This is a genomic window from Acidimicrobiales bacterium, assembly GCA_035533595.1.
Classification (GTDB): domain Bacteria; phylum Actinomycetota; class Acidimicrobiia; order Acidimicrobiales; family Bog-793; genus DATLTN01.
This window is the reverse complement of the sequence record DATLTN010000024.1, coordinates 1-57,671: the sequence shown is the minus strand read 5'-3', so window position 1 is coordinate 57,671 and position 57,671 is coordinate 1. Positions and strand designations below refer to the sequence as shown.

General features: G+C 71.3%; 48 protein-coding genes, 1 tRNA gene and 1 pseudogene (1 of these 50 running past the window's edge). 29 read left to right on the top strand and 21 right to left on the bottom strand.

Features of this window, described 5'->3' with window-relative positions; translation table 11 throughout:
* The 4 genes in view from VNF07_04125 to VNF07_04110 are tightly spaced (at most 49 nt apart) and all read left to right on the top strand, a layout consistent with a single transcriptional unit that may run on beyond the window.
* Positions 1-1,097, top strand: partial view of a ribonuclease J gene (locus tag VNF07_04125; protein HVB05419.1) — the 3' portion only. The gene continues 565 nt to the left of window position 1, outside the view; only the last 1,097 of its 1,662 coding nucleotides appear in the window; its start codon lies beyond the left edge, outside the window; its stop codon occupies positions 1,095-1,097.
* Between the two features lie 49 nt (positions 1,098-1,146).
* Positions 1,147-3,675 carry a DNA translocase FtsK gene (locus VNF07_04120; protein HVB05418.1) on the top strand — a complete coding sequence of 843 codons (2,529 nt, stop codon included), beginning with the start codon at positions 1,147-1,149 and terminating at the stop codon, positions 3,673-3,675.
* 19 nt (positions 3,676-3,694) lie between these two features.
* Positions 3,695-5,119 carry a hypothetical protein gene (locus tag VNF07_04115; GenBank protein HVB05417.1) on the top strand — a complete coding sequence of 475 codons (1,425 nt, stop codon included), beginning with the start codon at positions 3,695-3,697 and terminating at the stop codon, positions 5,117-5,119.
* Between the two features lie 3 nt (positions 5,120-5,122).
* Positions 5,123-5,974 carry a hypothetical protein gene (locus tag VNF07_04110; protein HVB05416.1) on the top strand — a complete coding sequence of 284 codons (852 nt, stop codon included), beginning with the start codon at positions 5,123-5,125 and terminating at the stop codon, positions 5,972-5,974.
* A gap of 48 nt (positions 5,975-6,022) precedes the next feature.
* Here the strand turns inward: VNF07_04110 and VNF07_04105 are convergent, their stop codons facing one another.
* Positions 6,023-6,490, bottom strand: a complete 468-nt coding sequence (locus tag VNF07_04105; GenBank protein HVB05415.1) for a hypothetical protein — start codon at positions 6,488-6,490, stop codon at positions 6,023-6,025.
* Between the two features lie 172 nt (positions 6,491-6,662).
* Here VNF07_04105 and VNF07_04100 point away from each other — a divergent pair, with 172 nt between their 5' ends.
* Complete coding sequence (locus VNF07_04100) at positions 6,663-7,118, top strand: hypothetical protein (protein HVB05414.1); 456 nt, start codon at positions 6,663-6,665, stop codon at positions 7,116-7,118.
* Here VNF07_04100 and VNF07_04095 read toward each other — a convergent pair.
* Complete coding sequence (locus tag VNF07_04095; GenBank protein HVB05413.1) at positions 7,084-7,344, bottom strand: hypothetical protein; 261 nt, start codon at positions 7,342-7,344, stop codon at positions 7,084-7,086. The two genes, VNF07_04100 and VNF07_04095, sit on opposite strands and share 35 nt — an antisense overlap.
* Positions 7,345-7,502: 158 nt before the next feature.
* Entirely contained in the window at positions 7,503-7,958 is a 456-nt protein-coding gene (locus VNF07_04090; GenBank protein ID HVB05412.1) for a pyridoxamine 5'-phosphate oxidase family protein, read from the bottom strand.
* On the opposite strand from VNF07_04090, the gene VNF07_04085 reads away from it, so the two are divergent.
* Positions 7,843-8,535 (top strand): RidA family protein, encoded by a 693-nt coding sequence (locus VNF07_04085; GenBank protein HVB05411.1) that lies wholly within the window; start codon positions 7,843-7,845, stop codon positions 8,533-8,535. The genes VNF07_04090 and VNF07_04085 overlap by 116 nt on opposite strands.
* Here the strand turns inward: VNF07_04085 and VNF07_04080 are convergent.
* The 7 genes from VNF07_04080 to VNF07_04050 form a co-directional block, all read right to left on the bottom strand.
* On the bottom strand, positions 8,528-8,815 hold the full coding sequence (locus VNF07_04080) for a hypothetical protein (protein HVB05410.1): 288 nt from the start codon (positions 8,813-8,815) through the stop codon (positions 8,528-8,530). The genes VNF07_04085 and VNF07_04080 overlap by 8 nt on opposite strands.
* A gap of 1,411 nt (positions 8,816-10,226) precedes the next feature.
* Positions 10,227-11,786: a PEP-utilizing enzyme gene (locus VNF07_04075; GenBank protein HVB05409.1), complete on the bottom strand. Its 1,560-nt coding sequence runs from the start codon at positions 11,784-11,786 to the stop codon at positions 10,227-10,229.
* A 118-nt stretch (positions 11,787-11,904) separates the two neighbouring features.
* Positions 11,905-13,140 (bottom strand): Xaa-Pro peptidase family protein, encoded by a 1,236-nt coding sequence (locus VNF07_04070; protein ID HVB05408.1) that lies wholly within the window; start codon positions 13,138-13,140, stop codon positions 11,905-11,907.
* 58 nt (positions 13,141-13,198) lie between these two features.
* Positions 13,199-14,164: an amidohydrolase family protein gene (locus tag VNF07_04065; GenBank protein ID HVB05407.1), complete on the bottom strand. Its 966-nt coding sequence runs from the start codon at positions 14,162-14,164 to the stop codon at positions 13,199-13,201.
* Positions 14,165-14,243: 79 nt separating this feature from the next.
* Positions 14,244-14,726 carry an SUF system NifU family Fe-S cluster assembly protein gene (locus VNF07_04060; protein HVB05406.1) on the bottom strand — a complete coding sequence of 161 codons (483 nt, stop codon included), beginning with the start codon at positions 14,724-14,726 and terminating at the stop codon, positions 14,244-14,246.
* 2 nt (positions 14,727-14,728) lie between these two features.
* Positions 14,729-15,985 (bottom strand): SufS family cysteine desulfurase, encoded by a 1,257-nt coding sequence (locus tag VNF07_04055; GenBank protein HVB05405.1) that lies wholly within the window; start codon positions 15,983-15,985, stop codon positions 14,729-14,731.
* Between the two features lie 67 nt (positions 15,986-16,052).
* Positions 16,053-16,661 (bottom strand): MBL fold metallo-hydrolase, encoded by a 609-nt coding sequence (locus VNF07_04050; protein HVB05404.1) that lies wholly within the window; start codon positions 16,659-16,661, stop codon positions 16,053-16,055.
* 145 nt (positions 16,662-16,806) lie between these two features.
* Between VNF07_04050 and VNF07_04045 the strand changes: the two genes are divergently transcribed.
* The 4 genes from VNF07_04045 to VNF07_04030 are packed head-to-tail and all read left to right on the top strand — an operon-like array spanning position 16,807 to position 22,431.
* On the top strand, positions 16,807-18,363 hold the full coding sequence (locus VNF07_04045; GenBank protein HVB05403.1) for a carboxyl transferase domain-containing protein: 1,557 nt from the start codon (positions 16,807-16,809) through the stop codon (positions 18,361-18,363).
* Positions 18,364-18,365: 2 nt separating this feature from the next.
* Positions 18,366-20,300 (top strand): biotin carboxylase N-terminal domain-containing protein, encoded by a 1,935-nt coding sequence (locus VNF07_04040; GenBank protein ID HVB05402.1) that lies wholly within the window; start codon positions 18,366-18,368, stop codon positions 20,298-20,300.
* Positions 20,300-21,238: a hydroxymethylglutaryl-CoA lyase gene (locus VNF07_04035; protein ID HVB05401.1), complete on the top strand. Its 939-nt coding sequence runs from the start codon at positions 20,300-20,302 to the stop codon at positions 21,236-21,238. Before VNF07_04040 ends, VNF07_04035 begins: the two co-directional genes overlap by 1 nt.
* Positions 21,235-22,431, top strand: coding sequence for an acyl-CoA dehydrogenase family protein (locus VNF07_04030; protein ID HVB05400.1), 1,197 nt, complete (start codon positions 21,235-21,237; stop codon positions 22,429-22,431). Before VNF07_04035 ends, VNF07_04030 begins: the two co-directional genes overlap by 4 nt.
* Positions 22,432-22,448: 17 nt before the next feature.
* On the opposite strand, the gene VNF07_04025 is transcribed toward VNF07_04030, so the two are convergent.
* Both VNF07_04025 and VNF07_04020 read right to left on the bottom strand, forming a co-directional pair.
* The gene (locus VNF07_04025; protein HVB05399.1) at positions 22,449-24,566 is read right to left on the bottom strand and encodes a dehydrogenase E1 component subunit alpha/beta; all 2,118 of its coding nucleotides are present in this window, start codon (positions 24,564-24,566) and stop codon (positions 22,449-22,451) included.
* Between the two features lie 53 nt (positions 24,567-24,619).
* Complete coding sequence (locus VNF07_04020) at positions 24,620-25,111, bottom strand: Lrp/AsnC family transcriptional regulator (protein ID HVB05398.1); 492 nt, start codon at positions 25,109-25,111, stop codon at positions 24,620-24,622.
* A gap of 90 nt (positions 25,112-25,201) precedes the next feature.
* Between VNF07_04020 and hppD the strand changes: the two genes are divergently transcribed.
* Together hppD and VNF07_04010 are read left to right on the top strand one after the other, a co-directional pair.
* A complete protein-coding gene (gene hppD / locus VNF07_04015; protein HVB05397.1) occupies positions 25,202-26,332 on the top strand; it encodes a 4-hydroxyphenylpyruvate dioxygenase in 1,131 nt (376 codons plus the stop codon).
* Positions 26,333-26,337: 5 nt separating this feature from the next.
* On the top strand, positions 26,338-27,492 hold the full coding sequence (locus VNF07_04010; protein HVB05396.1) for a homogentisate 1,2-dioxygenase: 1,155 nt from the start codon (positions 26,338-26,340) through the stop codon (positions 27,490-27,492).
* Here the strand turns inward: VNF07_04010 and VNF07_04005 are convergent.
* A pseudogene (locus VNF07_04005) lies at positions 27,468-28,355 on the bottom strand (phenylalanine 4-monooxygenase). The gene VNF07_04010 and the pseudogene VNF07_04005 sit on opposite strands and share 25 nt — an antisense overlap.
* 103 nt (positions 28,356-28,458) lie before the next feature.
* Between VNF07_04005 and VNF07_04000 the strand changes: the two are divergent.
* From VNF07_04000 to VNF07_03990, 3 genes are all read left to right on the top strand, one after another.
* Positions 28,459-28,968 (top strand): Lrp/AsnC family transcriptional regulator, encoded by a 510-nt coding sequence (locus tag VNF07_04000; protein ID HVB05395.1) that lies wholly within the window; start codon positions 28,459-28,461, stop codon positions 28,966-28,968.
* Entirely contained in the window at positions 28,968-29,891 is a 924-nt protein-coding gene (locus VNF07_03995; protein ID HVB05394.1) for a fumarylacetoacetate hydrolase family protein, read from the top strand. The genes VNF07_04000 and VNF07_03995 overlap by 1 nt, the downstream gene beginning before the upstream one ends.
* 286 nt (positions 29,892-30,177) lie before the next feature.
* Positions 30,178-32,319, top strand: a complete 2,142-nt coding sequence (locus VNF07_03990; GenBank protein ID HVB05393.1) for a fibronectin type III domain-containing protein — start codon at positions 30,178-30,180, stop codon at positions 32,317-32,319.
* A gap of 276 nt (positions 32,320-32,595) precedes the next feature.
* Here the strand turns inward: VNF07_03990 and thiE are convergent, their stop codons facing one another.
* The 3 genes from thiE to VNF07_03975 form a co-directional block, all read right to left on the bottom strand.
* A complete protein-coding gene (gene thiE, locus VNF07_03985) occupies positions 32,596-33,246 on the bottom strand; it encodes a thiamine phosphate synthase (GenBank protein ID HVB05392.1) in 651 nt (216 codons plus the stop codon).
* Entirely contained in the window at positions 33,243-33,854 is a 612-nt protein-coding gene (locus tag VNF07_03980) for an HhH-GPD-type base excision DNA repair protein (GenBank protein ID HVB05391.1), read from the bottom strand. The genes thiE and VNF07_03980 overlap by 4 nt, the downstream gene beginning before the upstream one ends.
* Positions 33,855-34,471: 617 nt before the next feature.
* On the bottom strand, positions 34,472-35,197 hold the full coding sequence (locus VNF07_03975) for an MBL fold metallo-hydrolase (protein HVB05390.1): 726 nt from the start codon (positions 35,195-35,197) through the stop codon (positions 34,472-34,474).
* 320 nt (positions 35,198-35,517) lie between these two features.
* Between VNF07_03975 and VNF07_03970 the strand changes: the two genes are divergently transcribed.
* Positions 35,518-36,186 carry a class II aldolase/adducin family protein gene (locus VNF07_03970; protein HVB05389.1) on the top strand — a complete coding sequence of 223 codons (669 nt, stop codon included), beginning with the start codon at positions 35,518-35,520 and terminating at the stop codon, positions 36,184-36,186.
* A gap of 526 nt (positions 36,187-36,712) precedes the next feature.
* On the opposite strand, the gene aceE is transcribed toward VNF07_03970, so the two are convergent.
* Positions 36,713-39,436 (bottom strand): pyruvate dehydrogenase (acetyl-transferring), homodimeric type, encoded by a 2,724-nt coding sequence (aceE, locus tag VNF07_03965; GenBank protein HVB05388.1) that lies wholly within the window; start codon positions 39,434-39,436, stop codon positions 36,713-36,715.
* Positions 39,437-39,524: 88 nt separating this feature from the next.
* On the opposite strand from aceE, the gene VNF07_03960 reads away from it, so the two are divergent.
* Entirely contained in the window at positions 39,525-39,992 is a 468-nt protein-coding gene (locus VNF07_03960) for a ribonuclease H (GenBank protein HVB05387.1), read from the top strand.
* Positions 39,993-40,056: 64 nt separating this feature from the next.
* On the opposite strand, the gene VNF07_03955 is transcribed toward VNF07_03960, so the two are convergent.
* Positions 40,057-40,797 carry a class I SAM-dependent methyltransferase gene (locus VNF07_03955; GenBank protein HVB05386.1) on the bottom strand — a complete coding sequence of 247 codons (741 nt, stop codon included), beginning with the start codon at positions 40,795-40,797 and terminating at the stop codon, positions 40,057-40,059.
* Positions 40,798-40,893: 96 nt separating this feature from the next.
* On the opposite strand from VNF07_03955, the gene cysD reads away from it, so the two are divergent.
* The 10 genes from cysD (at position 40,894) to hxpB (ending at position 51,864) form a co-directional block, all read left to right on the top strand.
* Positions 40,894-41,802 (top strand): sulfate adenylyltransferase subunit CysD, encoded by a 909-nt coding sequence (gene cysD, locus VNF07_03950; GenBank protein ID HVB05385.1) that lies wholly within the window; start codon positions 40,894-40,896, stop codon positions 41,800-41,802.
* A gap of 28 nt (positions 41,803-41,830) precedes the next feature.
* A complete protein-coding gene (locus VNF07_03945) occupies positions 41,831-43,084 on the top strand; it encodes a GTP-binding protein (GenBank protein ID HVB05384.1) in 1,254 nt (417 codons plus the stop codon).
* 9 nt (positions 43,085-43,093) lie between these two features.
* Positions 43,094-43,714 (top strand): adenylyl-sulfate kinase, encoded by a 621-nt coding sequence (gene cysC / locus VNF07_03940; protein ID HVB05383.1) that lies wholly within the window; start codon positions 43,094-43,096, stop codon positions 43,712-43,714.
* A gap of 135 nt (positions 43,715-43,849) precedes the next feature.
* Positions 43,850-45,280, top strand: a complete 1,431-nt coding sequence (gene lpdA / locus VNF07_03935) for a dihydrolipoyl dehydrogenase (GenBank protein ID HVB05382.1) — start codon at positions 43,850-43,852, stop codon at positions 45,278-45,280.
* Entirely contained in the window at positions 45,273-46,751 is a 1,479-nt protein-coding gene (locus VNF07_03930) for a dihydrolipoamide acetyltransferase family protein (protein ID HVB05381.1), read from the top strand. Before lpdA ends, VNF07_03930 begins: the two co-directional genes overlap by 8 nt.
* An 8-nt stretch (positions 46,752-46,759) precedes the next feature.
* Positions 46,760-48,403, top strand: a complete 1,644-nt coding sequence (lipA, locus tag VNF07_03925) for a lipoyl synthase (protein HVB05380.1) — start codon at positions 46,760-46,762, stop codon at positions 48,401-48,403.
* On the top strand, positions 48,400-49,524 hold the full coding sequence (locus VNF07_03920) for a Xaa-Pro peptidase family protein (GenBank protein ID HVB05379.1): 1,125 nt from the start codon (positions 48,400-48,402) through the stop codon (positions 49,522-49,524). The genes lipA and VNF07_03920 overlap by 4 nt, the downstream gene beginning before the upstream one ends.
* Before the next feature lie 4 nt (positions 49,525-49,528).
* Entirely contained in the window at positions 49,529-50,257 is a 729-nt protein-coding gene (locus VNF07_03915; GenBank protein ID HVB05378.1) for an SDR family oxidoreductase, read from the top strand.
* Positions 50,258-50,295: 38 nt separating this feature from the next.
* Positions 50,296-51,159 (top strand): PAC2 family protein, encoded by an 864-nt coding sequence (locus tag VNF07_03910; GenBank protein HVB05377.1) that lies wholly within the window; start codon positions 50,296-50,298, stop codon positions 51,157-51,159.
* Positions 51,160-51,864: a hexitol phosphatase HxpB gene (gene hxpB, locus VNF07_03905; GenBank protein HVB05376.1), complete on the top strand. Its 705-nt coding sequence runs from the start codon at positions 51,160-51,162 to the stop codon at positions 51,862-51,864.
* 23 nt (positions 51,865-51,887) lie between these two features.
* Here the strand turns inward: hxpB and leuS are convergent, their stop codons facing one another.
* Complete coding sequence (gene leuS / locus VNF07_03900) at positions 51,888-54,338, bottom strand: leucine--tRNA ligase (protein ID HVB05375.1); 2,451 nt, start codon at positions 54,336-54,338, stop codon at positions 51,888-51,890.
* A gap of 126 nt (positions 54,339-54,464) precedes the next feature.
* Here leuS and VNF07_03895 point away from each other — a divergent pair.
* A tRNA-Ala gene (locus tag VNF07_03895) sits at positions 54,465-54,538 on the top strand.
* A 200-nt stretch (positions 54,539-54,738) separates the two neighbouring features.
* On the opposite strand, the gene VNF07_03890 is transcribed toward VNF07_03895, so the two are convergent.
* Positions 54,739-55,179: a hypothetical protein gene (locus tag VNF07_03890; GenBank protein ID HVB05374.1), complete on the bottom strand. Its 441-nt coding sequence runs from the start codon at positions 55,177-55,179 to the stop codon at positions 54,739-54,741.
* Positions 55,180-55,573: 394 nt separating this feature from the next.
* On the opposite strand from VNF07_03890, the gene VNF07_03885 reads away from it, so the two are divergent.
* The gene (locus VNF07_03885; protein ID HVB05373.1) at positions 55,574-55,756 is read left to right on the top strand and encodes a hypothetical protein; all 183 of its coding nucleotides are present in this window, start codon (positions 55,574-55,576) and stop codon (positions 55,754-55,756) included.
* 517 nt (positions 55,757-56,273) lie between these two features.
* Here VNF07_03885 and VNF07_03880 read toward each other — a convergent pair.
* Entirely contained in the window at positions 56,274-57,518 is a 1,245-nt protein-coding gene (locus VNF07_03880) for an MFS transporter (protein HVB05372.1), read from the bottom strand.
* Between the last annotated feature and the right edge of the window lie 153 nt (positions 57,519-57,671).

Below are 57,671 nucleotides of genomic sequence, written 5' to 3'. Positions count from 1 at the left end.
TCCTCCTCGCGGACTCGACCAACGTCGAGGAGCAGGGCTTCACCCAGTCCGAGCGCACCGTCGGGGAGTCGCTCAGGGTGATCTTCTCCGAGCACCCGAACCGGCGCATCATCGTCGCCTGCTTCGCGAGCCACATCCACCGCATCCAGCAGCTCTGCGACGCGGCGACCGCCAACGGCCGCAAGGTCTCGCTCCTCGGCCGCTCGATGATCCGCAACGTGGCCCTCGCCCGCTCGCTCGGCCTGCTGCACGTCGACGGCAGCGTCTTCGTCGACGTGGAATCGGTCGACGACCTCCCGCCGAGCGAGGTCTGCGTGATCTCGACCGGCTCGCAGGGCGAGCCGATGTCCGCGCTCGCCCTCCTCGCCTCGGGCGAGAACCGCCGCCTCTCCGCGCAGGACGGCGACGTCGTCGTGCTCTCCTCGCACGCCATCCCCGGCAACGAGTGGGCGGTCTCCAGGGTGATGGACGGCCTCGCCCGGCGCGGCGCGACCGTGGTGCACTCGGGCATCGCCTACGTGCACACGTCGGGGCACGCGAAGCGCGGCGAGCTGCAGATGCTGCTCTCGATCGCCCGGCCCGACTGCTTCGTCCCCGTTCACGGCGAGTACCGCCACCTCCTCGCGCACGCCCGGCTGGCGATCGAGATGGGGGTCAGCCCCGACCGGGTGCTCCTCTGCGAGGACGGGGACGCGATCCGCGTCGACGCCGAGGGCATCGACTTTGACGGCGAGGTGCCCGCCGGCTACCTCTTCGTCGATGGCATCGTCGGCGACGTCGGCCACGGGGTGCTACGCGACCGGCGGCTGCTCGCCGAGGAGGGGCTGATCGTCGTGATCCTCGGGGTGGACCTGAAGACCGGCGAGATCATCACCGGCCCGGAGATCATCACCCGCGGCTGGGTGCACGCGGACGAGGGGGAGGCGATCCTCGACGAGGCGCGCGCCGAGGTCGCGAAGGCGGTCGGCCAGGCCGTCGAGGGGGGCTCCTGGGACCAGGACACCCTGCGGCGCGTCGCCCGCCGCGCCGTCGGCCGCTTCGTCAGCGACCGCACCCGCCGCCGTCCGATGATCGTCCCCGTGGTCATGGAGGCCTGACCGAAGCTCCAGCTCAGGCGCTGTTGCCGGTGTTAGCGTTGTGCCCACTGTGGCTGTTGCGAAGACCACGCGGCCCCCCGCGGCCCGCGCCAAGAGCACCGGAGCGAAAAAGCGCCCGACCGGCGCCTCGCGCGCCACGGGGAAGGGCACGGCGCGCAGCGCCGCGGCGAGGCACACCACCCACCCGCCGCTCGCCGAGCGCTTCGCCACCTTCGTCCGCCGCCAGCCCGACGAGGTCTGGGGCTGGACCTTCATGACCGTCGGCGTGCTCACCGCCCTCGGCATCTACCTCGACCTGCTCGGCCTCGCCGGCCACTACCTCTCCCGCAACGCCGCCTACGGCATCGGCTGGGGCGAGGACCTCCTCGCTCCGGCGCTCGTCGTCGCCGGCCTCTCGCTCGTCGCCGGCCGCACACGCCGCGGCCCGGGCGGCGCCCTCCTCCCCGTCGCGCTGTTGGCGGTGCTCGTCGCCGCGCTCGCCGACCTCGCAAGCGGCCTCCCGGGACTGCACGCCGGCCGCAAGATCCTCGGCGGCGCCGGCGGCTACCTCGGCGCGGCCCTCGGCGGCCCGCTGCACCGCTTCCTCGGCGGCGCCGGGGCGACCGTGCTCCTCCTCCTTCTCATCTTCATGAGCGGCGTCGCCTGTGCCGCGGTGCCGCTGCGGCGCGCCTTTGTCGGGATGTGGCAGCTCGCGACGAGCCTCTCCCGCTCCTCGGTCACCCTCCTCGAGCGTCGTGAGCGCGCCGCCGCGGGCCCCGTCGAGGCGGCCCCCCGCCCCGTCCTCGTCGACTACGGCGCCGAGCTCGGGCCGATCCTCACCGACGACGACGCCCCCCCCGAGGCCGACGAGGAGCCGGAGCGCTCGCCCGCGCCGTCGCTCGCCGTGCCCGCCCCCGAGCCGGCCGCCGAGACCGAGGGCGGTGGTCAGCCCGAGCAGCTCAGCCTCGGCGTGGTGCCGACACCGGGGCCGTGGCGCCTCCCCGCGGCGCGCCTCCTGCAGCGCAGCGCGGCGCAGCGCACCGACCGCAAGGAGGTCGAGGAGCGCGGCAAGGTCCTCGAGCGGGCGCTCGCCGGCCACGGCGTCGAGACCCACCTCGTCGGCTCGACCGTCGGCCCGACTGTGACCCGCTTCGAGCTGGAGCTCGGCTCGGGGGTGAAGGTGGCGCGCGTCACGAGCCTCGCGAAGGACATCGCCTACGCGATGGCCTCCCCCGACGTGCGCATCCTCGCCCCGATCCCCGGCCGCAGCGCGATCGGCGTCGAGGTCCCGAACGTCAACCGCCAGCTGGTGACGCTCGGCGACGTGCTCTCCTCCGAGGAGGCGCGGCGCGCTGCGCACCCCCTCGAGGTGGCGCTCGGACGGGACATCGCGGGGCGCGCCGTGATGGTCAACCTCGCGGAGATGCCCCACCTGCTGATCGCCGGCGCGACCGGCGCGGGCAAGTCCTCCTGCATCAACTCGATCATCACCTCGGTGCTGATGCGCTCGACCCCCGAGCAGGTGCGGATGATCCTCGTCGACCCGAAGCGGGTCGAGCTCGGCCAGTACAACGGGTTGCCGCACCTCCTCACCCCCGTCGTCGTGAACCCGAAGCGCGCCGCCAACGCCCTCAGCTGGGCGGTGACGGAGATGGAGCGCCGTTACGACCTGCTCGCCGAGGCGGGGATGCGCGACATCACCGGCTACAACGCGGCGATCGACCGCGGCGACTTCGCGACCGGCCCCTTCGACGGCGCCCTCGAGCCGCCGGACGAGGCTGCGCTCGAGGACCTCGGCGAGGAGTTCGAGGAGGTGCTCGCAGCGCTCGACCGCGAGGTCGACCCCGAGACAGGCGAGCTCCTCCCCGCGCCCTCGCTCGCCGCGCAGGCGGTCGCGGAGGTACGCGCCGGCGGCGACAAGCTCGCGGCGACGCGCCTCCCCTTCATCCTCGTCGTCGTCGACGAGCTGAACGACCTGATGATGGTCGCGGCCCGCGACGTCGAGGAGTCGATCTGCCGCATCGCGCAGATGGCCCGTGCCGTCGGCATCCACCTCGTGATCGCCACCCAGCGCCCCTCCGTCGACGTGATCACCGGGGTGATCAAGGCGAACGTCCCCTCCCGCCTCGCCTTCTCGGTCTCCTCGCTCGCCGACTCGCGCGTCATCCTCGACCAGCCCGGCGCCGAGCGGCTCGTCGGCCGCGGCGACCTGTTGCTGCTCACCGCCTCCTCGTCGGTCCCCCGGCGCATCCAGGGGCCGTGGGTCTCCGAGGAGGAGGTGCGCGGCGTCGTCGGCCACTGGCGCCGCCAGAGCGGGCCGATCTACGTGGAGGGCGTCGCTGGTGGCGAGGACGGCGAGAGCGGCGGGCCGGGCGCCGGCGAGGACGATGACGACGAGCTCCTCAATCAGGCCATGGAGCTGGTGGTGCGCTCGCAACTAGGCTCGACCTCGATGCTGCAGCGCAAGCTCCGGGTGGGCTTCTCGCGCGCGGGCCGGTTGATGGACCTGCTCGAGCGGCGGGGAGTCGTTGGCCCCTCAGAGGGCTCGAAGGCGCGCGCCGTGTTGCTCACCCCCGACGAGCTCGACCAGTCGCGCTGAGCGCCCGCCACCGGTTCACGTGATCGATCTCGACGGGGGACCGCGCCCGCAGCTCTACGACGACGGCGTCGTGGCCGCCGTCGAGAGCCGCCAGGCGGTCCTCGACCGCCGCCGCCGCGAGGCGCGCCTGCTCGACCGCCGGCGCCGCCGCCGCCGCATCCGCCGCAACCGCGCGATCGCGGGCGGGCTCGCCCTCGCCCTCGCCTTCGGGCTGTGGGGGCTCGTCGGCGCAGGCGGCGCCGCGCCCCAGACCGACGCCCCCGCGACGCACCCGACGGCGGTGCTCACCGCGGCGCTGCGCACGGTGCACGCGGTGCCCGGCACGCTCGCCGCCTTCCCCTGGTCCGCCAAGGGCGAGGGCGCCGTCGCCGTCCTCGGCGAGGGCGTGATGGCGCGCTCGGCGAAGAGCCCCGTCGTCCCGATCGCCAGCCTTACCAAGATGATGACCGCGTACCTGGTGCTGCGCGACCACCCGCTCACCGCCGGCGCCGAGGGCCCGACCTTCACGATGGGCCGCGCCGACGTCCAGGCCTGGGTGCACGCCGACCAGACCAACGAGTCGAACGTCGCCGTGACCCTCGGCGAGCAGCTCACCGAGCACCAGCTACTCGAGGCGCTGCTCATCCCCTCCGCCGACAATGTCGCCGACTTCCTCGCCTCCTGGGATGCGGGCTCGGTCGCCTCCTTCGTGGTGAAGATGAACACCACCGCCAAGGCCCTCGGCATGCACCACACCCACTACGCCGACGCGAGCGGGGTGAACCCGGCATCGCGCTCGGACGCCACGGACCAGGCGCTCCTCGCCGCGGCGCTGATGCAGAGCCCCGTCGTGCGCGGCATCGTCGCCAAGCCCTCGCTCCCCTTCCCCGTCGCCGGCACGATCTGGAACTACAACCCCGGCCTCGGCGTCGACGGGATCATCGGCGTGAAGTCCGGCTTCACCTCACAGGCCCAGGGCTGCCTCGCGACCGCCGCCTACCGCACCGCGGCCGGCCGCCACGTCCTCGTGGTCGCCGTCTCCCTCGGCCAGGCGGGCGGGCTCGGGCAGGCGGCGCGCGTCGACGAGACGCTCCTCGCCGCCGCCGGCCGCTCGCTCGTCGGCTACCGCCTGCCGCTCCCGACGAGCTCGGTCGGCACCGTCGCCCTCGGCGGCTCGAGCACCTCGCTCTACGCCGCGGGCGGCTCGCCGCTCATCGTCGGCTGGCCGGGGATGAAGCTCCACGAGCAGGTCGTCTCGCGCACGCCCGTCCCCGCCATCTCCTCAGGGGCGGTCTTCGCCGACCTCGTCGTGTCGAGCCCGGGTGGCGTGCTCGCCTCGGTGCCGCTCACCGCCGCCACGGCGCCGAGCACCGCGGGCGGCACGACGGCGACCGTCCTCGGCGGGACGACCCCGACGACGCTCCCCTCCACCGCGATCTCGAGCTCGCTCGCGGCAGCGGGGTAGGGCGTGCGGGCGAGGGTCCCCGCCTCGACCTCGAACCTCGGCCCCGGCTTTGACGTCCTCGGGCTCGCGCTCTCCCTGCACGTCGAGGTGGAGGTGCGCCCCGCCCGCCGCTTCCTCCTGCACAGCGAGGGGGAGGGCGCGGAGCTGCCGACCGACGAGGGGCACCTCGCGGCGCGCGTCGCCTGCGCCGTCGCGGGGAGCGGGCACCTCGAGATCCTCGTGCGCTCGCAGATCCCCGTCGGCCGCGGCCTCGGCTCCTCGGCGGCGCTCGCCCTCGCCGCGGCGGCCGCCGCGGGCGCCGACGACCCGCTCGCCGTCGCCGCCGCTTACGACGGCCACGCGGAGAACGCCGCCGCCTCGCGCTTCGGCGGCCTCGTCGCCGCCACCCTCGTCGAGGGGGTGCCCCTCGTGCGCCCCCTCCCCCTCGACGCCGGGCTGTCGTTCGTCGTCGTCGTCCCCGACCGCCAGCTCGAGACCAAGGCGGCGCGCGCGCTCCTCCCCGAGACGGTCCCCTTCGGCGACGCGACCTTCAACCTCGGTCGCCTCGGCCTCCTCCTCGCCGGCCTCGCCGACCGCGATGCCCTCGTCCCCGAGGCGGGGGAGGACCGTCTCCACCAGGAGGCGCGCAGCGCCCTGTACCCCGAGGCACCCGAGTTGCTCGCCGCGCTCCGGGCGGGGGGAGCGACCGTCGCGACCTGGTCCGGGGCGGGGCCGAGCCTGCTCGGGATCTGCGTCGAGGCGCACGCGGCGGCGGCCGCCCGCGAGGCGGGCGAGGCGGCGCTCCAGAGGTGCGGCCTCGCCGGGCGGGCCGTCGTGCTCGCGCCCGACCTCGCCGGCCTCGTCCTCAGCGACTGATCGCCGGGGCCGCCCGACGACCGCTCGCGGGGTGGCCGACGGCCGGGGTCAGCCGGCCACCAGCTCGGCGAGGTGGGCGAGGGAGTTGGCGAGGTGCTCGGGAGGGAACGGGGGGAAGCCGATGCGCTCCCGGATCGGGTCGGGGACCTCGGACCAGTCGTAGGTGAGCGTGACGGTCGTCTGCGCGAGGTCGTAGCGCCAGGTCCAACCACCGAAGGCGAGCCCGCCGTCGTCCGCGTCGTAGCCGGGCCTCCAGGAGATGGCACGCGGCGGATCGAACACCTCGACCCGATTTGCCATCTCGTAGTTCCCCTTCGGATGGTTGGGGTGGTACATCGTCATCCGGAAGATCTGCCCGGAGGCGATCAACGGCTCGTCGCCGAGACTTTCGGAGACCCACCCGGTGCCATCGATCGTGGCGTGCCGTACGGGATCGGTGAGGACCGCGAAGACGGCCCCCGCCGGGGCGTCGATCCCCCTGCTCGCGCTGACGCTGTCGTCTGCCATGTCGTTCATCTTCTGGAGCGGAGCTTGTCACGGTTGCGACCTCGGCAGATCCTGAGCTCATCGGCGTCGCCGGCGCGCGCAGCGCCGGTTCGGGTGCGCCGGCGCCTGCCGGCTGAGCGCCCGGTTGCTCGGAGGCACTGCGATCGGCCGCCGGGTCGTCCACGACCAATAGGTTGGCGTCGTGGGGTCCCTTCGCCGACGCGCTCCGGACGCCTTGGCGCTGTTGTTCGCCGCCTCGAGTCTGGTCCACCTGATCCGCCCGAAGGTCTTCGAGCCGCTCATTCCGAAGTGGCTGGCTCATCCGCGTCTCGTGGCGTACGCGAGCGGTGCGGCAGAGCTGATCTGTGCCGGTGGGCTGGCCACGAGGGCTCGTTGGTCGCGTTCCGCGAGCGTGCTGCTCCTCGGTGCCGTCTTTCCCGGCAACATCCAGATGGCATTGAACGCCGCGCACGAGAGCGGCGGGCACCTCACCCGGGCCGAGCTCCTCGCGTTCGGACGCCTCCCGCTGCAGGTGCCGCTCATCTGGGCCGCATGGCAGGCGGGCGGCGCGCCGCGACCGAGCCAGTCACGATCGTGCGCGTCGTCCGCACCGCCCGTCGTCGTCAGACGCGAAGTGCTCTCACCGTCTGCTCGCTGAACTCGGCGAGCTCGTCGAGCGCCCCACAGATCAGCTCTGTCTGCTGGCGCAGTTCCGCGAGCAGGACTGCCGAGCCGAGATCGGCCAACGCGCGCTTCACCCGGTCGAGACGGCCGGCCACGGCCTGCACCATCGCCAGCAGATCGGCGTCGACCTCCTCGTCGAGTTCGGAGTCGGTGCCAAAGGCTGGGATCGGCAGGCTGGTGCCGTTCAGAGAATCCGCCATCGAGCTTCCGCCTTCCAGGTCCCAACAGGCGACGCGAGTCGCCGGGAACCCTCACTGCAGAAGGCCGCTTGCGATCACTCTAGGACCTGTACGGAGAAAGACGTGTCGAGGAGCCCGTGCGCGACACCGAGACCGGGATCGACGGGCGCGAACCCTCGTTAGTCCCGCTCGAGCCGGCGGAGTCCTTGCACAGGCGTCCACGACTCGACCACGAGCTTGCTGGCCCCGCTGTTGAGTCCGGTGATGACGACCTCGCCGATGTCGGCGGTGAACATCTCCCCGTCGGGTTGCGCCCCCGCAACGTCGGTGGTGCGCGCGGGCGCCTGGACCGCTCGCCCCGCGATCTTCGCCTCACCGGGCCAGTCGCCCTCCTTGCCCTCCTCGGGATGGAAGGTCGGGCCGTGCAGCGCGAAGCGAGGATCCCGTTTGAGATCCTCCCCCTTGCGCGCTCCCTCCATCGAACCGAAGCGGAGTTCGCCGTCTGTGAACTGACATTCAATGCCCGAGATTCGTGGCGAACCGTCGGCGCGCAGCGTCGCGATGGTCTTGTGGCGGCCGGCGTCGAACAGCCGCCGCACCCGTTCAGCGAATTCCGGCTCCGTCTGCTCGAACACCTCCCACGCCGGCACGGGCCAGACAATATGCGGGAGGTGCCACCGCCATCTCCTCGCCGGCGCAGGGGTCGCATGCAGGACGTGGTCGGTCGCGGCGCAGCCAGCCGGTTCAGCCGGGCGGCGCGGGCCGCAACGCGCGGAGCCGAGTGGCGACGAGAATGGCGCGATGAGGGATCGGATTGCTTCAGGTTCTCCCTTCGAGGAGTCGATCGGGTTCAGTCGCGCGCTACGGGTCGGCGACCGAGTGCTCGTCTCCGGAACCGCTCCGATCTGGCCCGACGGCTCGTGCGACCCGGACGTGGAGGTGCAAGCGAGGCGGTGCTTCGAGATCATCGCCGCGGCACTGGGCGACGCGGGTGCCGAGGTGCGCGACGTGGTCCGAACGCGCATGTTCATCACCGATGCGGCACATGCCGAGGCCGTCGGTCGCGCGCACGACGCCGTGTTCGGCGACGTCCGGCCCGCCGCCACGATGGTGGTCGTCTCGGCTCTCCTCGACCCTCGGTGGCACGTGGAGATCGAGGCAGAGGCCGTCGTCGGTGACGGGAGCCCCGGCCTCGGACCCACCGTCAGCTGACGGTCGACGCCGCGCCCGGGCTTTCTCCGCCGGCCCAATTGTCCTGCCCCGGCGTGTCGGTGCAGGTCCTGGTGCCGGGAGGCACGTTGGACTCGGTGCAGGTCGTGGTGCCCACCGTCCCGCTGCAACTCGCACCGACCGTCACCGCGGAGCCGTTCGCGTCGTACCGCTTGATGACGTAGCCGGCGACGCTGCGGTTGTCAGGGAAGCGCGCGGTGGCCCAGCTGAGGGTGACGCTGCTGCCCGATGCGCTGACGCTCGGTTGGCCGCCGCTCGGCATCGTGGAGGCGAGTGCGCTGGCTGCCCTGAACCGCCGCCCGTCCACGTTGCCTCGGCGAACGGGGTGAAGACGAGATCGCGCGGCAGGGCGAGGCCGAGCACGACGAGGAGGCGCAGGGAGAGCGGGATCCTTCTCAATTCCGGACCTTGTTTCCGAGGCCCTTGTAGCCCAGCCGGAAGGTGGCGCCGCTGCAGGCGTCGGGTGCGCTCCGCAGCATGCTGACGACCACCGACGTCCTGGCCGAGGCCGACGAGGGACGGAGAGCTGGCCGGAGAAGGAGCCCACCGAGAGCGTCGAAGCTGGGGGTCTGAGCCCGCGAAGGGCGCCGGAGTCGACCCCCCTCCTGCCTCGTCCGGTGGGTTCAGCATCGGGCACATCGTTCCGAGACGCGAAGACGTGGACGGGCTGCTCGCATCGGCCCTGGAAGACGGAGCTTCACTTACCGGCGCCCCCGTGAACGACCTTGGGGCATCTACTCCAGGTACTTCCGCGATCCTGACGGCCACCTCTGGGACATCATCTGGAGTCCGGACACTGAATCCCGATAGGGCGGCATCCACCCGGTGTGAGGGAAGGCGCGGATCGAGTCCATTCCAAAGTCCGGGAGGTCGGGGTCCACCGAGCTTGAGAACAGTGCTCGCGATGAACGAGACATTCCGTCACGCGCCTCGGGCTCGCACCGCTCCCGCTCCCCGTCGGAACCCGCAACGATGGACCAGCCGTGTCCGCCTCGACGTGGCTGCCCCACCGCAGGGCAAGGGCAGGAACCTGTGCCCAAGGCCCTAGCAAGGGCTCGAAAACCCTAGTAAAGGTTGCGGTGGTCAGTCCCTTGTTGGTGGCCAGAGACCGCATGGCCCACCAACAAGACCAGTATCTCAATTACTTGACTGCGACCAAGGATGCATTCCATCGGTTCCCCGAGACGGTGTAAGTCACGGTAACCTGCTCGCCTGCTTTGAGACTGGTGAGACTGCTTACCTTTCCGTGGAGGGTCACGGTCGCCTTCGTTGTGACACGGAAGATGTCCGTGTTCTTGTTTACCGTCACGTAAAGCTGGCGAAATATCGGACGAACTGCCTTGACGACACCTTTAGCCGTGGCACTCGTCGTTGCGGATGCAGTCTCAGCAGCGACTCCCATTACACTTCCGGCAAGACCACATACCAAAAGTGCCGGCACCACTCGCTTGGACATTGTCCTTCTCATAACTCTCGTCCCTTACTTACCTTAGCTCGGAGAGGCACTGAAAATCGAATACCTCTCGCAGTTGATTAACTGTATTACCGAGCACGCGGGCACGATATTACTCACGAACACAGCGAGAAGCAGCCCGCGGGGCTGAGGATTTCGGCACTCCGGGTAGCGGCTGCCGGAGGATGCTCCCAACGGCTGGATGCCTGGCGGGGACCTCCTATCCCTGCTGGCCCCTGGCCCGGGTCCAAGCGGCCCGCCGGGGGAGGAGCGCGAGGGTGCCCTCGCCGCCGTCGACGAGGGCGAGGCGTCCGTCGATCTCACCCATGGGGAGGGAGCGCACGATGACAGCGGGGATCCGGCGCGCCCTTGCCACCTCGAAGAGGTGCGCGCTCGCGTCACCGGTGCACGCCACGAGGGCGCCCGCCCGCCACAGCAGGGGGGCGTAGCGGGGGAGCGGGTGGTCGACGACGAGCACGGCGCCCGCCTCGAGGGCGGCTGCCCGGACGGTCGCGTCGGCACGCCGCGCCGGGCCGGCGAGGCGCCCCTCGGCCGCTGGTTCGGCGACGTAGCTGCTGCCGGCGGAGGGGATCGCCACCTGCAGCAAGCGCTGCCAACGTGCGAGGCGGGAGGGGCCGCTGTTGCCGCGGTTTCCCCCGGAGCTGCCGCCTCCGAGCGCCGCGAGGGACTGTCCGAAGAGGTCGCCCGGCGGGGCGCCGTCGCTCGCGAGCGTCTGCGCCAGCGCGCCGCAGAACCAGACGAGCGCGGCCGCCCCGCCGGCGTCGACGGGGCGGAGCGTCGAGAGGGCGCGCAGGTCGCTGTCGGCGGCGCGGGTGGCGAGGCGGTCAAGGAGAGCCTCCCCGGTCGCCGCCGCCGCGGCAAGCGCCTGCCCGTTCAGCTCGCCGGCGAGCTGCAGCGCCCCGGCGAGCTCCGTCGGCGGCTCGACGTGCCTGCCCGGGCGTAGCGGCGCGAGCGCCCAGGGGAGGAGCAGCGCTTCACCGAGCGGCCCGGCGAAGGTGGCGAGCGTGCGCGCCGCCCGTCCGGCGAGTTCCGCGACGTCGGGGGAGAGCGGCGGCCGTCCCGGTGGCCGTTGGCGGGCGCTGCGGCCGGCACGCGGTGCGGCGCGGCCCACCTGCAGGAGGAGGAGCTCGTCGCCGGACGCGGCCCACTCGAGGGTGGTGCCGGGCGCGCCCTCGAGGCGCCCGAGGTCGCCGACGAGCGCAGCGAGGGTCGCCTCGCCGACGAGCGCGACCGCCGCGCCGCTCGCGGCGCCGTCTCCTGAGAGGGTCGCCGTCAGCCCCTCGGCCCAGCCCGAGAGCAGCGCGGCGGGGCTCCCCTCGACGGCGGTGACCTCGACGCTGCCGTCGTCGAGCACCACCGCCGTGCCGGCGCAGCGGGGGGAGAGGTAGCGCTGGACGAGGACGGAGGGAGCGACGGCGCGGAATTGCCCGCCGGTCAGGCGAGCCTCGACCTCGGGTCGGAAGACCGAGGCGACACAGCCCCGCACGGCCGTCGCGAGCTCCCCGGCGGTGACGTCCAGGAACGAGGTGAAGGCCCCCGACCAGCTCGCCTCGGCCTCTGCGGGGGAGGAGGAACGACAGACGAGGCGCTCCCCGAGCGCTTCGGCGGCGGCACCGAGGGCGCCGCCGAGCTCGCCCGGGAGCGGCGCGAGCGAGAGCGCCAGCTGCGCGGCGTGCACCCCCTCGCCCTCGACGAGCGCGGCCGCGTCGTCGATCGCCGCCGCGAAGTGCGCGACCGGCACCACGAAGCCGGGGAGCACCGCACATCCCCGCCGCCGTGCCGCGGCGAGCGCGGCGGCCTTGGCGCCGACGAGCGAGGGGTCGAGGGCCGCCTCGTCGTCGAGGTCGATCAGCAGGGCGGGCGGCTCCCCCGACTCGTCAACCGGCGAGGGTGATCTCCCCGACGGGGAAGGTCGTGATCATCTCGGTGCGGTCGGGGTGGACGATGAGCATCTCCTCGATGCGCACGCCGAACTCGTGGACCTTGCCGTGCTGGGTCTCGAGCGCGAAGACCATCCCGGGCTCGATCGTCTGGGGGAAGTCGAGCGACCAGATCCGGCTGATCACCGGCATGTCGTACTGCGCGAGGCCGAGGCCGTGCCCCCAGAGGTTGGCCGCCGCCTCGTCCTCGTCCTCGTAGCCCCAGGTCTCCTGCGCGGAGGGCCAGCGCGACGCGATGTCGCGCGTCGTCGCGCCGGCGCGCACCGCATCGATCGAGTCGTAGAGCCACTTGAGCGCGAGGTCGTAGTAGCGGCGCTGCTCGTCGTTGGGCTTCCCGCCGACGCAGTAGGTGCGGTAGTAGCAGGACTTGAAGCCGTTCCAGGTGAGCGCGGCGAGGTCGATGATGACGAGCTCTCCGGGCCGGATGATGCGGTCGGAGAAGTTCCGCCAGTTGGGCCATGCGTTCGGCCCAGAGGAGACGATGATGTCCTCGACGTCCTCCATCCCGGGGATGTCGAAGAGGTACTTCATCCCGAACGCCGTCACCTGGTTCTCGGTCAGCCCCGGCTTCAGGAACTGGGAGAACTCGTAGTGCAGGGCGTCGCCGATGGCACCGACGATGCGCATCGCCTCCTGTTCGTCGACGTTCTTCACCGAGCGCGCCTCGACCATCGGCGTCATCCCGTCGGTCCAGTTGATCCCCGCGCGCTCGAAGGCGCGGATCATGTTGATGTCGATGAAGTCGGTGCCGAGCGGCTGGTCCAAAACCCCCGCCTCCTCGAGGTCGGCGAGGATCGCGGCGGTGAACTTGCCGACCTGCATCTCCGAGGCCGGGCCGGCCGCCCCCTTGATCCAGGAGAAGGAGTGGCGGACGTTCTCGGGCGGCAGCCACGGCGAGTGCCGCTTCACGTGGATGCCGATGTCGCCCTGCTCGTAGAGGATCGGCTCGCGCCCCTCGACGAGGATCGCGTAGCGCAGCCCCGGCTTCAGGCGGTTCCAGCCGGGGGTGAGCGTCGAGGTCACGTAGCGGACGTTCTCGTCGTACATGAGGAGCATCGCCCCGAGGCCGTGGCGGCGCATCGCCGCGCGGGCGCGCTCAAGGCGGTGGGCGCGCATCCGCGACCAGTTGATCCGCTCCTGCCAGTCCATCCCTACACTGCCGAACGACGCCATCTCTGGTCCTCTCAGTCAGATCGAACGGGCCCGGTGGGTGCCACCGGGCAGGAGCGCCTCAGCCGCCGAAGCCGAACAGCCGCGCCGCGTTGTCGGCGCCGATCGTCTCGGTACTCTTCTCGCCGAGGACGCGCCGCAGCGTCTCGACGGGCTCGACCATCGCCATGTCGTAGGGGAGGTCGGTGCCGAGGACGACCTGGTTGATGCCGACGCGCGAGACGAGGTAGGCGAGCGCCTCGTCGTCGTGGGTGATCGTGTCGAAGAAGAGCTGCGGCAAGAACGAGAAGGGGTCCTCCGGCGCGTCGGCGAGCTCGGGGCGGACGCTGCGGGCGTGGCGCAGCCGTCCCAGCTGGTAGGGGAGGAAGCCGCCGCCGTGCAGCAGCACGACGCGCAGGCGCGGGTGGCGGGCGAGGAGGCCCGAGCAGATCAGCCGCTCGGCGACGACCGTCGTCTCGAGCGGGTTCCCGATCACGTTCTGCAGGTAGTACGGCTCGAGGCCGTGGTGCGGCTCGTTGAAGGCGGGATGGACGAGGACGGGCAGCCCGAGGCGGGCGGCGGCCGCCCAGAACTCCTCGAAGGGTTCCTCGTCGAGGCGTCGGCCGGCGACCGAGGTGCCGATCCCCGCCCCCGCGCAGCCCGCGGCTGCCGCTTCGGCGAGCGCCGTCGCGGCCGATGTGGGGTCCTGGAGGGGGACGTTGGCGAGCCAGCGGAAGCGCTCCGGGGCGTGCTCGCAGTAGCGGGCCATGCCGGCGTTGGCGCTGTCGCAGAGCGTCACCCCGGCGTCGGTGGGGACGTCGTAATAGAAGAGCATCGGCGGCGAGGAGATGACCGCACCGCCGATCTGGCGCTCGTCGAGCTCGGCGAGGCGGGCCGCGGGGTCGTAGAACGAGGGGGTCACCTCGAAGGGCACGTGGTGGACGCCCCGCCACTCGCCGTCCACGATCTGCACGCCGTAGACGGGGTCCGAGGACAAGGTGTCGAGCGACTCGCTCGGCATCACGTGGTTGTGGACGTCGATGAGCACCCGCTCGCCCCCTCAGGCTTCGGCCGGCCGTCGGGCGAGCATATTCGACCTGCTCCGGGGGACCGGGCCGGCCGCGGTGTCAGCGCGCGGGCGCCTCTCCGCCCTCATCGGCCTCGTCGAGACTGCGGGCGAGGGTCGTCCAGGACAAGGTCGCGCACTTCACCCGGGCGGGGAACTTCACCACACCCTGCATCGCGGCGAGCTCCCCGAGGTCCTCGGCATGAAGCGCCGCCTGGTCGTCCCCGCTCTCGTCGGCGCCGTCGACGGCGAACATCGCGCGCACGGCGGCCATCAGCCGCCGGACCTCGGAGAGCGGCCTCCCCTTCACCGCGGCCGACATCAGCGAGGCGGAGGACTGGCTGATCGAGCAGCCCTGGCCGTCGGTCGCGACGTTGGCGACCACGCCATCGGCGACCTCGACGTAGACGACGATCTCGTCGCCGCACAGCGGGTTGAAGCCCTCGGCGCGGTGCGCGGGCGGGCTCTCGAGCGCGCCGCGGTTCCGCGGCGAGCGGTAGTGGTCGAGGATGATCTCCCGGTACAGCTCGTCGAGCTCGGCCATCGCTACCCGAACATCTCCCGCACCGCGCCGAGCGCGGAGACGAGGGCGTCGACGTCGCCCTCGTCGTTGTAGAGGTAGAGCGAGGCGCGCGTCGTCGCCGTCACGTTGAGGCGCCGCATCAGCGGCTTCGCGCAGTGGTGGCCGGCGCGCACGCAGACGCCGTGCTGGTCGAGCACCTGCGCGACGTCGTGGGGGTGGATCTCCCCGAAGGAGAACGAGATCACCCCGCCGCGGCGCGCCGGGTCGGGGGGAGGGCCGTAGATGACGAGCTCGGGGTGGTGCTCGGTGAGCTCGGCGAAGGCGTAGGCGGTGAGGGCCCCCTCGTGGGAGGTGATCCGCTCGATCCCAACCTCCTCGAGGTAGCTGATCGCGGCGGCGAGGCCGATCGCCTCGGCGATCGGCGGGGTTCCGGCCTCGAACTTCCAGGGCACCTCGTTCGGGGTGAAGCCGTCCAGGCGGACGTCGGAGATCATCTCCCCGCCCCCGAGGAAGGGGGGCATCTCCTCGAGCAGGGCGCGCCGCGCCCAGAGGACGCCGATCCCCGTCGGCCCGAGCGCCTTGTGGCTGGTGTAGCCGAAGAAGTCGAGGTCGAGGGCGGCGACGTCGACGCGGCGGTGGGGGACGATCTGCGCGCCGTCGACGAGCACGAGGGCACCGTGGCGGTGCGCGGCCTCGACGAGCGGCGGCAGGTCGACGATCGTCCCGAGCACGTTCGAGGCAGCGGTCACCGCGAGCAGGCGGGCCCCGTCGAGGAGGGTCTCGAGGTCGTCGGTGTCGAGCGTGAAGTCGTCGCGCAGGCCGAGGTAGCGGAGCTCGATCCCGCGCTCCTCCTTCAGCATCAGCCAGGGGACGAGGTTGGCGTGGTGCTCCGCCTCGGAGAGGACGATCACGTCGCCCTCGCGGAGCTCCTTGCGGGCCCAGGTGTGGGCGACGAGGTTGATCGCCTCGGTGACGTTCTTGGTGAAGACGATCTCGTGGCTGGGGTCGGGGGCGCCGATCAGCCGGCCGGCGGCGACTCGGGCGGCCTCGTAGCGCCGCGTCGCCTCCTCGGCGATCGCGTACACGCCGCGGTGCACGTTGGCGTGCGTCGTCTCGTAGTAGTCGTCCATCGCCCGCAGCACGGCGCGTGGGCGCTGCGCGGAGGCCGCGGAGTCGAGGTAGACGAGTGGGCGCTCGCCGGGGTGGCGCTCGAGGATCGGGAAGTCGGCGCGGATCCTCGCCACGTCGAGGGCCGCTACGTGCTCCTCGACCCGGCTCATCGCCCAGCTCCGGCCTTGGTCACCCCGGCAATGTTAGGGGTGGCGGCCGATCCCGCCTCCGGGTGGCTCACCAGCCGCGCGCGATCCACTCGTCGAGATGCGGCTCCTCGGCTGCGAGGGTGGTGTCGAGGCCGTGGCCGGGGAGGACGAGGGTGTCGGCGGCGAGCGCAGCGAAGAGGCGGCGCTCGATCGACTCGATGATCTCGGGAAAGTTCCCGTAGGCGTTGGAGGTGTTCCCCGGTCCGCCCGGGAAGAGCGTGTCGCCGGAGAACAGCAGCGGTGCGCCCTCGACGAGGAAGCACATCGAGCCCGGCGTGTGCCCGGGGGTGTGGATCGTGCGCACCCGCAGCCGCCCGACCTCGAGCACCGCGTCATCCTCGAGCAGCAGGTCGTAGGAGGGGAGCATCCCGGCGTCGGCCGCGGTGACGGCGACCTCGTAGCCGGCATCGCGGATCGCCGGCACGGCCTGGATGTGGTCCCAGTGGCCGTGCGTCTCGACGACCCTGCGGACGCCGAGGCCCTGGCAGAGTTCGAGGAGCTTCTCGTGCTCGTTCGCGGCGTCGATCAGCATCGCCTCGCCGCTCTGTTTGCAGCGCAGCACGAAGACGTTGTTGTCGACCGGGCCGACGACGAGGCGGTGGACCTCGAGCGCGGCGTCCTCGTAGTGAAGTGTCACCCGAGCCACGCTAGGCCGCTCCGCCGCGCGACTGCCCGGCGCCGGGGCCGGCGGCGCACGCGGTCGCCGCTGGCGCTCCCGCCACGGCCGGAGCCCCCGCCCGTAGCATCCACCGAGTGCCGATCGGGGTCCGAGGGAGGGTGCGATGAGCCGCGAAGCCGCTGCTCCGGCGACTGCCTCGCTGCGCGCGCTCAGCGAGGAGCTCGGGCGTCTCGCGGCGGTCGTCCGCGAGGGCGGCGGCGAGGAGGCGCGCCGGCGCCACCTCGAGCGCGGGAAGCTGCTCGTGCGCGAGCGGATCGACCGCCTGCTCGACCCCGGCAGCCCCTTCCTCGAGCTCTCGCTCTTCGCCGGTCACGAGCTCTACGACGAGCCGGTGCCGGCGGGAGGGATCGTCACCGGCATCGGCCGCGTGTCGGGGCGCGACTGCATGGTGGTGGCCAACGACGCGACGGTGAAGGGCGGCTCGTACTACCCGATCACGGTGAAGAAGCACCTGCGTGCCCAGCAGATCGCCGGCGAGAATCGCCTGCCGTGCCTCTACCTCGTGGACTCCGGGGGCGCCTACCTACCCCTCCAGGACCAGGTCTTCCCCGACCGCGAGCACTTCGGCCGGATCTTCTACAACCAGGCGCGCCTCTCGGCGCGTGGCGTCGCCCAGCTCTCGGCGGTGCTCGGCTCCTCGACGGCGGGGGGCGCCTACGTCCCGGCGATGAGCGACGAGAGCGTGATCGTGCGCGAGCAGGGGACGATCTTCCTCGGCGGCCCGCCGCTCGTGCGCGCCGCTACGGGGGAGGTCGTGAGCGCGGAGGAGCTCGGCGGCGGCGACACCCACGCCCGCCGTTCGGGGGTCGTCGACCACCTCGCCGCGGACGACGCCGCCGCGCTCGGCAAGCTCCGTGAGATCGTCGCCACCCTCGCGCCGCCCGAGCACCCCTGGTTGGAGGCGCACTCGGCCGAGGAGCCGGCCGAGGATCCGGCCGAGCTCTACGACCTCGTCCCCGCCGACGTCCGCCAGCCCTACGACCCGCGGCTCGTCATCAGAAGGATCGTCGACGGCTCGCGCTTTTCTGAGTTCAAGGAGCTGTGGGGGGAGAGCATCGTCTGCGGCTTCGCCCGCATCTTCGGCTACCCCGTCGGGATCCTCGCCAACAACGGGGTGCTCTTCAGCGAGTCCGCCTTGAAGGCGACGCACTTCATCGAGCTCTGCAACCAGCGCCGGCGACCGCTCGTCTTCCTGCAGAACATCGCCGGGTTCATGGTCGGCCGCGACTACGAGTCGCGGGGGATCGCGAAGGACGGCGCGAAGCTCGTCACCGCGGTCGCCTGCTCGGCGATGCCGAAGTTCACCGTGATCGTCGGTGGCTCCTTCGGCGCCGGCAACTACGCGATGGCCGGACGCGCCTACGACCCGCGCTTCGTCTTCATGTGGCCGAACGCCCGCATCTCGGTGATGGGGGGCGAGCAGGCGGCGACGGTGCTCTCCCTCGTCGGTGGCGCCGGCGAGGGTGCCGCCGACGAGGAGCGGGCGGAGGCGACCCGCGCCGAGTACGAACGGCAGGGCTCGCCGTACTACGCGAGCGCCCGCCTGTGGGACGACGGCGTGATCGACCCGCTCGACACCCGTCGCGTCCTCGGCATCGGCCTCGAGCTCGCCTCGCGGGTCGCGCCCGAGCCGAGCCCCTACGGCGTGTTCCGGATGTAGCGGTGGCCTTCGACTCGCTCCTCGTCGCCAACCGCGGCGAGATCGCGCGCCGCGTCCTGCATGCCGCCCGCTCGCTCGGCCTCGGCACGGTCGCGGTCTTCTCGGCCGCCGATCGTCGCTCCGCGCACGTGCGCGAGGCCGACCGGGCCTTCTGCCTCGGCCCCGCCCCGGCGGCCGACTCCTACCTCTCGGTGGAGGCGGTGATGGCCGCGGTCGAGGCCTCCGGGGCGGGGGCAGTCCACCCCGGCTACGGCTTTCTCGCCGAGCACGCGGAGCTGGCGCGCGCCTGTGAGCGGCGCGGCGTGGTCTTCGTCGGCCCCACCTCGTCGGTGATCGAGGAGATGGGGCGAAAGGACGAGGCCCGCCGGCGCGCCGTCGCGCTCGGCGTGCCGGTCGTCCCGGGGCTCGAAGGGTCGGCCGACGAGCTGGCGGCGCGCGCCGCGGGCGAGGTCGGCCTCCCACTGCTCGTGAAGGCCGTCGCCGGCGGCGGCGGGAAGGCGATGCGCGTCGTGCGCGCCGAGGCCGAGCTCACCGGCGCGCTCGCCGCCGCCGGACGAGAGGCGCGGGCGGCCTTCGGCGACGAAGCGCTCTTCGTCGAGCGATTCGTTGAAGGGGCGCGTCACGTCGAGGTGCAGATCCTCGCCGACGAGCACGGAGGCCTCGTCCACCTCTTCGAGCGCGACTGCTCGGTGCAGCGCCGCCACCAGAAGGTCGTGGAGGAGGCGCCGGCCACCTTCGTCGGCGAGGGCGTGCTCACGGGGCTGCGGGCGGCGGCGCTCCGCCTCGCGGGGGCGATCGGCTACCGGGGTGCGGGGACCGTCGAGTTCCTCGTGCGCGGTGATGAGTTCTTCTTCCTCGAGATGAACACCCGGCTGCAGGTCGAGCACCGCGTCACCGAGGCGCTCTGCGGTGTTGACCTCGTCGCCCTGCAGCTGCTCGTCGCCCTCGGCCGCCACCTCCCCTTCACCCAGGAGGAGGTGGTGGCGAGCGGGCACGCCATCGAGGCCCGCGTCTACGCCGAGGACCCGGCGGCCGGCTACCTCCCCCAGGCGGGGCGCGCCCGCCTCGTCCGCTGGCCGTCGGGCGTCCTCGTCGACGAGGCGCTCGCCTCGGGCGACGTCGTCACCTCGGACTACGACCCGATGCTCGCGAAGCTCGTCGCGCACGGACCGACGCGCGAGGCCGCCCGCCTCGGCCTCCTCGCGGCGCTCGACGAGACGGCGATCATCGGCCTCGGCAGCAACCTCTCCCAGCTCTACGAAATCGTCAGCGGCGCGGCCTTCGCGGCCGGGCGCGTCGACACCACCTGGCTGGAGCGCGAGGGACCGACCGGTGGCGCCCCCTTTGAGGAGGGCGCCCTGCTCGCTGCCGCCTGGGCGGCTGCCGCCGGCGAGGAGGACGACGGTCCGCTCCGCCGCGACGGCTGGCGCCTCGCCGGCGCGCCAGCGCCGCTGCGCCTCGAGCTCTCCGACGGCACCGCGGCACACGAGGTGCGCATCGACCGCGGCGCCGGTCGCGCCGAGGTCGCCGGGAAGAGCTTCACACTGGCGTCGCTCCCCTCTGCCGACGGTCTCGTTCGCCTCGAGATCGACGGGGAGGTGCGGAACTTCGTGGTCGAGGAGCGGGGCGCGCTGATCGCCGTCTCGGAGCGGGGGCGCGTCCAGGTGTTCGGTCCCGTCGCGGGCGCAGAGGAGCTCGGCCCGCCCGCCGACGGCGAGGTGCGCTCGCCGGTGCCCGGCACACTGAGCTCGCTCGCCGTCGGCCCTGGCGACGCGGTCGAGTGCGGCGACGCAGTCGCCAGCGTCGAGTCGATGAAGACCGAGCTGACGCTGCGCGCGAGCGTCGGCGGGAAGGTCACCGAGGTGCTCGCCGCGGTCGGCGAGCACGTCGCGCTCGATCAGCTCGTCGCGCTGATCGAGCCGGGAGAGGCGCCCTGATGCGGCACCCGCCGCGCGTCACGGCCGCCGGCCTGCCGGCGCGGGTCCGCATCCACGAGGTCGGGGCCCGTGACGGGCTGCAGAACGAGCCGCGCCCGGTCCCGCTCGCCCTCAAGCTCGAGCTCCTCGATCGCCTCGCCGACTGCGGCCTCAGCGACCTCGAGGTGACGAGCCTCGTCCGCCCCGATCGGGTGCCGCAGCTGGCCGACGCCGAGCAGCTCCTCCGCCGCCTGGAGCGGCGCGACGACGTCCGCTACTCGGTGCTCGTCCCCAACCGCCGCGGCCTCGAGCGGGCGCTCGCGCTCGGGGTCGCCGAGGTCGCCGTCTTCGCGAGCGCCACCGAGTCCTTCGCCAACGCCAACCTCGGCCGGTCGCGCGCCGAGTCGATGGCGGAGATCCGCGCGCTCGCCGGGGAGGCCCTCGCCGCGGGGCTCGCGCTCCGTGGCTACGTCTCGATGTGCTTCGGCGACCCCTGGGAGGGCGAGGTGGCCGAGGAGGAGGTCGTGAAGGTGGTCGACGAGCTGTTCGCGGTGGGCTGCGCGGAGGTGAGCCTCGGGGACACGATCGGCGTGGCGACGCCGGGGCAGGTGAAGCACCTGCTCGGCGCCCTCGGGGCGGCGGGCCACGCCCCGGCTGCCCTCGCGGTGCACTTCCACGACACCTTCGGCCAGGCGCTGGCCAACACCTTCTCGGCGCTCGAGGAGGGCATCGAGGTGGTCGACTCCTCCGTCGCCGGCCTCGGCGGCTGCCCCTTCGCCGGCAGCGCGACGGGCAACCTCGCCACCGAGGACCTGCTGTGGCAGCTCGAGGGCCTCGGGATCGCGACCGGCGTCGACCTCGAGGGGCTCGTGCGCACCGCCGATTGGGTATGTCGTGCCCTGGGCAGGGAGGAGCGCTCCCGGACCCTCCGGGCACTTGAGCAGGAGGTACGGGGATGAGCTCGACAATGACGGCCGGTTTCGACCACCGCCTCGACCCGGAGCTCGAGGAGCTGCGGCGCCTCGTCGAGCGCTTCGCGCACGAGGTCATCGCCCCGCAGATCGGCGCGTTCTACGAGCGCGAGGAGTTCCCCTACGAGATCGTCCGCCGCCTCGGTGAGCTCGGGGTCTTCGGGATCCCCTTCCCCGAGGAGTTCGGCGGCATGGGGGGCGACCTGTTCGGCCTCTCGCTCGCGCTCGAGGAGCTCGCCCGCGTCGATACCTCGGTGGCGATCACCGTCGAGGCCGCGGTCGACCTCGGCGCGATGGCGATCCACCGCTACGGCAGCGACGCCCAGCGCGCGGAGTGGCTGCCGCGCCTGTGCTCAGGCGAGATGCTCGCCGGCTTCGGCCTCACCGAGCCCGACGGCGGCTCGGACGCCGGCGCGCTACGGACGCGCGCCGAGCGCGTCGGCGACGACTGGGTGATCAACGGCGCGAAGTCCTTCATCACCAACTCGGGGACCTCGATCACCGGCTGTGTCGTCGTCGCCGCGCTGACCGGCGGCGGCGGGGAGCGCGCCGGGATCTCGACGATCCTCATCCCCGCGGGCACGCCCGGCTTTGACGTCGGGAAGTCCTACTCCAAGGTCGGCTGGGGGGCGACCGACACCCACGAGCTCGCCTTCACCGACTGCCGGGTCCCCGTCGAGAACCTGATCGGCGTCGAGGGGCGGGGCTACGCGCAGTTCCTGCAGATCCTCGACGAGGGGCGGGTGGCGATCGCCGCGATCTGCACCGGCCTCGCGCAGGGGTGCCTCGACGAGGCGGTCCGCTACGCCGGCGAGCGCGTCGCCTTCGGGCAGCCGATCGGCCAGTTCGAGGGCATCCAGTTCAAGCTCGCCGACATGGACGCCCGCGCCCACACCGCCCGCCTCGCCTACTGGCAGGCCGCCTCCAAGGCGCTGCGCGGGGAGCCCTTCAAGCGGGAGGCCGCGATCGCGAAGCTCGTCGGCTCGGAGGCGGCGATGCAGAACGCGCGCGACGCGACGCAGATCTTCGGGGGCTACGGCTTCATGAACGAGTCGCCGGTCGGCCGCTTCTACCGGGACGCGAAGGCGCTCGAGATCGGCGAGGGGACGAGCGAGATCCTGCGCCTGCTGATTGCCCGCGAGCTCGGCCTCTCGACGCCGCTCGGCCGTAGCGAGGGCTGAGCGCCTGCGCCGCAGGCTCAGAAGCCGAGCAGCTCGCGTGCCGCGGCGGCGATCCCTTCGGTCTGGGGGAGGGTCGCCCGCTCGAGCTCGGGCTCGTAGCTCACCCAGGTGTCGCGTGCCGCGAGGCGCGTCACGGGGGCGTCGAGGTCGGTGAAGCAGTGCTGGCCGACCCACGCCGCGATCTCCGCGCCGAAGCCGCTCGTCAGCGTGTCCTCGTGGACGACGAGGACCCGGCTGGTGCGCGCCGCCGACTCGGCGACCGCCTCTTGGTCCCAGGGGGAGAGCGTGCGGAGGTCGAGGACCTCGACCTCGGTGCCCTCCCCGGCGAGGAGCGCCGCGGCCTGCAGGGACTTCTCGACCGTCGCCCCGTAGGTGACGATCGTGAGGTCGCGCCCCGGCCGGCAGAGCCGCGCCTTTCCGAAGGGGACGGCGAAGCCCGCCTCGGGGTAGGGGTCGCGGGTGTAGCGCTGCCGGAGGAGGTGCTTGTGCTCGAGGAAGAGCACCGGGTCCTCGAGCGAGAAGGCCGTCCGCAGCAGCCCGACGGCGTCCTCGGCGCGCGACGGAAAGGCGACGAGCAGCCCCGGGATGTGCGTGAAGATCGACTCGCCGCACTGCGAGTGCCAGATCGCGCCACCCGTCAGGTAGCCGCCGATCGGGATACGCAGCACGAGGGGGCAGTGGAAGGCGCCGTTCGAGCGCCAGCGGATCGTCGCCGCCTCGGAGCGGATCTGCTGCATCGCCGGCCAGACGTAGTCGAAGAACTGGATCTCGGGCGCCGGGTGCAGGCCGCGCAGCGCCTGGCCGACGGCGCGCCCGACGATGTTCGCCTCGGCGAGGGGGGTGTTGAAGCAGCGGTCGACGCCGAAGCGGCGCTGCAGGCCGAGGGTCGTCCCGAAGACGCCCCCCTTTCCCTCGACGCGCTCCAGGAGCTCGACGCGCGCGTCGGCTACGTCCTCGCCGAAGAGACGGATCCGCTCGTCGCCCTCCATCAGCTCGCCGAGGGCCCGTCGGATCGCCTCCCCCATCATCACCTCGTCCTCGTGCGCCCCCTCGCGGCGCGAGGGGCGGGGCCCCGGCGCGGCGGCGGACGGTGGGGGGAGGGCGGTGAGCTGCTCCGTGATGCCGGCGGGGTCCGGACGGGGTGCGGCGAGCACCGCGGTGGCGGCCGCGGCGACGGTCGCGAAAGCCTCCGCGCGCAGCGCCGTCAGCCCCTCCTCGGTGATCGCGCCCATCTCGAGGAGCGCCGCCTCGAGGCGGGCGATGGGGTCGCGTTCGGCCTCCTCGGCGAGCTCCTCGGGACCGCGGTACTTGGACTGCGTGTCGGCGGCGGAGTGCGAGTAAGGGCGGGTGGTGCGCCCCCGGATGAGCCACGGGCCGTTCCCCGCGCGCGTGTCGGAGACCGCGTAGGCGATCGCCTCGCGGGCCGCGAAGTAGTCGGTCCCGTCGACGTCGATGCGGTGCAGCCCCGGCCAGCCCGAGGTGAGCGCGGTGATTGGCCCCGGTGACTGCTCGCTCGCCGGCACCGAGATCGCGAAGCCGTTGTCCTCGACGACGAACAGCAGCGGGAGGCGCAACGTGCAGGCGGTGTTGAGGGCCTCCCAAAACTCGCCCTCCGAGCAGGCGCCGTCGCCGAGGGTGGTGACGGTGATCTCGTCCGGCGTGGCGCTGCAGGCGGCGAGCGGCCCGTGCGCGTTCAGGTAGCGGGAGGCCTCGGCGCAGCCGACGGCGGGAAGGCACTGGCTCGTCGTCGGGCTCGAGGTCGTCGCGATGTGCAGCGCGGGCGAGCTGAAGTGACAGGGCATCTGCCGGCCCCCCGAGGCGGGGTCGGCCGAGGAGCCGACCGCCTGCAGGAGCATCTCCTCGGGCGTGACGCCGAGGGCGAGGGCGAGGGTGCGGTCGCGGTAGTAGGGGAAGACCCAGTCGACCCCGGGGCGCAGCGCCCGCGCGAGCGCGAGCTGCAGCGCCTCGTGGCCGGCGGCGGAGACCTGGAAGAAGACCCGCCCCTGCTTCTGCAGGGTGAGCTCGCGCTCGTCGAGGAAGCGCGAGACGAGGGCGCGCCGCAGGTCCTCGAGCACCTCGGCGACGGGGAAGATCGCCGTGCTCGGGCTGCGGCGCTCTTCGGTCGAGCGGGTCATCGCTTCACCTCGCTCAGCATTCCCTCTCTCACGGCCTCTCCAAACCCGCCCGCTCAGCCGGTCGCCGCGGCGTCCGCCGTCTGCGCCGCGAGGAGCTGCAGCGAGCGGCTCGGAAGGGGCGTGTCGAGGGCGATCGCGGTCGTCGTGCGCGCGATCCCGTGTACCTCGAGGATGCGGTCGAGGAGCAGCGCGAGGTGGTCGTTGCTGGTGGCGACGATCCGGCAGAGGAGGTCACCCGCACCGGTCGTGCGGTGCACCTCGGCGACCTCGGGGATCGAGCGCAGGTGCTCCAGCACGTCGCCGGAGCGCCCCTGGGAGATCTCGAGCGTGGTGAAGGCGGTGACCTGGTAGCCGAGGGCGGCGAGGTCGAGGTCGGGGCCGAAACCGGTCACCACCCCGGCAGCGGTGAGGCGGTCGAGGCGGGCCTGCGCGGTGTTGCGGGCGACACCGAGGGATCGTGAGAGCTCGAGCATCCCGGCGCGCGGCCGCGCCCCGAGGGCGAGGAGGAGGCGCCGGTCGAGGTCGTCGAGCTCCATGGTGGTCATATCGTTCAGTATAGAGCGATTTCACTGCAAATATGCTCAAGAAATTCTCATCCACTTGACTTCTTGAGCGGAGAGGCGTTCCATTTCTGCATGACGAGCACCATCGAGGCCGCGCCGGCCACGGCGCCCGCCGACCTGATGACCGGCTTCCACCACCTCGAGCTCTGGGTGGGGAACGCCCGTGCCTTCACCCATCTCCTGCAGTCCGGCTTCGGCTTCACCTGCGTCGGCTACCTCGGTCCGGAGACCGGTGTCCGGGATCGCGTCACCTACCTGCTCCGCGAGGGCTCGATCGAGCTCGCCGTCACCGCCCCGCTCGCGGAGGGCTCGCCGATCGCCGCGCACGTCGCGCGCCACGGCGACGGTGTCCGCTCCGTCGCGCTCGGCGTCCGCGACCTCGCGCAGAGCGTCGCCGCGGCGCGGCGCCGCGGCGCCCACCTGGAAGGGGACGGCGGCGCCGACGGGGAGACCCCGTCGAGGACAGCGTCGATCGTCGCCTACGGGGAGACCCGCCTCCAGCTCGTCGACGCCGCCCTCGACGGTGCCGAGCTGTGGCCGGCACTCGTCAGCGAGGGGCTGCCGAGCGTCGCGAGCGGCGGTCCGGTCGGCCTCGCCAGGATCGACCACGTCGTCGCCAACGTCGAGGAGGGCCGGCTCGACGAGTGGGTGGCGTGGCACAGGTCGGTCCTCGGCCTCAAGGAGATGCGGCATTTCGACGCCGACGCGATCGGGACCGAGTTCTCGGCGCTGCGTTCGACGGTGCTCTGGAACGGCCGCGATGTCGTGCTGCCGGTCAACGAGCCCGCCCCCGGCCGGCGCAAGAGCCAGATCGAGGAGTACCTCGACGCCTATGTCGGACCCGGGGTCCAGCACGTGGCGCTCGCCACCGAGGACATCGTCGGCACGGTCGACGAGCTGCAGCGCCGGGGCGTGCGCTTCCTCGTCCCGCCGGCCGAGTACTACCCCGAGGCCCGTCGGCGCGTCGGTGCGATCGACCTCCCCTGGGGCGAGCTCGAGCGCCTCGGCGTGCTCGTCGACGTCGAGTCGGGTGGCTACCTGCTGCAGGTCTTCACCGAGACCCTCGGCGACCGTCCGACGTTGTTCCTCGAGGTCATCGAGCGGCGGGGTGCGACGGGCTTCGGAGAGGGGAACTTCAAGGCGCTCTTCGAGGCGATCGAGCGCGAGCAGGGCCGCCGCGGCAATCTCGACCCGACGGCCTGAGCGCGATGGCCGGCTACCGCAGCGTCGGCGAGTTGCCGAAGAAGGAGCACTCGCTGTTCGAGGGGGTCGAGGGGCGCCTCGCCGAGGAGCTCGTCGGCCAGGCGGGCTTCTCCGGCCCCTCGTCGCTGCTCTACCACCGTCACTCGCCGAGCGCCCTGCTCTTCGCCGAGGCGCTCGTCGTCGCACGCGAGGAGACGTCACCGAACGCCGCGCTGGAGCCGATGCACCTCCGCCTCGGCGAGCTCGCCGCGGCGGACGACCCCGTCCTCGGCCGTCACGTGCTGCTCGGCAACGCCGAGGTCACGGTGTGCTTCGCGCGCGCCTGTGGCTCCGGGCCTCTCTATCGCAACGCGGCCGGCGACGAGCTCCTCTACGTGCAGCGCGGGCGCGGGGTCCTCGAGTCGGTCTTCGGACGCCTCCCCTTCGCTGCGGGCGACTACCTGCTCGTGCCTGCCTCGACCACGCACCGCCTCGTGGTCGACGACGCCGACGGCGTCGACCTGTTGATCCTCGAGGCGCGCGGCCACCTCGGCTTCCCGGAGCGCTACGTCGGCCCGGGCGGCCACTTCCTCGAGGGTGCTCCGTTCTCCGAGCGCGACCTGCGGGCGCCGGCGGAGCCCCTCCTCGAGGAGGGGGAGGAGGTGGAGGTGATCATCCGCCACCGCGCCGGCTGGGCGCGGCACCGCTACGCGCACCATCCCTTCGACGTCGTCGGCTGGGACGGCTCGGTCTACCCGCTCGCGCTCTCGATCGCCGACTTCGAGCCCGTCGTGGGGCGCTTCCATCAGCCGCCACCGGTGCACCAGACCTTCGTGGGGCCCGCCTTCGTCGTCTGCAGCTTCGTGCCGCGGCCCCTCGACTTCGACCCGCGCGCCGTGCCCGCCCCCTATCACCACGCCAACACCGACAGCGACGAGGTCATCTTCTACGCGGACGGGGACTTCCTCAGTCGCGCCGGCAGCGGAATCGGCCGCTGCTCGATGACGCTGCACCCGGCGGGCTTCGTGCACGGCCCGCAGCCCGGCGCCGTCGAGGCCTCGCTCGGGGCGTCGCGCACCGACGAGACGGCGGTGATGATCGATACCTTCTCGCCGCTCGCGGTGAGCCCCTCGGCGCGTGGCTGCGCCGACCCCTCCTACCTGCGGAGCTGGCTTTCCTGAGCCTCCCGGCGGAGGCGTTCGGCGAGCTCGTCGTCGAAGGCCGAGAAGAACTCGCCTAGGCGCCCGGTCATCTCCGAGAACGAGGGCGCGAGGAACAAAAGCGGCTGGTAGTGGGTGATGTCGTAGTCGGTGGTGCCCATCGCGGCGAGGTCGAAGGGGCGCATCTCCGCGGCGGTGAAGGCCTCGATCTCGCCGCAGGAGGAGAGCAACCCCGCCCCGTAGGCCTTGGGCCGTCCCTCCTCGAGCACCACCCCGAACTCGAGCGCGAACCAGAAGACCCGCGAGAAGAAGTCGAGGGCCGACTCGCTCTCGGCTCGCCGCGAGGCCGTGCCCGCAAGCTGGTAGAGGGCGGCGAGGTCGGGCTCGGCGAGCATCGTGGCGTGGCCGATGAGCTCGTGCACGATGTCCGGCTCGGGCGTGTAGAAGGGCGTCGCGTGGTGGCGGACGTACTGGGTCGAGCAGAAGGCACGCTCGGCCAGCGAGCCGTAGAACTCGGTCGGGCCGACGAGACCGCCGACGGGGCGGATCGAGAAGCCGGTGAGCGCCCGCAGGCAGCGGTCGACCTCGCGCAGCTGCGGGATGCGGTCGCGGGGGAGGTCGAGGCGGGTGACGCCGTCGAGGAAGGCGGTGCAGGCGTGGCGGCGATGGCGGGGGCCCAACACCTCGCTCACCTGTCGCCAGACAGCGTCTTCCTCCTCGAGGTAGTCGACGAGGGGGATCGGTGCTCCCTCGCCGCGGGCGGCGACAGCGGCGTTGATCGCCTCCCTTCGGCGCCAGTAGGCCTCATCGCCGGCGGCGGGGTGGGCCGCGGAGGCGACCGCTCCCTCGCTTTGGACGCTCTTGATCGCCGTGGTGTCCATCTCGCGAAGTGTCCGCCTGCCTCGGGCCGAGGTTCAAGATGGTGGCGCAAGTATCCGGACGTTCTGCTCTCAAAACCGGCGAAGACGCGAGTATCGTCCGGGAACGATGCCCACATCCCGGAAGGCCGGCGCTCCCTCCGCCCTCGCCGACGAGGTCGATCGCCGCATCCTCGCCGCGCTGGCGGAGGACGGTCGGCTCTCGGTGAACGAGCTCGCCCGGCTCGCCGAGGTCTCGCGCGCCACCGCCTACGCCCGCCTCGAGCGCCTGCAGGCGAGCGGCGCGATCCGCGGCTTCCACGCGGACGTCGACCCCCTCGCCCTCGGCGAGTCGATCACCGCGATGGTCCTCGTGAACGTCGAGCAGGGGTCCTGGCAGGCCGTGCGCGAGGAGCTTGTCCGCCTTCCCGGTTTCGAGTACCTGGCGGTGACGAGCGGCGGCTTCGACTTCGTCGTCATCGTCCGCGTGACCGACGTGGGGGCGCTCCGCGACGTCGTGCTGCACCGCCTCCACCGCATCGACGCGGTGCGCTCCACCCAGACCGTCTTCGTCCTCGACGAGCAGCGCCGTCCCGTCGGGACAGGAGCGGCGCACGCCACGGCGGGGGCGGGGCGGTAATGCGCTTTTGCACCTACCGCCGCGGCGATGCCGACGTCGTCGGTCTCGTCGAGGACGGCACCGTTCTCGGCCTCCCCGACGCGACGGGCCTCCTCGAGTTGCTCGGCGGGGACGGAGGAGGCCTCGCCCGGGCGGCCGAACGGGCCCGGCGCGAGCCCGCCGAACGCCGCCCGGTCGACGAGGTCGAGCTGCGTGCCCCGCTCCCGGTGCCGCCCTCGATCCGCGACTTCCTCGCCTTCGAGGAACACCGTCGCAACACCCGCGGCGGCGGGGAGGTCGACCCCGACTGGTATGAGCTCCCGATCTTTTACTTCTCCAACCCCGCCGCGGTGCACGGGCCTCGCGACGAGGTGGCGATCGCCCCCGGATCGGCTGAATGGGACTACGAGCTCGAGTTCGCGGCGGTGATCGGCACCGCCGGCCGAGACCTGCGGCCGGACGAGGCAGAAGCCCACATCGCCGGCTACACGGTGCTCTGCGATTTCTCAGCCCGCGACCTGCAGCGTCGTGAGATGCGCCAGGGGCTCGGCCCCGCGAAAGGAAAGGACTCGGCGACGTCGCTCGGTCCGTGGCTCGTGACGCCGGACGAGCTCGCCCCGTACCGCTCCCGGCAGAGTTTCGCGCTCGACATGGAGGTCGAGGTGAACGGCCGCCGATACGGCGGCGGGCGCCTCGACGATCTCTATTGGAGCTTCGGGGAGATGATCGCCTACGCGAGCCGCGGTACCGAGGTTCGTCCCGGCGACGTCTTCGGCTCCGGGACCGTCGGCACGGGTTGCATCCTCGAGCACGCGGCCCTCGGTCGCGGTGCGGAGTTCCCCTACCTGGCCCAAGGCGACGAGGTAGTGCTTCGGGTGGAAAACGTGGGCGAGCTCCGTCACCGGATCGCCGCCGCAACGCCGACGATCCCTCTGAGGCCTTAAACGCTGGTCGTCGGACCTGCCCGTTCTCGTCGACCGATGGGCTGACCGGCTCTAGTCCGGCATTGCAAGCGCCACACGCCACAGCCCCGTTCGGGAGGCAGCAGTGCGCACATGTGCCGCGCCGCTCGGAACGGGGACATCCGTTGTCTTCGACTCATCGCGGGAAACGGTCGGTATGGTGCCCGGTACTCCAGGTGACCATTCTCAGTGGCAACAGCGGCCTCGTCAGAAATAGTGTCCGCCGAGCGAGGTTGCCATGCGCAAAGGAACCATGAGTCGAAGGGGTTTGGTCACCGTCCTCGTCATCGTTGGCATCATCGCCGCGGGTATTGAAGTGCCCGGGGGGCGGGCGGCAGCGACTTCGACGGCCGATCTCGCGGTCGTCGCTGGACTGAATCCTTCGGGATCAGGCGCTGAAGCAACAATCGCCGGGACTTCAGCACTGGGGACCAACCTGAACCAGGTCGCGGGTGTCGCGGTCGACAGCGTCGGCAACGTCCTCATGGCGGACCGGGCGGACGGGATGGTCGATCTGCTCGCGGAGTCGGCTCAGAACCCTGGCTATGCGGTTGGCGGGCAATGGCGGATCGGGAACCTATACCTGCTAGCCGGGGACGTAGTCGGCCAGGCTCCCAGCTCCTCGGGCACGCCTGGGCCCCTGACGGCCCTCGACCTTCCGGCGGGGGTCAATGTTGATCCCGAGGGAAACGTGCTTATTGCTGACACCGGCGATGGCGATGTCGAGGTGCTTGCCGAGAACGGAGCGCAGCACCCGTACGACCTCCACGGCGCTTCCTGGGTGGTTGGCGAGTTGTACGTCCTCGCCAGCGGCCTGAATCAACCGGAAGCCGTTCAACCCCTAGGCCGAGCCCGAGTCTTCGCCGGGGACCTTCTCGTGGCGGACACGTCGAACAATGAGGTCGACCTTTTGGCGTCGTCGTCGACCAACCCCGGTTTTCCTGCCCTCGGCGCGAGCCTTAGCCCGGGCACGCTTTATCCGATCCTTGGCGGAGGCGCGAACGCCCCTGACGCGTGCGGCGCAGTTGCCGGAACTGTGTCACTGGAGAGACCGGACGGGCTTGCCGTCGACGACGAGGGAAATCTCCTCTTCGCGGATAGCGGAAGCAACAATGTTCAGGTACTGGCAATCAGCGCTGACAACCCCGGGTACCTCTTGGGTTCGGGAGCCGCGTGGCGGCCTGGGAATGACTACGTAATCGCTGGCTCTGGTTCTCATGCGGATGGCAGCAGTTGCCCGTTGAACGTTGCCGCTGTGCTCAATGCCCCTGGGGAGGTTTCGATCGATCCCGTAGGCGATGTCTTGATCGCCGACTCCAACGGTCGGCGGATTCGAGTCCTGGCGGAGTCGGGAGCCGACCCCGGGTATGGGGTGAGTGGAGCGTGGGTACGTGGGAGTGCCTACGTGGTCGCTGGCGGTGGCACAACCGTTGCTTCGGCGTCCAGCACCGTGGCTACCTCGACGCTGCTGAGCGAGCCGGTTGGCGTCTCGGCCGCTGCCGACGGGGAGGTGTACCTGTCGGACGCTGGGTCCAGCCAGGTGCTCGCGCTCCGACTGGCTCCAAGCCTCCCCAGTTCACTCGCGGCGACGGCTCATGCAGGCGGAGTTGTACTCTCGTGGGTCGCTCCTCTCGCCGACGGAGGCGCAGGCATCTCGGGCTACGAAGTGGGCGTATACGCGAACGGCGCGAGCTCGCCGATAACAACGGTGGCCACCGCTTCCAGCGAGGGGTCCTTCGACGTCACGGGCCTCGCCGACGGCACGACCTACGGCTTCACCGTCGCTGCGGAGAACGCGATGGGCACGGGCACGTCCTCGGCGGAGGTGTTTGCGACGACCCCGACGCCTGTTGCCCCGATCTCAACTCCGACGACCGCCCCGACCTCAACGCCAACGACGGTTCCCGCCGCCAACGATTCCGGCTCCACAGGGTCAGCCCCGGTCACGACGGTGGCGCCTGCCGCCGCGCTTTCGGCTCCCCCAATGGCGGCCGCAGCACCACCGATCAGCTCGCGCAAGGCTCTGGAGACGCCAGCGATGAGGCTCGCGGCCCCGTCAGCGACGGTGGCGGCCAGCGGTGTCCTCGTCCACGTCAAGTGCTCTGCCACCTGCCAGGGAGAGGCGGAGCTTTCCGAGACGATCGTCGTGAGAACAGGAGGACACCGCGTCCTCAAGACCGGCGTGCTCGCCGCCAGCCCCTACCGGGTCAGCGGCAGCGCGCCGGTGGAGATCCGGCTGCGGCTGACGAGCGTCGGCCTCGGGCAGCTGGCAGCGCTTCGGAGAGGCGTCGTCGTGACCGAGACGATGACCGTGAAGGGCGGAAGGACCGTCTCCGCGCACCTGCGCCTGCGCGCTGCGAAGGCGAAATCCGAGGTCGTCCGCCATGCGCGGACAGGCTCCGGACGGTAGATAGAGTTGGACCACCAGAGAGAGGAGGTGGTCCAAACTTGAGTGATCAACGATTTGGGACCCTGGAGGTGGCTGGCCGCTAGGCGGCAAGCTGGACCACCTGGTGAGTCCTAACCAGACACCCTCGTTGTGACCGGTCGGGAGTTGGTCCCCCCTGAAGCAGTCCCGGAGCAGCGAGTCTTTTTCAGCACAGTTATCCGGCCTTAGGGTCGCGGCGGGAGGGCGCTTCGGCGCCCTTTCGTCGCGTCTACGGCCGGTTCGCCCGCTGCCGCGGAGCTACGTCTCGACGTTCGCCTCGATCGCCCGACGGAGGCGCCCCGCGGCGGCGCGGGGGTCGTCGGACTCGGTGAGGTAGCGGACGACGACGAAGCGGCTCGCCCCGGCCTCAGCGAGGGCGGGGACCGTCTCGGGGGTGACACCTCCGGTGACGAAGAAGGGCATCGCACCACCCGGCCAGGCGGCAGCGACCTCGGCGGCGTGCGCGACGTAGGCGGCTCCGGTCGCGGGCCGTCCGGGCTTGGTCGGTGTCTCCACGACCGGGCCCGCCGAGACGTAGTCGACCGGTTCGCCGCGCGCTGCAGCGAGCTCGTCGGGGTGGTGCGTCGAGAGGCCGACGACGCGATGAAGGCCCACGAACTGGCGGGCGAGCGCGGGAGGGAGGTCGTCCTGGCCCACGTGCACGCCGTCCGCCTCGGCGGCGACGGCGAGGTCGGGGCGGTCGTTCATGATGAACGGGACCCCCCGCTCGGCGCAGACGCGGTGCAGCAGGCGGGCGCGGGCGATGAGGGGGCGAGCCTCGAGGTGCTTCTCGCGCAGCTGCACGATGTCGACGCCGCCCTCGATGCACTCGCCGACGAATGCCTCGAGGTCGGGGCGGTCGGGGGTGCAGAGATAGAGGTGTCGTCCCTCGAGGGGCGAGCCGCTCACTTCTTGGCGCGGCCGGCGCCAGCCTTGGCGGGGAGGTTGGCGGCCGACTTCGCCGCCGCCTTCATCTCGCGCTTGTGATCGCGCACCCGCTCCATCGCCTCGGGCGAGTCGATGTCGGCGACCGAGACGAACGAGCCCGCCTTGCCGAAGGGGCCGGCCGCCTCTTCCCAGCCCGCGGGGCGCACGCCGAGGCGCTTCCCGAGGAGGGCGAGGAAGATCTTCGCCTTCTGCTCGCCGAAGCCGGGGAGCGCCCGCAGCCGCTTCATCAGCTCCTTGCCGTCCGCCGCGGTGTTCCAGATCGCTCCCGCGTCGCCGCCGTACTCGTCGACGACGATGTTGGCGACGGCCTGCACCCGCTCGGCCATCGCGGCGGGGAAGCGGTGCAGCGCGGGTCGCTCGGAGAAGGCGGCGACGAGGCGGTCGTGGTCGAGGCCCGCGATCTCGGTCACGTCGAGGCGCCCGCCGAGGCGCTCGCGGAGGTCTCGGGGCGCGGAGAAGGCCCGCTCCATCGGGACCTGCTGGTCGAGGACCATTCCAATAAGAAGGGCTAGAGGGTCGTCGGCCAGCAGGGCGTCAGCTGTTTCGTCGCCTGTCAGATACCAAGCCATACCGTCAGAGTACGCCGACAGGGCGACTCATGATTGGGTCAGAGGTTTGGTGTTGGACCGCGCATGCCGTTGTAGTCGCAAGGCCTGATCCTCGTAGTGCCGTCCGCAGCAACCTTGCATGCATCGCTAGTGCGACATAGGAACCGTCGACCTCGAAGGAGAAGATGGTTACCCCGGACTGCGACAGCCTTTGCCCCGAGTAGCGCGGGTCGAGCGCGGCATCGTCAGCAGCATCGACCCGTGGGCTGAACTCGCTGGCTATCGGCACCTTCTCGCCCACGCACTTCCCGGAGACATCTCTCCTGATCGTGTCTTTGCGGATACGCAGGCAGACCTTGAACGCATCATCGTCGGGGTGCGGCGTCACGCAGCCGGCTGATCACATGGCGAGCTGAACCTTCTAGTCGGTACTCCTTCGAGCAGCCGGAGCACAACCCGCGCGGAGCCACAGATGAGACGTCCTGTCGCTCAGGCCGTGGTTGAACCGATGTGGCTGGTTGTCGCAGGGATTGCCACGTGGGGGTTCGTGTCGGAGGAGGGACACGCTCGTCCTGGTACCAAACACTGGCGGCTTGCACTGTGGGTGTGAGGAATCGAAGAAGGACTTCGTGGGGGCGTCAGGTTCTCGCGAGGTACCGCTCGTCATAAGCCTTGGCGAGGTCCCGGAGCGCCGATGCCCCGTCGCCATTGAAGGAAGAGCCGTGCATCAAGGCGAGGGTTTGAGGCGCGAGCTCGGCAAGGCGGTCAAGAACAATGGCGGTATCGGGGGCCAGGCTGCTGGAGCGAAACATGGCTTCGCCCTCCATCGCCTGCTCCACGATGTCCTCCGTGGTAAGCGCTGGTCCATTGCCGACGTGAGCGAACAGGTCACCACAGAGCAAGGTGCCAGTGGTCTCCTCGTAGAGCACCCGGGCCTCCCAGGCATGAGGGACGTGTGGAGTGTCCAGGTGACGGATCCTCTTGCCACCGAGATCGAGTACCTCACCATCGCCTAACGGGCGCGGCGGCCGGTCTGCGAGGTCGTTGAGCTGGACCATGCACCCCAATGCACCATGGGCCACCTCGGCATCCGGTGCTGCGGCCAGCCACTGGTTCATGGAACCGCACTCGTCAGATTCAACATGGCCAAACGTGATCCAGCACATGCGCTCGATCGGTATGACCCGGGCGACAGCTTCAGAGACCAGGGGGAACATGGCCCTCGGACCGGTATGGAACAGCAGCGGCTCTTCGGCATTGACCAGGAACTGGTTGAACGTAAAGCCGGCTGGCGGCGCTATCTGTGCCACCCAAGTCGATAGCCGAAAAATACCCTCGGCAATCTCATCAACCTTCGTCTCCATCGGTGGACCTCCGTTTGGGCCGCAGTTCTTCGGTGGTGCTTTGGTCAGCGTGGCAGGTCGGTGCCCCGTTCTCAGCTATCGACACCGGGAGAGCCAACCGTCGCGGAGTCCGGCTGCTCACCCTCGGCGGCTCGTCGCCCATGCCGGTCTCGGTCAAGTCGCGCCGCAGCGGCGGAGAGTCGCCTGGAAGCGCCAGATCGGCGGGTCGGGCAGGTGGCGTTTGCGACTGACGGAATCAGCTCCCTCCACGTAGCCCCCGCGCCGAATATCGTCCCTGGAAGACCAGTGGGCCCCCACGATCTGCTGGCCTTGGAGGGGTGATGGACCACGACATGGTGCAGCAGGTCGTCGAGATCGCGAGGCGCGTCGTTGCGAGCGGCGCGATCTCCGCCAACGGCCATGGCAACGCGAGTATCCGCGTCGCTGGAACAGACGAGATGTACTTCACGGCAGGATCTTCGCTCCGCGACCATCCCGCGGAGGCCGTCGTCCGGGTCGGTCTCGACGGCCAGCTTCGCGAGGGCGAGCTCCCTCCGATCCAGGGTGCGGTCGTTGCCATGCATACCGCCCTCTACACAGATCAACCCGAAGTGGGCTGCGTGATCCACACGCACTCACCGTTTGCAACGGCCTACGCCGTGGCGCACCGTCCGATCGGCTGCTGGGTCGAGGCGCTCGCGATGTTCGGCCTTCCCGACGGAGTACCCGTGGCCGGTTACGGTCCGCGCGGCTCTGAGGCCGCGATCGCCAACATTCGCGCAGCAGTCGTGCCAGGCGTCCCTGCTGTCCTCCTCGCCAACCACGGTGTGCTGGTCTTCCACCGGACACCCGATCTCGCCATCATGGTCGGGGGCGTCGTCGAGGAGGCGGCTCAGGCCGGCGTCAACGCGGCTGGGCTGGGCGGGCCCATGGAGATCCCCGACGACTTCAAATCCGCCGCGTTGCAACGCGCGATGACCTTCGAGCAAAAGGGGACGGTCTCGGCTTGACGCCTAGCGGCCGGGCTCTGGCGAACAGATCGTCGGACCGAGTACCAACCATCAAGGCTGGCTGCCCGCGCCAGATCGACGGGTACGGATGCGCTGACGTGTCACATGACGCGCGTCGCCGGAGCGCTCTCGGGGGCATCACCTACCAATGACAATGCGGGGAGCGACGCTCACGGCTCGCTCGGCCGGCCCGGGTAGTAGAAGTCGTTTCCGGTGGGGCGTTGGGTGGCGGGCTGTGTTGCGTCTCGCTCGGCATGAGGCGGATGGGCGCGAACGGGTTGCCGCAAGCCCCACATCGTGGGTGCGCCGTCTTACCTCACTTGGTTAACGACCGCTGACCCATGCCGAACCTCACGCGACCTCACCATGGGACGGTGACCATCCCTTACAGAACCTGCTGGTCGAGGACCGTGCCGATCAACAGCGCGAGTGCGCCCTCGGAGAGCAGCTCGTCGGCCGCGGCGTCGCCGGTCAGGTACCAGCTCATGCGCCCTCCCTCGGGCGGGCGCCGACGGCCCCATCGTTGCTATGCGAGGCGCGGGTCGATCGCCTCGGTGTCGAGGCCGTAGCGCTCGATCGCCTCGGCCACCTCCTCGGCCTTCACCTCGCCCGCCGCGCAGAGCTCGGAGAGCACCGCGACCACGACGTGCTCGGCGTCGATCTCGAAGTGGCGGCGCAGCGCAGCGCGGGTGTCCGAGCGGCCGAAGCCGTCGGTGCCGAGCGCGGTGAAGGGGGCGTGAACAAAGCGCGCCACCTCGTCGGCGACGACCTTCATGAAGTCGCTCACCGCGACGATCGGCCCGGCGCTCTGGTCGAGCTCGCTCGTTACGAAGGCGACGCGCGGGCTCTCGAGCGGGTGGAGGCGGTTCCAGCGCTCGACCTCGAGGGCCTCCTCGCGCAGCGCCTTGTAGCTCGTCGCTGACCAGGCCTCGGCGGAGACGTTCCACTGCTCGGCGAGGAGGTCGCGGGCGCGCATCGCCTCGTGCCAGGCGCTCCCGGAGAACAGGATCGTCGCCCGGCGCGAGGAGAGCTCACCCGAGGCGACCGGCGCCGCCTCGGCGAAGCGGTAGAGGCCGCGGACGATGCCGCCCGTGATCCGCTCCTCCTCGCCCTCGGCCATCGCCGGCATCGGGTAGTTCTCGTTGTAGAGGGTGAGGTAGTAGATGGCGTCCTGGGCCTCGGGGCCGTACATCTCGTCGATGCCCTTGGCGACGATCGTCGCCACCTCGTAGGCGAAGGCGGGGTCGTAGGCCCTCACGTTCGGCACCGCCGAGGCGAGCAGCAGCGACTGGCCGTCCTCGTGCTGCAGCCCCTCGCCGTTCAGCGTCGTCCGCCCGGCCGTGCAGCCGAGGAGGAAGCCCCGCGCCCTCGCGTCGGCGGCCTGCCAGATCATGTCGCCGACCCGCTGGAAGCCGAACATCGAGTAGTAGAGGAAGAAGGGGAGCATCGGCCTTGACCAGGTCGAGTAGGCGGTCGCGGCGGCGAGGAAGCTCGCCATCCCGCCCGCCTCGGAGATGCCCTCCTCCAGGATCTGGCCCTTCTCGCTCTCCGCGTACTGGAGGAGCATCCCGGCGTCGACCGAGGTGTACAGCTGGCCGCCGGGGGCGTAGATCTTCACCTCGGAGAAGAGCGAGTCGAAGCCGAAGGTCCGCCCCTCGTCGGGGATGATCGGCACCACGTAGCGACCGAGGTTCGGGTCGCGCAGCAGGTTCCTGAGCAGCGCCGCGAAGGCCATCGTCGTCGAGACCTCGCGGCCGCGCGAGCCGGCGCGGAACTCCTCGAAGGTCTTCTGCTCGGGGGCGGGGAGGCCGGCGAGGCCCTCGCCGCGCACGATGCGCTGCGGGAGGACGCCGCCCCGCTCGCTGCGCCTCGCCATCATGTACTCCCAGGCGGCGGAGCCCTTCTCGGGGCGGTAGTACGGCGGGTCGTGCGCCTCGAGGGCGGTCTCGGGGATCTCCTCGTGGAGGAAGAGGCGGTCGCGCAGCAGCCGGAGCTGGTCGCCGGTCATCTCCTTGATCTGGTGGGTGGCGTTGCGCGCCTCGATCTGGGGGCCGAGGGTCCAGCCCTTGATCGTCTTCGCGAGGATCGCCGTCGGGGCGCCGGTGTGCTCGGTCGCCACCTTGTAGGCGGCGTAGAGCTTGCGGTAGTCATGCCCGCCGCGCGGCAGCGTCTCGAGCTCCTCGTCGGAGAGGTGCTCGACGAGGGCCCGGAGGCGCGGGTCGGGGCCGAAGAAGTGCTCGCGGATGTAGGAGCCCCCCTCGGTGGCGTACTTCTGGAAGTCGCCGTCGGGGGTGACGTTCATCTTGTTCACGAGCAGGCCGTCGACGTCGCGGGCGAGCAGCTCGTCCCAGCGCGAGCCCCAGATCACCTTGATCACGTTCCAGCCGTTGCCCCGGAACTCCGCCTCGAGCTCCTGGATGATCTTCCCGTTGCCGCGGACGGGGCCGTCGAGGCGCTGCAGGTTGCAGTTCACGACGTAGATGAGGTTGTCGAGCTTGTCCCGCCCGGCGAGGCTGAGGCCGGCGCGCGTCTCGGGCTCGTCGAACTCGCCGTCGCCGACGAAGGCCCAGACCCGCGAGCCGGCCGTGTCGACGATCTCGCGGTGCAGCAGGTAGCGGTTGAAGCGCGCCTGGTAGACGGCGGCGAGCGGCCCGAGGCCCATCGAGACCGTGGGGAACTCCCAGAAGTCGGGCATCAGGCGGGGGTGCGGGTAGCTCGAGAGGCCGTGGCCACCGGTCTCGAAGCGGAAGTTGTCGAGGTGCTCCTCGTCGAGGCGCCCCTCGACGAAGGCGCGGGCGTAGATGCCCGGCGAGGCGTGGCCCTGGAAGTAGACCTGGTCGCCGGCGCTCTCGTCCTTGCCGCTGAAGAAGTGGTTGAAGCCGACCTCATAGAGCGAGGCCGAGCTCGCGTAGGTGGAGAGGTGGCCGCCGATCCCGTGGTCGCGGATGTTCGCCCTCGTCACCATCACCGCCGCGTTCCAGCGGATGTAGGCGCGGATGCGCCGCTCCATGTACTCATCGCCGGGGAAGTAGGGCTCGTGGTCCGGCGGGATCGAGTTCACGTACGGCGTCGAGACGGTGGCGGGGAAGCCCACCTGGGTCTCTCGCGCCCGTTCGAGCAGCTTCATCAGCAGGAATCTCGCCCGGTTCTTGCCCCGCACGTCGATGACGGCGTCGAGCGACTCGAGCCACTCCTCGGTTTCGCCCGGGTCAATGTCGGGCAGCTGGTGGGAGAATCCGTCGAAGATCACGTTGTCAGTCTCGCGCTCGTTGTCGATCCCCTGGTAGTTAGCCGACGCAAGATGCTATCGGCGCGGCCCCGTCGGCCAGACTGGCCCGATGGCCCCCACGACTGTCTTCACCGACGGCGCCTGCCTCGGAAACCCGGGTCCGGGGGGCTGGGCCTGGGCGCGCTCGCCCGAGGCCTTCGCCTCCGGCGCCGCGGCGCACACGACGAACCAGCGGATGGAGCTCACCGCGGTGATCGAGGCCGTCGCCGCGCACCCTGGCGAGCTCGAGATCGTGAGCGACTCCACCTACGTCGTGAACTGCTTCCGCGACCGCTGGTGGGCTGGGTGGATCCGCCGCGGCTGGAGGAACTCGAAGCACGAGCCGGTCGCCAACCGCGACCTCTGGGAGCCGCTCGTCACCGAGATCATCGGGACGCGCGCCGGCGAGGTCACCTTCCGCTGGGTGAAGGGCCACGCCGGGGACGCGATGAACGAGGTCGTCGACGGTCTCGCGGTGGAGGCGGCCCGCACCGGGAGCGGTCGGCGCTCGGCGGACATCGTCGGCTCGGCGGGGTAGACGCTGTGCGGCACCGGGCCGAGCGATCCGTCGGTCGTTGTGACCGGCGCAGCGCCCCTCGGGCTCAGACGCGGCGGAAGGCGTAGGCGTCGGCGACGAAGGGGACCTCCCGCGTCGTCCCCGGCGGCACGATCGCCCCGACCTGGGTGAGGATCCGGCGGCGCGCCAGGTCGTCCATGCGCGCCACCGAGGTCGTCGAGAGCACGCGGGCGAGCGCCGTCTCGTGGTCGGTGTGCTGGGTGTGGACGAAGTGCCGCGCCTCGAGCGGGACGAAGCGCGCGGCACTCGCCATCAGCGCCTGCCACTCGCCGGTCCGCGAGGTGGGGATCCCCGCGGCGTGGTGCTCGTCCTGGATCGTCTCGATGAGCGACTGCAACGGGTCGGAGAGGTCGCGGTGGTTCCAGACGAGGAAGAGCACGCCCCCCGGGCGCAGCACGCGGGCGATCTCGGTGAGCGCCTCCTCTTCGGCGAACCAGTGGAAGCTCTGGGCGCAGGAGACGAGGTCGGCGCTCGCGTCGGGCGCGGGGATGGCGTGCGCGCCGCCGGCGAGGCACTCCACGTCGGGGAGGACGCGGGCGAATTCGGCGCGCATCTTGTCGAGCGGCTCGACGACGCGCGCCCCGCTGCGCAGCAGGCCGCGGGTGAACTTGCCGGTCCCTGCCCCGAGATCGACCGCCACCTTGCCCGGCCCGAGGCCGGCGAGCGCCGCCGCGAAGGCGAGCAGCTCGTCGGGGTACTCGGGGCGGCCGCGCTCGTAGGAGTCCGAGGTCAGCGCGAAGGGCTCGGCGAGGGGGTGGACGTCCACCACGCCAGTATCGTCCTGCGGCGGCGTGCCCACCGGACGCCGTGGGGCCACCCTCGGAGGCCCCGGCTAATTGTTGACTAGAATGATCAGAGTTTCATGACCTACCAGCTCACACACCTTGACGCGCTCGAATCCGAGGCGATCCACGTCATCAGGGAGGTCGTCGCGGAGTTCGAGCGGCCCGGCCTGCTCTTCTCCGGCGGCAAGGACTCGGCCGTGCTGCTGCACCTCGCGGCCAAGGCCTGCTGGCCACAGGTCGTCCCTTTCCCGGTCGTGCACATCGACACCGGCCACAACTTCGACGAGGTGCTCGAGTTCCGTGACCGCCGTGCCACCGAGCTCGGTGTCCGCCTGCTCGTCGCCTCCGTCCAGGAGGCGATCGACGCCGGCGAGGTCGTCGAGGACACCGCCCCCGGCGCCACCCGCAACCGCCTGCAGACGCACAGCCTCCTGAAGGCGATCGAGCAGCACCGCTTCGACGCGGTCTTCGGCGGAGGGCGGCGCGACGAGGAGAAGGCGCGCGCGAAGGAGCGCATCTACTCCTTTCGCGACGAGTTCGGTCAGTGGGACCCCCGCGGCCAGCGCCCCGAGCTGTGGAACCTCTACAACGGCCGCCACCGCCCCGGCCAGCACTTCCGGGTCTTCCCGCTCTCCAACTGGACCGAGCTCGACATCTGGCAGTACATCGAGCGGGAGGGTCTCGACCTCCCCTCGATCTACTACGCGCACAGCCGCGAGGTCTTCCGCCGCGACGGGATGCTGCTCGCGGTTGGCCCCTACACCAAGCCCGTGAACCCCGACGAGGCCCCCTTCCTCGCGACCGTGCGCTACCGCACCGTCGGCGACATGACCTGCACCGCGGCCGTCGAGTCGGCAGCTGCGACCCCCGCCGACGTGATCGCGGAGACCTCGGTGACGCGGATCTCCGAGCGCGGCGCGACCCGCGCCGACGACCGGTTCTCGGAGGCCGCGATGGAGGACCGCAAGAAGGAGGGCTACTTCTGATGCGCCCCCCCCTCCCCGCCCAGCACTGATGGAGCTTCTCCGCTTCGCCACCGCGGGCTCGGTCGACGACGGCAAGTCGACCCTCATCGGCCGACTGTTGTACGACTCCAAGCAGGTCTTCGAGGACCAGATGGAGGCGATCGAGCGGACGTCGATGGCGCGCGGCGACGAGTACGTCGACCTTGCGCTACTGACCGACGGCCTTCGCGCCGAGCGCGAGCAGGGCATCACGATCGACGTCGCCTACCGCTACTTCGCGACGCCGCGGCGCAAGTTCATCATCGCCGACACCCCCGGCCACACCCAGCACACCCGCAACATGGTCACCGGCTGCTCGACGGCGGACCTCGTGGTGGTCCTCGTCGACGCCCGCCTCGGGATCACCGAGCAGACCAAGCGCCACGCCTTCATCGCCTCGCTGCTTCGGATCCCGCACTTCGTGATCTGCATCAACAAGATGGACCTCGTCGACTACGACCAGCGGCGCTTTGATGAGGTGCGCGCCGAGTTCCAGGACTTCGCGGCGCGCCTCGCGATCCCGGACCTCACCTTCATCCCGATCTCCGCGCTCGTGGGTGACAACGTCGTCGACCGCAGCCTGGAGATGCCCTGGTACCAGGGGACCTCGCTCCTCCATCACCTGGAGGAGGTGCACATCGCCTCCGACCGCAACATGGTCGACCTCAGGTTCCCCGTGCAGCGGGTGGTGCGGCCGCGCTCCGCGGACCTCCATGACTACCGCGGCTACGCAGGCCAGGTGGCGGGCGGCGTCCTCGAGCTCGGCGACGAGATCCTCGTGCTCCCGTCGGGCTTCACCACCAAGGTGGAGGCGATCGAGACAGCCGACGGCCCCGTCAGCGAGGCCTTCCCGCCGATGTCGGTGATCGTGCACATCACCGACGAACTCGACATCAGCCGCGGCGACATGTTCTGCCACCCGCACAACCAGCCCGAGATCGGCCAGGACCTCTCGGCGATGATCTGCTGGATGGCCGAGGGGCCGCTCCGCGCGGGGGCCAAGCTCTCGCTGAAGCACACCACCCACTGGGCCAAGGCGCTCGTCACCGAGCTGCACTACCGCCTCGACGTGAACACGCTGCACCGCGTGCGCCCCGTCGAGGAGCTCGCGCTGAACGACATCGGTCGCATCGACATCCGCACCACGGCGCCGCTGTTCTACGACGAGTACGGCCGCAACCGCACGACGGGCAGCTTCATCCTGGTCGATGACGCCTCCAACACCACCGTCGCGGCGGGGATGATCCTCCGTCCGCGCCAGTAGCCCCCGGCGATGTCCGCCCCCGAAGCACCCGCCGGGAGCGGCGGCGGGCGGCCGCTCGACGGGCACCCGGTCGGCGCCACCGTCTGGCTCACCGGCTTCTCGGGCGCCGGCAAGTCGACGATCGGCGACGCCCTCGTCCGCCGACTGCACGTCGAGGGCTTCGACCACTTCCGCCTCGACGCCGACGACCTGCGCGACGGCCTCTGTGCGGACCTCGGCTTCTCCGCCGACGATCGCGCCGAGAACGTGCGCCGGGTCGGTGAGGTGGCGCTGCTCTTCGCCCAGCGCGGCCACCTCTCGGTGGTGACGATCATCAGCCCCTACTCCGCCGGGCGGGCGGCGGTGCGCGCCCGCCACGAGCTCGCCGGCACGCCCTTCGTCGAGGTGCACGTCGCGACGCCGCTCGAGGTCTGCGAGGCGCGCGACCCGAAGGGCCTCTACCGCCGCGCCCGCGAGGGGGAGCTGCCCGCCTTCACCGGCGTCTCTGCTCCCTACGAGCCACCGACGGCGCCCGACGTCGTGCTCGACGGCAGCGCCTGCGCCCCCGAGCAGTGCGCGGCAGCCCTCTACGACCACCTCGCGGCGCGGGGCCTGCTGCGCGCGATCGACAGTCCCGCGGGGTATCGATGAGCCGTCTCGCCCGCTTTCGCGTGCTCGCTAGGCTGCGGGGCACGCGAAGTACGAGGCGGCCCCCGGCGAGGGCGCAAGCACCCTGTTTCGCCTGAAGAATCGCAGCCCGCCCGGCCCGCCGGGCCCGACTCGGAGGTGGTCCCCACGCCGGACGATGCAGCGCTGAGCGACGAGTTCGACGTCGTCATCGTCGGGGGTGGACCAGGTGGTTACGCCGCAGCTCTCTACGGCGCCGCGGCCGGGCTGTCGATCGCGATGGTGGAGAAGGACAAGGTAGGCGGGACCTGCCTGCACCGCGGCTGCATCCCCGCGAAGGAGTTCCTCGAGACGGCGTCGGTGTACCGGACCGTCGCCGGTGCGAAGGAGTTCGGCATCCAGGCGGGCCAGCCGGCGGTCGACTTCTCGGTGAGCCTCGACCGCAAGGCAAAGGTCGTCGAGCAGCTCTACCGCGGCCTCACCGGGCTGTTGAAGGGGCGGAAGGTGACCGTCCTCGCCGGGACCGGCGAGCTCCTCCCCGACAAGGTGGTGCGCGTCACGGCCACCGACGGCTCGGTGCGCGAGCTGCGCGGCGCCTACGTCGTCCTCGCCGCCGGCTCGGTGCCGCGCTCGATCCCGGGCTTCGAGCCCGACGGCCGCCTCGTGCTCACCTCCGACGAGGTCCTCGACCTCTCTGTCCTCCCGCACTCGGTGGCGGTGATCGGCGGCGGGGCGATCGGCTGCGAGTTCGCCTCGATGATGGCCGACCTCGGCAGCCAGGTGACCCTCCTCGAGGTCGCGCCGAACATCCTCCCCGGCTGTGACCGCGATGCCGCCGACGTCGTGCTGAAGAGCTTCCAGCGGCGCGGGATCGTGGTGCGCACCGGCGTCGCCGTGCGCGGCCACGAGCCGCACGACACCGGCACCGCGGTCCTCTTCGGCGAGGGCGAGCGCGTCGACGTCGACGCCGTCGTCATCTCGGTCGGCCGCCGCCCCCTCTCCGAGGGACTGCTCGCGCCGGGCACCGGCGTCGAGCTCGACGAGCGGGGTTTCGTACGCGTCGACGAGTGGAACCACACCACCGCCGAGGACGTCTTCGCGGTCGGCGACCTCGTGCCCACCCCGCAGCTCGCGCACGTCGGCTTCGCCGAGGCGATCCTCGTCATCAAGCAGATCCTCGAGGAGCCCGCGGTCCCGATCGACTACCGCAACGTCCCGTGGTGCATCTACTGCCACCCCGAGGTCGCCTTCGTCGGCTACACCGAGGAGGCGGCGCGCGCCGCCGGCTACGAGGTCGTCGTCCAGAAGGACCCCTACGGGGGCAACGGCCGCGCCCGCATCCTCGGCGAGACCGACGGGCTCGTGAAGGTGATCGCCGAGCGGGGCCCCGACGGGCGCGCCGGGCGCATCCTCGGCGTGCACATGGTCGGGCCGTGGGTCACCGAGCAGCTCGGCCAGGCCTATCTCTCTGTCAACTGGGAAGCCACACCCGACGAGATCTCCCAGTTCGTTCAACCGCACCCGTCGTTGTCGGAGACCTTCGGCGAAACGGTGCTCGCTCTCACGGGAAGGGGACTCCACGTTGGCTGACATCACGATGCCGCAGCTTGGCGAGACGGTGACCGAGGGCACCATCATCCGGTGGCTGAAGAAGGTCGGTGACACCGTCGCGCAGGACGAGCCGATCTTCGAGGTCTCGACCGACAAGGTCGACTCCGAGGTCCCCTCGCCCGCCGCGGGCGTGCTCACCGAGATCCTCGTCGAGGAGGGCGCGACGGTCGACGTCGGCGCCCGCCTGGCGGTGATCGGCGACGCCGGCGCGGCTCCCGCCGTTCCCGCCGCTCCGGCTGCTGAGGCCGCCCCCGCCCCCGAGGCTCCTTCCGCGGCGCCTGCCCCGGAGGCGCCGCCGGCACCCGCCGCCGAGGCCCCGGCCCCGCCGCCTGCTCCCGCCGCCGCGCCGCCACCACCGCCACCCGCTCCCCCCGCCCCGCCGGCCGCGCCACCGGCTCCCGCCGCTCCTCCCGCGCCCGCCCCGGCCGCCGTCGCGGTGGCCGGGGCCCCGCCCGCGAGCGGCGCGGCGAACAACAGTCGCGGCGCCCTCCTCTCGCCGGTCGTGCGCAAGCTGATCAGCGAGAACGGCCTCGACGCCTCGACCATCCCGGGGACGGGCATGGGCGGTCGCATCACCCGCGACGACGTCCTCAACTACCTCGACTCGGCCTCCGCACCGGCGGCGGCCGCTCCGGTGGCTTCGACCGCGGTCACGACCGCCGCACCGACTCCCGCCGCCGCTCCGCCCGCGGCGGCGCCCGCCGTGCCGCTCAGCACGCCGGCCGCTCCGACCGGGGTGCGCGACGAGGTCGTGCCCTTCACGGCGATCCGCCGCGTCACGGCGGAGCACATGGTGCGCTCGAAGGCCACCTCCGCCCACACCCTGGTGGCGATGGAGGTCGACTTCGAGAGCATCGAACGGGTGCGCCACGCCCAGCGCGACCGCTTCCGCGCCGAGGAGGGCTTCGGCCTCACCTACCTGCCGTTCATCAGCCGGGCGGTGGTCGACGTGCTGCGGGACTACCCGCACCTGAACGCCTCGGTCGGCGACGACGCGCTCGTCATCCACAAGGACATCAACCTCGGCTACGCGGTCGACCTGAACCTCGAGGGGCTGATCGTCCCGGTGCTGCACCACGCCGACGGCCAGTCGCTGCGGGGGATCGCCCGCTCGGTGGCCGACCTCGCGGCGCGCGCCCGCTCGCGCAAGCTCTCCGCCGACGACATCACGGGAGGGACCTTTTCGATCACCAACCCCGGCCCCTTCGGGACGATGCTCACGATGCCGATCATCGCCCAGCCGCAGGTGGCGATCCTCTCGACCGACGGCGTGAAGCGCCGCCCGGTCGTCGTCACCGCCGGCGACGGGAGCGAGGCGATCGCGATCCACTCGGTCGGGCTGCTCGCGCTCTCCTTCGACCACCGCGCCGTCGACGGCGCCTACGCCTCGGCCTTCCTCCGGGACGTGACCAAGGTGCTGGAGACGCGCGACTGGTCGGCAGAGCTCTGACCGTGGTCGTGGCGGACCCGGTGCTGCGTGTCCGCTCGCTCGGGCGCGTCCGCTACCGGGACGGCCATGCCCTGCAGCGGGCGCTGTTCCACCACAGCCACGAGGAGTATCTGCTGCTCCTCGAGCACAACCACGTCTACACGCTCGGCGTGCGGGCCCGCCCCGAGCACGTCCTCGCCGACCCCGCCGAGCACGGCGCCGAGCTCGTGCGCGCGGACCGCGGCGGCGACGTCACCTACCACGGCCCCGGCCAGCTCGTCGGCTACCCGATCCTCAACGTCGCGCTGAAGGCCGACGCCATCCCCGCCTACGTGCACCGCGTTGAGGAGCTCGTGCTCGCGACGCTCCGCGAGCTCGGCCTCACCGACGTCGGCCGGATGGCCGAGTACCCGGGGGTGTGGGTCGAGCCCGACGGCCCCCGTCCCCGCAAGATCTGCGCCGTCGGCGTGCGGGTGAGCCGCGGCCGGACGATGCACGGCTTCGCGCTGAACGTCGAGCCCGACCTCGCGATGTTCGACCACATCGTCCCCTGCGGCATCGAGGAGTACCCGGTCACCTCGCTCGCCGCGGAGGGCGTCGCGAGCACCGTCGCCGCGGTCGCGGAGATCGTCGCCCGCCTCGCGCCCCGCCTCCTCGCCGAGGACGGGGGCCGCCCCTACGCCCTCGAGGCCCAGGTGGCGACGCCCCCCGAGGCGGCCGGCGGGGCGACGGGCGGGCGGGCGCTCGAGCGTCGACTCGACGCCGCTGGCGTCGACCGCAGCCAGGCGGTCGCGCTCTCGGCACGCAAGCCCGAGTGGCTGCGCGTCGAGGCGCGCATGGGCGAGGACTACCTCGGCCTCCGCCGCACGATGCGCCGCCTCGACCTCGTCACCGTCTGCGAGGAGGCGGGCTGCCCGAACATCTACGAGTGCTGGGCCGACGGCACCGCCACCTTCATGATCAACGGCGAGCGCTGCACGCGCGCCTGCGGCTTCTGCCTCGTCGACACGAGCCACCCCCTGCCGCTTGACCCGAGCGAGCCGCGACGCGTCGCCGAGGCGGCGGTCTCGATGCACCTCGGCCACGCCGTCGTCACCGCGGTCGCCCGCGACGACCTCCCCGACGGTGGCGCCGGGGCCTTCGCCGAGACGATCGCCGCGATCCGTGCCGAGTCGCCCGGCACCGCGGTCGAGGTGCTGATCCCTGACGTGAAGGGCGACGAGCGGGCGCTGCAGAGCATCTTCGACGCCCGCCCCGACGTCTTGAACCACAACCTCGAGACCGTCCTCCGCCTACAGCGGGCGGTCCGTCCCTCGGCCTCCTACGCGCGCAGCCTCGCCGTCCTCGGGCGCGCCAAGGCGGCGGGGCTGACGACCAAGTCGGGGATCATCCTCGGGATGGGCGAGGAGGAGCACGAGGTGCTCGCCGCCCTCGCGGACCTCGCCGCGGTGGGGGTCGACATCGTGACGATCGGCCAGTACCTGCGCCCCTCGGCGGCGCACCTGCCGGTGGCGCGCTTTTGGACGCCGGAGGAGTTCGCACGCCTCGCCGCGGCGGCGCGCGAGATGGGCTTCGCGCACGTCGAGGCCTCGCCGCTCACCCGCTCGAGCTACCACGCCCGCCAGGCCGCGGAGGCCGGCGCGGCGGCCCTCTCCGCCGCGGCGAGCGCATGAGCGAGCGGGCGGTGGCGGCACGCAGCGAGCGCCTGGCACGCGTCCGCGAGGAGATGGCCCGCCAGGGGGTGGGCGCCCTCCTCCTCTCCCTCGGTGCCGACCTCCCCTGGCTCTGCGGCTACGAGGCGATGCCCCTCGAGCGGCCGACGGTCCTCGTCGTCCCCGTCGAGTCCGAGGCGACCCTCGTCGTCCCCGAGATCGAGGCGCCGCGCGTCGTCCCCGACGCGGCGAACTTCGCCCTCCGCCCCTGGGCCGAGGGCGAGGACCCGATCGAGGTCATCGCCTCGCTCACCGGCCGTCACCGCGTGCTCGCGATCTCGGACCGGGCCTGGGCGTCGCTGCTCCTCTCGCTCGTCGACGCCCTCCCGAACGCCCTCTTCCGCAAGGCCTCGACGGTCACCGCGGCGCTGCGGGCGGTGAAGGACGAGGAGGAGATCGCCGCGCTGCGCGCCGCCTCGGCGGCCGCCGACCGCGTCGCCGAGGCGCTCCTCGCCGGCGAGATCCCGCTCATCGGCGCGACCGAGGCGCAGGTCTCGCGCGAGCTCTCGGCCCGCCTCCTCGCCGAGGGCCACGAGAAGGTGAACTTCGCGATCGTCGGCAGCGGCCCCAACTCGGCGAGCCCGCACCACGAGCCGGGGGCGCGCCGCATCGCCGCCGGCGACGCGGTCGTCTGCGACTTCGGGGGGACGCTGCGCCTCGGTGAGGGCCCCGGCTACTGCTCGGACACCACCCGCACCGTCGTCGCCGGCGAGCCGCCGCCCGGCTTCGCCGAGCTCTACGCCGTCCTCGAGCGCGCCCAGAGCGAGGCTGTCGCGGCCGTCGCCGCCGGCAGACGCTGCGAGGAGATCGACGCCGCGGCGCGCACGGTGATCGAGGAGGCCGGCTTCGGCGAGGCCTTCCTGCACCGTACCGGCCACGGCATCGGCATCGAGGAGCACGAGGACCCCTACATCGTCTCGGGGAACGCGACGACGCTCCGCCCGGGCCACGCCTTCTCGGTCGAGCCCGGCATCTACCTCGCCGGCCGCATGGGGGCGCGCATCGAGGACATCGTCGTCGTCACCGAGGCCGCCCCGGAGGTGCTCAACCACGCGCCGCACGGCCTCGTCGTGGTCGGCTAGCGCCGTGGACCTCGGCCTCGACGGGCGAGTCGCGCTCGTCACCGCCTCCTCGAAGGGCCTCGGGCGGGGCGCCGCCGAGGCGCTCGCCGCCGAGGGGGCGTCGGTGGTGATCTGCGCGCGTGGCGGCGAGGCTCTCGAGGCGACGCGTGCCGGGATCGAGGCCGCGGGCGGGGCGGTGCTGGCGATCGAGGCCGACGTCACCGAGCAGGGCGCGCCCGACGCGCTCGTCGCCGCGACCCTCGAGCGCTTCGGGCGGATCGACATCGTGGTCGGCAACTCCGGCGGGCCACCGCCGCGGCGCGCCCTCGAGGTCACCGACGAGGAGCTGCGCGCCGCCCTCGAAGCCAACCTCCTCACCCACGTGCGCCTGACGCGCGCTGCCCTCCCGCACCTGCGCGCCCAGGGCTGGGGGCGGCTCTGCTTCATCGCCTCGTACTCGATCGTGCAGCCGCTGCCGCACCTCGCGCTCTCGAACGCGGCGCGCACCGGGCTGTGGGCGTGGGCCAAGACCGCCGCCAAGGACCTCGTCGGGAGCGGGGTGACGCTCAACCTCGCCTGCCCCGGCCCGCACGGCACCGACCGGATGAAAGAGGTCGGCGGGGCGCCCCCCGCGGGCGGCTTCGGCGACCCGGGGGACTTCGGGAGGGTCGTCGCCTTTCTGTGCTCGACCGCTGCGGCCTTCGTGAACGGCGCCGCGGTGCTCGTCGACGGGGGCGAGACGCTCGCCCTTTAGGCCGAGCCGCACCAGCCGGCGACCGGTAGCCTCGGGCGGTGACCTTCGTCCGTCGCGGCATCGACGCCCCCGAGCACCCGGTGCTCATCGTCGTGCTCGAGGGCTGGGTGGACGCCGGCTTCGCCGCCGCGACCGCGGCGAGCGTGCTCCTCGAGCAGAACGCCACCCGCACCTACGCCGCCTTCGCCGGCGACGACCTCATCGACTACCGGGCGCGGCGCCCGCAGCTGCGGATCCGAGACGGCGTGCGCCGGCGGATCTACTGGCCCGAGCCGCGCCTGCGGGTCGGCACCGACCCGCTCGGCCTCGGCATCGCGCTCCTCGTCGGCCCCGAGCCCGACTACCGCTGGCGCCCCTTCGCCGCGGAGGTCACCGAGCTCGCCCTCGAGATCGGGACCCGCCTCGTCGTCGGCCTCGGCGGCTTCCCCGCGCCCACCCCGCACACCCGCAAGATCGGCATCACGACCACCGCCTCTGACGCCGCCCTCGCCCGCCAGGTCGGCTTCGTCCCCGGCCGCCTCGGCGTCCCCGCGGGGATCGCCGATGTCCTCGGCGCGGCCTGCACGGAGGCGGGGATCCCCTCTGTCGGTCTCTGGGCGCGCGTCCCGCACTACAGCGCGAGCTCGCTCTTCCCCGCCGCGGCGGTCGCCCTCCTCGAGGCGCTCGCCCAGCTGACGGGGATCCAGGTCGACATGAGCGAGCTGCGCCACAACGCGGAGGAGCACCTCCGCCAGGTCGACGAGCTCGTTGCGAAGAACGAGGAGACCGCCGCGCTCGCCCGCGAGCTCGAGCGGCAGTTCGACGCCGGGGTGGGGACCCCGGTCGTCGCCGAGGCCAACCTCCCCTCGGCCGATGAGCTCGCTGCCGAGCTCGAGCGCTACCTCCGGGGTGAGCTCTCCTAGATGCCGCCCCCACCGGCGCCGCTCGGCGCCGCGATCTTCGACATGGACGGCCTGCTCGTCGACTCCGAGCCGTACTGGCGGCGCGTCGAGGCGGAGGTCTTCTCCGCGCTCGGCGCCGACATCCGCCCCTACCTCGGTCACGGCTACACGATGGGGATGCGCGTCGACGAGGCCGTCGCCTTTCTCGCCGCCTTCGCCGGCCTCGGCGAGGTCGACCTCGTCGCGGTGGAGGCCGACGTGGTCGCCGGTGTCGTGCAGGCGATCGGCCACGAGGCCGAGCTCCTCCCCGGCGTCGAGGTCGCGCTCGGCCTCTTCGAGGAGGCGGGGCTGCCCCGCGCCCTTGCCTCGGGCTCGACGCCGCCGGTGATCGACGCCGTCCTCGACCGCTTCGACCTGCGGCGGCGCTTCGACGGCGTCTTCACCGCCGCCGACGACGCCTACGGCAAGCCGCACCCGGCGATCTTCCTGCGCGCCGCCGCCGCGCTCGGGGTGCCCGCCGAGGGCTGCGTCGTCCTTGAGGACTCGCTCAACGGCTGCATCGCCGCCAAGGCGGCGCGCATGCGGGTGATCGCGGTGCCGCACCCCGACGACGCGGCCGACCCCCGCTACTCGATCGCCGACCTCAACCTCACCTCGCTCGAGGAGCTCGCCCTCCCTGCGGTGCGCGCCCGCCTCGGCCTCGAAGAGGTGCTGCAGCGGCGCTGAGGGCTCGGCGCTCGGCGCGCCCCTCAGAGGACGACGTTCACCAGGCGGGGCGGGCGGGCGACGACGCGCTGCGGCACCGCACCCGCGAGCTGCTCGGCGACGCGCGGCGAGCCGAGCGCGAGGCGGGTCGCCTCCTCCTCGGTGATCGCGACGTCGACCTGCAGCCGGTCGCGGAGCTTGCCGTTCACCTGCACGACCATCGTCACCGTCTCCTCGGCGAGCGCGCCCTCGTCGAAGCTCGGCCAGGGCTGCTCGTGCAGGTGGGTGGCGTGGCGGTGCTGGTAGGCCTCGGCGGCGAGGTGCGGCGTCATCGGGGCGAGGAGCTGCAGGAGGGTGTCGATCGCCTCGTCGACCTCGTCGGCGGCGACCCCGCCCTGGCGGGCGCGCGAGATCTCGTTGGTGAGGCTCATCACCTCGGCGACCGCGGTGTTGAAGGCGTAGCGGTCGAGGTCCTGGGTCACCTGGCGGACGGCCTTGTGGCGCGCCCGGCGGAGCGCCACCGAGAGCTCCGCCGCGTCGGCCGCGGGCGCCCCCTCCTCCACCTCTCCGGTGGCGAGGCGCCAGACGCGGCGCAGGTAGCGGCCGCAGCCCTCGATGATCTCCTCGCTCTGCGCGGACCAGTCGATGTCCTCGACCGGGGGGCCGGCGAAGAGGTGGAAGAGGCGCAACGCGTCGGCGCCGACCCGCTCGAAGTACTCGTTGGGCGAGACGACGTTGCCCCGCGACTTTGACATCGCCCGCCCCTCGAGGCGGATCATCCCCTGGCAGAAGAGCTGCGCGAAGGGCTCGCGGAGCTCGCCAGGGGAGAGGCCGATCTCGCCGAGGGCGCGGGTGAAGAAGCGCGCGTAGAGGAGGTGGAGGATGGCGTGGGTGATGCCGCCGATGTACTGGTCGACCGGCATCCAGCGCGTCGCCGCGGCGGGGTCGACGGGGCGGTCGGCCTCCGCCGGACTCGTGAAGCGGAGGAAGTACCAGGAGGAGTCGACGAAGGTGTCCATCGTGTCGGTCTCGCGCCGCGCCGCGCCGCCGCAGCGGGGACAGGTCGTCTCCAGGAACTCGGGGTGGCGCTTCAGGGGTGACTCGCCGGTCGGGAGGAACTCGACGTCGTCGGGGAGGAGCACCGGGAGGGCGTCGTCGGGGAGGCCGACGATGCCGTCGCGCTCGCAGTAGACGACCGGGATCGGGCAGCCCCAGTAGCGCTGGCGGCTGATCAGCCAGTCGCGCAGCCGGTACTGGACGGTACCGGCACCGATCCCCTTCTGCTCGAGCCATTCGATCGCGGCGCCCTTCGCGGCGGCCACCTCGAGGCCGTCCATGAAGCCGCTATTCACCTTCACGCCGTTGCCGGAGTAGGCACCCCCTTCGAAGCCCTCGGGGGGCTGCACGGTGCGCACCACCGGGAGGCCGTGCAGCGACGCGAAGTCGAAGTCGCGCTGGTCCTCGGCGGGGACGCCGATCACCGCCCCGGTGCCGTAGCTCGCGAGGACGTAGTCGGCGACGTAGACGGGGACCTGCTCGCCGTTGAAGGGGTTGACGCAGAAGCTGCCGGTGAAGGCGCCGCGCTTGTCGAGGCTTCCCTCAGAGGAGAGGCGCTCGATGTCGGTCTCCTGGCTCGCCATGAGGACGAGCTCGCCGACCGCGCCGTGCTGCTCGGGGGTGGTGAGCGTGGCGACGAGGGGGTGCTCGGGGGCGAGGACCACCGAGGTGATGCCGAAGCCGGTGTCGGGGCGGGTGGTGAAGACCTCGATCTCGGTGCCGGGGGCGCCGACGACCTCGAGGCGGAGGCGCGCCCCCTCGGAGCGGCCGATCCAGTTGCGCTGCATCGTCTTCACGCGCTCGGGCCAGTCGAGGCCGTCCAGCGCGTCGAGGAGCTCGTCGGCGTAGTCGGTGATCTTGAGGAACCACTGCGCGAGCTGGCGGCGCTCGACGACGTCGCCTGAGCGCTCGCAGGTCCCGTCGGCGAGGACCTGCTCGTTGGCGAGCACCGTCTGACAGCCAGGGCACCAGTTCACCGGGGCCTCGGCGCGGTAGGCGAGGCCGGCCTCGAGCAGGCGGGTGAAGATCATCTGGTTGAAGCGCATGTACTGCGGGTCGTGGCTGCGGACCTCGCGCCGCCAGTCGTAGACGGCGCCGAGGCGCAGCACGCTCGCCTTCAGCTCCGCGATGCGCGCCTCGGTGTAGGCGCGCGGGTGGCTGCCGCCGCGGATCGCGGCGTTCTCGGCGGGGAGGCCGAAGGAGTCGAAACCGAAGGGGGAGAGGACGCCGTAGCCCTGCATCGTGCGCATCCGGACGAGGACGTCGCCGAAGGTGTAGTTGCGGATGTGGCCCTGGTGCGCCGGCCCGCTCGGGTAGGGGTACATGCAGAGCACGTAGTAGGGCGGGCGGGGGTCGTCGTTGTCGATCTCGTAGGTCCCGAGCTCGGCCCACCGCTCCTGCCAACGCGGCTCGGCTTCCCTGAAGTCGTACTCAGCCATAACCCAGATTACCGAGGGTGCCGCGCGCCCCGGAAAAGGCGCTCCACCTCGTCTTCGCCGCCGCCGGCCGAGCACGAAGCCACCGTCTTTGCGTCTCGGATCGGCTGGTAATCTCTCAGGCACCCCGGGGGCGTAGCTCAGCTGGTAGAGCGCCTGACTGGCAGTCAGGAGGTTCGGGGGTTCGAGTCCCCTCGCCTCCACGGGAAAGTGCTGGTCATTGGCCTAGCCGGCCAGCTCTGATTCCCTATCGGAAGGCTATGTTTCCGCGATCACGGGCGACCGCCAACGATGATGACGAAGCGATCACCGCGCCCGGTCGTTCACGTGGGGTGCCGACGATGAACAAGTCGGGGCCAATTTTGTGTGACGCCCGTTGTCCAGTGGCCCGAACGTCAGGGATCTAATGGCCTGGCTTCCTTACATTTTGCACGAAGCGTCGACCGGCGTCGGGGACGTATCGGGTCGTGGCGGGAAGCCCGTTCTGTTCGACGCTCAGAGTGAATTTCGAGAGTACCCGGAGGCTCGCCTCCTCAAGGCACCCGATGCCTTGGGCCATGAGGGTTTCGAGTCCGACGTCATTGGCATCGTCTGACGTCGCGCCGTGCGCGAACGCTCCCGCGAGTAGGAACAGCTGGCTCTCGCTGCCCGCGTCCCGAACCGCTGCAAGGGTCCGCCGCGTGAGGAGGTGGCGCCGTGCCAGGTCGGTGCAGCGATCAACGAGCTCGTCGATCGAGAGCTCCGGGTGATCGCTGATGCGGTCAACAGAGCGAGCGAAGCGATCTCGGTAAACGTCGAAGGCCAGCCGAACTGCAGGGGATGCCACCGCAAAGATCGGCGCCATCTCGGGGCTGAAGTGGAGACCAAGTAGGGCGGAAGCACCGTTGGGCCACGATGTCGGGCGAGTCGCCGGCGACCTCTCGCTCAGTCATCTGCCACCTCTTGGTCGATGCATCCGCGCTCGGCGTTGCCATCATCGCCAAGCGAGGCTCCCGTCGATGGGGAGCATGCCGCCTTGGTCTAATCGTGGTCTATAAATCTGCGATCAGCCGCGAGCAGCCGCGATCACTGACGATGAGTAAGCCCAGTTCAGATGATGATTCGCGCTTACCCCTGACCACGCGAAAGCACCGGGTGCTTCTTTAGCAGTGAGTTGAGGGCCAGAGTCGCGTAGTGCGCCGCCATCCTCGCGAACGTTTCCGTGCGCCAATGTTCGCGCAGCGCCCGAAGCACCGGACATGGACGGCGAGGCAGCGGTCGATCGCCCGCTGCCAATCGCTGGCCCGGAGCTTGGCGTACTCCGAATCGCGCTTCATGCGGTCGAGATGACCGCCGAGGATGGGGGCCTGAAATTCGGCCTCACCTCGGTCAGCTCGCTCTCGAACCCCAACGATGCTCGCGTCCATACGCTCTCTGACTGAGTCGATGAACCGTGACCGATCTTCCAGGCCGTAGGTGCCACAGATCAATCGGAGGCGTCGGCCTGCATCGGTCGGCGCAGCCAATTGCCGCGCGTGCTCCGGGACGAGGAGCGGAGTGAAGGACCACGCGAACAGCGCGAGGTCCCAGTCCGGGCTCCCCGGTCCCGCCATGTCCCAGTCGATGATTCCGACGGTCGATGATTCCGACGACTCTGGTCTCTCGGTAGACGACGTTGTAGTGACATGCTCACTGTGGACTTCCGGGCAGCGTGCGACGAACGCAGAGCTGGGGTCGCGTGAGTTTGGGTAGCTCACGGAAGATCTCCTATAGGCCTTCTACAAATCCGCGCGCAGAGGTGACCCGAAGAAGTAAACTTTAAGGCGCCCTCCGAAGTTAGGGAATATTGGTCTTTGTCGACTTACATTCTCCCAACTGAGGGAGGGCTTTTACGCGGCAATTGCCAGTGCCTCCGGGCTATCTAGACGAAAGATCCGGGCTAGTTGTCGATGGAGTGAGCTACCTCGGCGGCTTGGCGATCTCGTCATCAGGCTTGTGCCGCAGGAACATCCAGAGATAGAGAAATCCGTTGAGAAACTGCAGGCCTGCCGAGAGGAGAAAGGGCGCGAGCAGTCCAGAGGATTCAATCAGCCATCCGGCGAAGGGCGACATCGAAGCCTGTGTGATCTCAGACGGCAGGTTCGAGATCGCGACGACCGCCCCGCGCTCGCTTGGGTCCGCCATTGCCACGACATAGGACTGGCGAAGGGCAATCCCGACCCGTTGACCGACGACATAGATGATGTAGAAGAGTCCTGCCAGCAAGAAGTGGTGTGCATACACCATTGCAAAAAAGAGAACGGACTGTCCGATGCGCAGCCAAAAGACCGTCCACACACTCCCGTAGCGTCGGGCGATTACTCCCGCACCGAGCGAGGAGATTCCGGCGACCACGTTCGCTATCGCAAAGAGCCGACCGATCTCGCCTGGACCAACGCCGTAGAGCTTGAAGAACCAGTACGAGATGAATGGGGCGTAGACGCCGATGGCAAGGCCAGCTACCCCGTTCGAGACGATGAAGCGCCGAAGGATGGCAGCAGAACGCACCGGGAGGATATGTCGCTGCGCCGGTACTGTGTCGCGAGACTCTTCGGCGATTCTGGTCACCGCGAGCGAGGCCACCAGCGCGAGCCCAGTAGAGACAAGGAAGAACGGCCGTACGACGCCGAGTACAGATGACGCGTGGAGGTGCCGCGAGGACATGCCGCCGACGATCGCACTGCCGATGACGCTTCCGGCCGACGAGGCGAAAGTGAGTCGAGCGAACAGATGGTTCCGCCTGCTTGGCTCTGACATCCCCATGACGTATGCCGCTTCGGCCGGTTGGTAGAAGCTGACGGATCCCGCCCCGGCGCCATAACCTCGCCCGAAAGAACTCAAGGGGATGACGACAAAGAGCACTACGGGATTCGTCGTGATGGCCAGCACGATGCCCGCGACGGCGACGAGTAGAGGAATGCCAATGAGAAAGGGCTTTCTGCCGATGCGGTCAGAGACAATACCGACCACCGTTGAAAGGATTGCGGCTGCACTGGTAACGGCAAGAAAAAGCATGCCGAGCTTGAGTGTGCTGAAGCCGATAACTGTGAGGTAGATCGGGATGATGACCGCCCCGAGTGCCTGACAGGCGCTGAGGGCGCATCGTGCGATAAAGATGCCAAGCATATTGTGGTCGAGTGGCCGCGGAAGCATCACGGAGTCCACCACACGACGAGCCTGACCGGAAAATTAACTGCACGTAACTGCAAGAACTTGGGCGCGCGGGACCAGGGGTGCGGGGCGGAGCCCCGCTCGGGGCGTCAGCCCCGACTGTGTCGGGTCGGGGCAGTGCCCTCTTGATCAGCCGCTTCAGGCGGC

What these genes read in the sequence shown, in the direction of transcription:
- VNF07_04070 (HVB05408.1), bottom strand. Translation starts at nt 13,140, where the DNA reads ATGGCGTCGTTCGGCAGTGTAGGGATGGACTGGCAGGAGCGGATCAAC.
- VNF07_04060 (HVB05406.1), bottom strand. Translation starts at nt 14,726, where the DNA reads ATGGCCGAGCTCGACGAGCTGTACCGGGAGATCATCCTCGACCACTAC.
- VNF07_04095 (HVB05413.1), bottom strand. Translation starts at nt 7,344, where the DNA reads ATGGCGGATTCTCTGAACGGCACCAGCCTGCCGATCCCAGCCTTTGGC.
- VNF07_04020 (HVB05398.1), bottom strand. Translation starts at nt 25,111, where the DNA reads ATGACCACCATGGAGCTCGACGACCTCGACCGGCGCCTCCTCCTCGCC.
- VNF07_04085 (HVB05411.1), top strand. Translation starts at nt 7,843, where the DNA reads ATGCCCGAGATTCGTGGCGAACCGTCGGCGCGCAGCGTCGCGATGGTC.
- VNF07_03885 (HVB05373.1), top strand. Translation starts at nt 55,574, where the DNA reads ATGGACGGCGAGGCAGCGGTCGATCGCCCGCTGCCAATCGCTGGCCCG.
- VNF07_04030 (HVB05400.1), top strand. Translation starts at nt 21,235, where the DNA reads ATGAGCTCGACAATGACGGCCGGTTTCGACCACCGCCTCGACCCGGAG.
- VNF07_03970 (HVB05389.1), top strand. Translation starts at nt 35,518, where the DNA reads ATGGACCACGACATGGTGCAGCAGGTCGTCGAGATCGCGAGGCGCGTC.
- VNF07_03945 (HVB05384.1), top strand. Translation starts at nt 41,831, where the DNA reads ATGGAGCTTCTCCGCTTCGCCACCGCGGGCTCGGTCGACGACGGCAAG.
- VNF07_04055 (HVB05405.1), bottom strand. Translation starts at nt 15,985, where the DNA reads ATGAGCCGGGTCGAGGAGCACGTAGCGGCCCTCGACGTGGCGAGGATC.
- VNF07_03980 (HVB05391.1), bottom strand. Translation starts at nt 33,854, where the DNA reads ATGGCTTGGTATCTGACAGGCGACGAAACAGCTGACGCCCTGCTGGCC.
- VNF07_04010 (HVB05396.1), top strand. Translation starts at nt 26,338, where the DNA reads ATGGCCGGCTACCGCAGCGTCGGCGAGTTGCCGAAGAAGGAGCACTCG.
- VNF07_03920 (HVB05379.1), top strand. Translation starts at nt 48,400, where the DNA reads ATGAGCGAGCGGGCGGTGGCGGCACGCAGCGAGCGCCTGGCACGCGTC.
- VNF07_04000 (HVB05395.1), top strand. Translation starts at nt 28,459, where the DNA reads ATGCCCACATCCCGGAAGGCCGGCGCTCCCTCCGCCCTCGCCGACGAG.
- hxpB (HVB05376.1), top strand. Translation starts at nt 51,160, where the DNA reads ATGCCGCCCCCACCGGCGCCGCTCGGCGCCGCGATCTTCGACATGGAC.
- VNF07_03995 (HVB05394.1), top strand. Translation starts at nt 28,968, where the DNA reads ATGCGCTTTTGCACCTACCGCCGCGGCGATGCCGACGTCGTCGGTCTC.
- VNF07_04035 (HVB05401.1), top strand. Translation starts at nt 20,300, where the DNA reads ATGCGGCACCCGCCGCGCGTCACGGCCGCCGGCCTGCCGGCGCGGGTC.
- VNF07_03890 (HVB05374.1), bottom strand. Translation starts at nt 55,179, where the DNA reads ATGGCGCCGATCTTTGCGGTGGCATCCCCTGCAGTTCGGCTGGCCTTC.
- cysD (HVB05385.1), top strand. Translation starts at nt 40,894, where the DNA reads ATGACCTACCAGCTCACACACCTTGACGCGCTCGAATCCGAGGCGATC.
- hppD (HVB05397.1), top strand. Translation starts at nt 25,202, where the DNA reads ATGACGAGCACCATCGAGGCCGCGCCGGCCACGGCGCCCGCCGACCTG.
- VNF07_04045 (HVB05403.1), top strand. Translation starts at nt 16,807, where the DNA reads ATGAGCCGCGAAGCCGCTGCTCCGGCGACTGCCTCGCTGCGCGCGCTC.
- leuS (HVB05375.1), bottom strand. Translation starts at nt 54,338, where the DNA reads ATGGCTGAGTACGACTTCAGGGAAGCCGAGCCGCGTTGGCAGGAGCGG.
- cysC (HVB05383.1), top strand. Translation starts at nt 43,094, where the DNA reads ATGTCCGCCCCCGAAGCACCCGCCGGGAGCGGCGGCGGGCGGCCGCTC.
- VNF07_04105 (HVB05415.1), bottom strand. Translation starts at nt 6,490, where the DNA reads ATGAACGACATGGCAGACGACAGCGTCAGCGCGAGCAGGGGGATCGAC.
- VNF07_03960 (HVB05387.1), top strand. Translation starts at nt 39,525, where the DNA reads ATGGCCCCCACGACTGTCTTCACCGACGGCGCCTGCCTCGGAAACCCG.
- VNF07_04025 (HVB05399.1), bottom strand. Translation starts at nt 24,566, where the DNA reads ATGACCCGCTCGACCGAAGAGCGCCGCAGCCCGAGCACGGCGATCTTC.
- VNF07_03975 (HVB05390.1), bottom strand. Translation starts at nt 35,197, where the DNA reads ATGGAGACGAAGGTTGATGAGATTGCCGAGGGTATTTTTCGGCTATCG.
- VNF07_04080 (HVB05410.1), bottom strand. Translation starts at nt 8,815, where the DNA reads ATGCCGAGCGGCGGCCAACCGAGCGTCAGCGCATCGGGCAGCAGCGTC.